The 56,576-nt window shown below is 69.0% G+C and carries 51 protein-coding genes, 4 pseudogenes and 1 riboswitch (1 of these 56 running past the window's edge); of the genes and pseudogenes, 29 read left to right on the top strand and 26 right to left on the bottom strand.

All coding sequences use genetic code 11. The annotated features are described in order from the left end of the window. Positions 1 to 136: 136 nt before the first annotated feature. The 3 genes from ACIGXX_RS17510 to ACIGXX_RS17500 form a co-directional block, all read right to left on the bottom strand. Positions 137 to 343, bottom strand: coding sequence for a hypothetical protein (locus ACIGXX_RS17510; RefSeq protein ID WP_351167718.1), 207 nt, complete (start codon positions 341 to 343; stop codon positions 137 to 139). 417 nt (positions 344 to 760) lie between these two features. Further along, a complete protein-coding gene (locus tag ACIGXX_RS17505; RefSeq protein ID WP_399976498.1) occupies positions 761 to 2,023 on the bottom strand; it encodes a sensor histidine kinase in 1,263 nt (420 codons plus the stop codon). Between the two features lie 269 nt (positions 2,024 to 2,292). After that, the gene (locus ACIGXX_RS17500; protein WP_399976495.1) at positions 2,293 to 3,189 is read right to left on the bottom strand and encodes an esterase/lipase family protein; all 897 of its coding nucleotides are present in this window, start codon (positions 3,187 to 3,189) and stop codon (positions 2,293 to 2,295) included. Positions 3,190 to 3,924: 735 nt separating this feature from the next. Here ACIGXX_RS17500 and ACIGXX_RS17495 point away from each other — a divergent pair. Next, positions 3,925 to 4,233 carry a hypothetical protein gene (locus ACIGXX_RS17495; protein ID WP_351167722.1) on the top strand — a complete coding sequence of 103 codons (309 nt, stop codon included), beginning with the start codon at positions 3,925 to 3,927 and terminating at the stop codon, positions 4,231 to 4,233. Positions 4,234 to 4,789: 556 nt separating this feature from the next. On the opposite strand, the gene ACIGXX_RS17490 is transcribed toward ACIGXX_RS17495, so the two are convergent. After that, complete coding sequence (locus ACIGXX_RS17490) at positions 4,790 to 5,251, bottom strand: hypothetical protein (RefSeq protein WP_399976491.1); 462 nt, start codon at positions 5,249 to 5,251, stop codon at positions 4,790 to 4,792. A gap of 786 nt (positions 5,252 to 6,037) precedes the next feature. On the opposite strand from ACIGXX_RS17490, the gene ACIGXX_RS17485 reads away from it, so the two are divergent. After that, a complete protein-coding gene (locus ACIGXX_RS17485; protein ID WP_366464154.1) occupies positions 6,038 to 7,198 on the top strand; it encodes an alkaline phosphatase PhoX in 1,161 nt (386 codons plus the stop codon). 184 nt (positions 7,199 to 7,382) lie between these two features. On the opposite strand, the gene ACIGXX_RS17480 is transcribed toward ACIGXX_RS17485, so the two are convergent. Both ACIGXX_RS17480 and ACIGXX_RS17475 read right to left on the bottom strand, forming a co-directional pair. After that, on the bottom strand, positions 7,383 to 8,042 hold the full coding sequence (locus ACIGXX_RS17480; protein ID WP_399976487.1) for a methyltransferase domain-containing protein: 660 nt from the start codon (positions 8,040 to 8,042) through the stop codon (positions 7,383 to 7,385). Positions 8,043 to 8,203: 161 nt separating this feature from the next. Continuing rightward, positions 8,204 to 8,497 (bottom strand): hypothetical protein, encoded by a 294-nt coding sequence (locus ACIGXX_RS17475; protein WP_399976484.1) that lies wholly within the window; start codon positions 8,495 to 8,497, stop codon positions 8,204 to 8,206. A 76-nt stretch (positions 8,498 to 8,573) separates the two neighbouring features. Between ACIGXX_RS17475 and ACIGXX_RS17470 the strand changes: the two genes are divergently transcribed. Then, entirely contained in the window at positions 8,574 to 9,821 is a 1,248-nt protein-coding gene (locus ACIGXX_RS17470) for a pentapeptide repeat-containing protein (RefSeq protein ID WP_399976481.1), read from the top strand. A gap of 40 nt (positions 9,822 to 9,861) precedes the next feature. Here the strand turns inward: ACIGXX_RS17470 and ACIGXX_RS17465 are convergent, their stop codons facing one another. Together ACIGXX_RS17465 and ACIGXX_RS17460 are read right to left on the bottom strand one after the other, a co-directional pair. Further along, on the bottom strand, positions 9,862 to 10,203 hold the full coding sequence (locus ACIGXX_RS17465) for a hypothetical protein (protein WP_399976478.1): 342 nt from the start codon (positions 10,201 to 10,203) through the stop codon (positions 9,862 to 9,864). Positions 10,204 to 10,331: 128 nt separating this feature from the next. Further along, complete coding sequence (locus ACIGXX_RS17460) at positions 10,332 to 11,339, bottom strand: pentapeptide repeat-containing protein (RefSeq protein WP_399976475.1); 1,008 nt, start codon at positions 11,337 to 11,339, stop codon at positions 10,332 to 10,334. A 475-nt stretch (positions 11,340 to 11,814) separates the two neighbouring features. On the opposite strand from ACIGXX_RS17460, the gene ACIGXX_RS17455 reads away from it, so the two are divergent. The 3 genes from ACIGXX_RS17455 to ACIGXX_RS17445 all read left to right on the top strand — a co-directional run bounded on the left by ACIGXX_RS17455 (position 11,815) and on the right by ACIGXX_RS17445 (position 14,879). Beyond that, positions 11,815 to 12,285, top strand: a complete 471-nt coding sequence (locus ACIGXX_RS17455) for a hypothetical protein (RefSeq protein WP_399976472.1) — start codon at positions 11,815 to 11,817, stop codon at positions 12,283 to 12,285. A gap of 282 nt (positions 12,286 to 12,567) precedes the next feature. Continuing rightward, positions 12,568 to 12,696: a hypothetical protein gene (locus ACIGXX_RS17450; RefSeq protein ID WP_383825062.1), complete on the top strand. Its 129-nt coding sequence runs from the start codon at positions 12,568 to 12,570 to the stop codon at positions 12,694 to 12,696. 206 nt (positions 12,697 to 12,902) lie between these two features. Then, positions 12,903 to 14,879 (top strand): hypothetical protein, encoded by a 1,977-nt coding sequence (locus tag ACIGXX_RS17445; protein WP_399976468.1) that lies wholly within the window; start codon positions 12,903 to 12,905, stop codon positions 14,877 to 14,879. 54 nt (positions 14,880 to 14,933) lie between these two features. Here ACIGXX_RS17445 and ACIGXX_RS17440 read toward each other — a convergent pair. The 4 genes and pseudogenes from ACIGXX_RS17440 to ACIGXX_RS17425 form a co-directional block, all read right to left on the bottom strand. Beyond that, a pseudogene (locus ACIGXX_RS17440) lies at positions 14,934 to 15,185 on the bottom strand (transposase family protein); the annotation flags it as partial. Positions 15,186 to 15,403: 218 nt separating this feature from the next. Next, positions 15,404 to 16,293: pseudogene (locus ACIGXX_RS17435) on the bottom strand (TIGR03619 family F420-dependent LLM class oxidoreductase). A 34-nt stretch (positions 16,294 to 16,327) separates the two neighbouring features. After that, complete coding sequence (locus tag ACIGXX_RS17430; protein ID WP_399976463.1) at positions 16,328 to 16,951, bottom strand: NADPH-dependent F420 reductase; 624 nt, start codon at positions 16,949 to 16,951, stop codon at positions 16,328 to 16,330. 32 nt (positions 16,952 to 16,983) lie between these two features. Next, positions 16,984 to 17,718: an SDR family NAD(P)-dependent oxidoreductase gene (locus ACIGXX_RS17425; protein ID WP_399976460.1), complete on the bottom strand. Its 735-nt coding sequence runs from the start codon at positions 17,716 to 17,718 to the stop codon at positions 16,984 to 16,986. Positions 17,719 to 17,864: 146 nt separating this feature from the next. Between ACIGXX_RS17425 and ACIGXX_RS17420 the strand changes: the two genes are divergently transcribed. Then, a complete protein-coding gene (locus ACIGXX_RS17420; RefSeq protein WP_351167746.1) occupies positions 17,865 to 18,476 on the top strand; it encodes a helix-turn-helix domain-containing protein in 612 nt (203 codons plus the stop codon). A 389-nt stretch (positions 18,477 to 18,865) separates the two neighbouring features. Then, positions 18,866 to 19,222, top strand: a complete 357-nt coding sequence (locus ACIGXX_RS17415; protein WP_399976457.1) for a hypothetical protein — start codon at positions 18,866 to 18,868, stop codon at positions 19,220 to 19,222. Between the two features lie 348 nt (positions 19,223 to 19,570). On the opposite strand, the gene ACIGXX_RS17410 is transcribed toward ACIGXX_RS17415, so the two are convergent. The 5 genes from ACIGXX_RS17410 to ACIGXX_RS17390 form a co-directional block, all read right to left on the bottom strand. Then, positions 19,571 to 20,182, bottom strand: coding sequence for a hypothetical protein (locus tag ACIGXX_RS17410; RefSeq protein ID WP_399976454.1), 612 nt, complete (start codon positions 20,180 to 20,182; stop codon positions 19,571 to 19,573). 778 nt (positions 20,183 to 20,960) lie between these two features. After that, entirely contained in the window at positions 20,961 to 21,887 is a 927-nt protein-coding gene (locus ACIGXX_RS17405) for a bacteriocin fulvocin C-related protein (protein ID WP_399976451.1), read from the bottom strand. Positions 21,888 to 22,236: 349 nt separating this feature from the next. Continuing rightward, positions 22,237 to 23,154: a cupin domain-containing protein gene (locus ACIGXX_RS17400; RefSeq protein WP_399976448.1), complete on the bottom strand. Its 918-nt coding sequence runs from the start codon at positions 23,152 to 23,154 to the stop codon at positions 22,237 to 22,239. 68 nt (positions 23,155 to 23,222) lie between these two features. Next, a complete protein-coding gene (locus tag ACIGXX_RS17395) occupies positions 23,223 to 24,134 on the bottom strand; it encodes a zinc-binding dehydrogenase (RefSeq protein WP_399976445.1) in 912 nt (303 codons plus the stop codon). A gap of 599 nt (positions 24,135 to 24,733) precedes the next feature. Continuing rightward, positions 24,734 to 25,543, bottom strand: coding sequence for a LysR substrate-binding domain-containing protein (locus ACIGXX_RS17390; RefSeq protein ID WP_351167760.1), 810 nt, complete (start codon positions 25,541 to 25,543; stop codon positions 24,734 to 24,736). Positions 25,544 to 25,612: 69 nt separating this feature from the next. Here ACIGXX_RS17390 and ACIGXX_RS17385 point away from each other — a divergent pair, with 69 nt between their 5' ends. Continuing rightward, positions 25,613 to 26,518, top strand: a complete 906-nt coding sequence (locus tag ACIGXX_RS17385) for an NAD(P)H-binding protein (RefSeq protein ID WP_399976442.1) — start codon at positions 25,613 to 25,615, stop codon at positions 26,516 to 26,518. 964 nt (positions 26,519 to 27,482) lie between these two features. Here ACIGXX_RS17385 and ACIGXX_RS17380 read toward each other — a convergent pair. The 3 genes and pseudogenes from ACIGXX_RS17380 to ACIGXX_RS17370 all read right to left on the bottom strand — a co-directional run bounded on the left by ACIGXX_RS17380 (position 27,483) and on the right by ACIGXX_RS17370 (position 29,312). Next, complete coding sequence (locus tag ACIGXX_RS17380) at positions 27,483 to 27,755, bottom strand: hypothetical protein (RefSeq protein ID WP_399976929.1); 273 nt, start codon at positions 27,753 to 27,755, stop codon at positions 27,483 to 27,485. A gap of 38 nt (positions 27,756 to 27,793) precedes the next feature. Continuing rightward, positions 27,794 to 27,982, bottom strand: a pseudogene (locus ACIGXX_RS17375) (SMI1/KNR4 family protein); the annotation flags it as partial. 190 nt (positions 27,983 to 28,172) lie between these two features. Next, on the bottom strand, positions 28,173 to 29,312 hold the full coding sequence (locus tag ACIGXX_RS17370; protein WP_366464893.1) for a helix-turn-helix domain-containing protein: 1,140 nt from the start codon (positions 29,310 to 29,312) through the stop codon (positions 28,173 to 28,175). Between the two features lie 86 nt (positions 29,313 to 29,398). Between ACIGXX_RS17370 and ACIGXX_RS17365 the strand changes: the two genes are divergently transcribed. The 3 genes from ACIGXX_RS17365 to ACIGXX_RS17355 all read left to right on the top strand — a co-directional run bounded on the left by ACIGXX_RS17365 (position 29,399) and on the right by ACIGXX_RS17355 (position 33,688). Further along, positions 29,399 to 30,454, top strand: coding sequence for a ferredoxin reductase (locus tag ACIGXX_RS17365; RefSeq protein WP_399976437.1), 1,056 nt, complete (start codon positions 29,399 to 29,401; stop codon positions 30,452 to 30,454). 7 nt (positions 30,455 to 30,461) lie between these two features. Further along, on the top strand, positions 30,462 to 31,589 hold the full coding sequence (locus ACIGXX_RS17360) for a fatty acid desaturase family protein (RefSeq protein WP_399976434.1): 1,128 nt from the start codon (positions 30,462 to 30,464) through the stop codon (positions 31,587 to 31,589). A gap of 1,358 nt (positions 31,590 to 32,947) precedes the next feature. Further along, complete coding sequence (locus ACIGXX_RS17355; protein ID WP_399976431.1) at positions 32,948 to 33,688, top strand: SDR family NAD(P)-dependent oxidoreductase; 741 nt, start codon at positions 32,948 to 32,950, stop codon at positions 33,686 to 33,688. A gap of 40 nt (positions 33,689 to 33,728) precedes the next feature. Here ACIGXX_RS17355 and ACIGXX_RS17350 read toward each other — a convergent pair whose 3' ends face one another. Next, complete coding sequence (locus ACIGXX_RS17350) at positions 33,729 to 34,139, bottom strand: alkyl sulfatase C-terminal domain-containing protein (RefSeq protein ID WP_399976427.1); 411 nt, start codon at positions 34,137 to 34,139, stop codon at positions 33,729 to 33,731. Positions 34,140 to 34,454: 315 nt separating this feature from the next. On the opposite strand from ACIGXX_RS17350, the gene ACIGXX_RS17345 reads away from it, so the two are divergent. Then, the gene (locus ACIGXX_RS17345) at positions 34,455 to 34,826 is read left to right on the top strand and encodes a hypothetical protein (protein WP_399976425.1); all 372 of its coding nucleotides are present in this window, start codon (positions 34,455 to 34,457) and stop codon (positions 34,824 to 34,826) included. 456 nt (positions 34,827 to 35,282) lie between these two features. Here the strand turns inward: ACIGXX_RS17345 and ACIGXX_RS17340 are convergent, their stop codons facing one another. Then, the gene (locus ACIGXX_RS17340; protein ID WP_399976422.1) at positions 35,283 to 35,501 is read right to left on the bottom strand and encodes a hypothetical protein; all 219 of its coding nucleotides are present in this window, start codon (positions 35,499 to 35,501) and stop codon (positions 35,283 to 35,285) included. Between the two features lie 94 nt (positions 35,502 to 35,595). Between ACIGXX_RS17340 and ACIGXX_RS17335 the strand changes: the two genes are divergently transcribed. Then, the gene (locus tag ACIGXX_RS17335) at positions 35,596 to 36,489 is read left to right on the top strand and encodes an endonuclease/exonuclease/phosphatase family protein (protein WP_351167778.1); all 894 of its coding nucleotides are present in this window, start codon (positions 35,596 to 35,598) and stop codon (positions 36,487 to 36,489) included. A 488-nt stretch (positions 36,490 to 36,977) separates the two neighbouring features. Next, positions 36,978 to 37,337 (top strand): hypothetical protein, encoded by a 360-nt coding sequence (locus ACIGXX_RS17330; protein ID WP_351167780.1) that lies wholly within the window; start codon positions 36,978 to 36,980, stop codon positions 37,335 to 37,337. 125 nt (positions 37,338 to 37,462) lie between these two features. Here ACIGXX_RS17330 and ACIGXX_RS17325 read toward each other — a convergent pair whose 3' ends face one another. Then, the gene (locus ACIGXX_RS17325; protein ID WP_399976417.1) at positions 37,463 to 40,264 is read right to left on the bottom strand and encodes a BTAD domain-containing putative transcriptional regulator; all 2,802 of its coding nucleotides are present in this window, start codon (positions 40,262 to 40,264) and stop codon (positions 37,463 to 37,465) included. Between the two features lie 673 nt (positions 40,265 to 40,937). On the opposite strand from ACIGXX_RS17325, the gene ACIGXX_RS17320 reads away from it, so the two are divergent. Both ACIGXX_RS17320 and ACIGXX_RS17315 read left to right on the top strand, forming a co-directional pair. Beyond that, positions 40,938 to 41,240 carry a hypothetical protein gene (locus tag ACIGXX_RS17320; RefSeq protein ID WP_399976414.1) on the top strand — a complete coding sequence of 101 codons (303 nt, stop codon included), beginning with the start codon at positions 40,938 to 40,940 and terminating at the stop codon, positions 41,238 to 41,240. Between the two features lie 502 nt (positions 41,241 to 41,742). Next, the gene (locus tag ACIGXX_RS17315; RefSeq protein ID WP_399976411.1) at positions 41,743 to 43,257 is read left to right on the top strand and encodes a glutamate synthase-related protein; all 1,515 of its coding nucleotides are present in this window, start codon (positions 41,743 to 41,745) and stop codon (positions 43,255 to 43,257) included. A 279-nt stretch (positions 43,258 to 43,536) separates the two neighbouring features. Here ACIGXX_RS17315 and ACIGXX_RS17310 read toward each other — a convergent pair whose 3' ends face one another. Next, a complete protein-coding gene (locus tag ACIGXX_RS17310; RefSeq protein ID WP_399976408.1) occupies positions 43,537 to 45,222 on the bottom strand; it encodes an acetolactate synthase large subunit in 1,686 nt (561 codons plus the stop codon). Between the two features lie 270 nt (positions 45,223 to 45,492). On the opposite strand from ACIGXX_RS17310, the gene ACIGXX_RS17305 reads away from it, so the two are divergent. The 3 genes from ACIGXX_RS17305 to ACIGXX_RS17295 are packed head-to-tail and all read left to right on the top strand — an operon-like array spanning position 45,493 to position 46,669. Then, positions 45,493 to 45,882, top strand: coding sequence for a cytochrome P450 (locus ACIGXX_RS17305; protein WP_399976404.1), 390 nt, complete (start codon positions 45,493 to 45,495; stop codon positions 45,880 to 45,882). After that, positions 45,870 to 46,319 (top strand): hypothetical protein, encoded by a 450-nt coding sequence (locus ACIGXX_RS17300; protein WP_399976401.1) that lies wholly within the window; start codon positions 45,870 to 45,872, stop codon positions 46,317 to 46,319. Before ACIGXX_RS17305 ends, ACIGXX_RS17300 begins: the two co-directional genes overlap by 13 nt. Positions 46,320 to 46,351: 32 nt before the next feature. Then, positions 46,352 to 46,669: a hypothetical protein gene (locus ACIGXX_RS17295; protein ID WP_351167794.1), complete on the top strand. Its 318-nt coding sequence runs from the start codon at positions 46,352 to 46,354 to the stop codon at positions 46,667 to 46,669. A 7-nt stretch (positions 46,670 to 46,676) separates the two neighbouring features. Here ACIGXX_RS17295 and ACIGXX_RS17290 read toward each other — a convergent pair whose 3' ends face one another. Continuing rightward, positions 46,677 to 47,159 (bottom strand): hypothetical protein, encoded by a 483-nt coding sequence (locus tag ACIGXX_RS17290; RefSeq protein WP_351167796.1) that lies wholly within the window; start codon positions 47,157 to 47,159, stop codon positions 46,677 to 46,679. A gap of 119 nt (positions 47,160 to 47,278) precedes the next feature. Then, positions 47,279 to 47,404: riboswitch (TPP riboswitch) on the top strand. On the opposite strand from ACIGXX_RS17290, the gene thiM reads away from it, so the two are divergent. The 6 genes and pseudogenes from thiM to ACIGXX_RS17260 form a co-directional block, all read left to right on the top strand. Then, entirely contained in the window at positions 47,398 to 48,228 is an 831-nt protein-coding gene (gene thiM, locus ACIGXX_RS17285) for a hydroxyethylthiazole kinase (protein WP_351167798.1), read from the top strand. It overlaps the preceding riboswitch by 7 nt. Positions 48,229 to 48,474: 246 nt before the next feature. After that, on the top strand, positions 48,475 to 49,113 hold the full coding sequence (gene thiE / locus ACIGXX_RS17280; protein WP_351167800.1) for a thiamine phosphate synthase: 639 nt from the start codon (positions 48,475 to 48,477) through the stop codon (positions 49,111 to 49,113). After that, positions 49,110 to 49,943 (top strand): bifunctional hydroxymethylpyrimidine kinase/phosphomethylpyrimidine kinase, encoded by an 834-nt coding sequence (thiD, locus tag ACIGXX_RS17275; protein WP_399976395.1) that lies wholly within the window; start codon positions 49,110 to 49,112, stop codon positions 49,941 to 49,943. Before thiE ends, thiD begins: the two co-directional genes overlap by 4 nt. A 5-nt stretch (positions 49,944 to 49,948) precedes the next feature. Continuing rightward, entirely contained in the window at positions 49,949 to 50,638 is a 690-nt protein-coding gene (locus ACIGXX_RS17270) for a TenA family protein (protein ID WP_351167804.1), read from the top strand. After that, positions 50,635 to 52,032, top strand: a complete 1,398-nt coding sequence (locus ACIGXX_RS17265) for a purine-cytosine permease family protein (protein ID WP_399976391.1) — start codon at positions 50,635 to 50,637, stop codon at positions 52,030 to 52,032. Before ACIGXX_RS17270 ends, ACIGXX_RS17265 begins: the two co-directional genes overlap by 4 nt. 191 nt (positions 52,033 to 52,223) lie before the next feature. Next, positions 52,224 to 52,650 (top strand): annotated as a pseudogene (locus ACIGXX_RS17260) (transcriptional regulator); the annotation flags it as partial. Positions 52,651 to 52,724: 74 nt separating this feature from the next. Here ACIGXX_RS17260 and ACIGXX_RS17255 read toward each other — a convergent pair. Then, the gene (locus ACIGXX_RS17255; protein ID WP_351167808.1) at positions 52,725 to 53,633 is read right to left on the bottom strand and encodes a helix-turn-helix transcriptional regulator; all 909 of its coding nucleotides are present in this window, start codon (positions 53,631 to 53,633) and stop codon (positions 52,725 to 52,727) included. A gap of 215 nt (positions 53,634 to 53,848) precedes the next feature. On the opposite strand from ACIGXX_RS17255, the gene ACIGXX_RS17250 reads away from it, so the two are divergent. The 3 genes from ACIGXX_RS17250 to ACIGXX_RS17240 all read left to right on the top strand — a co-directional run. Then, positions 53,849 to 54,826: an aldo/keto reductase gene (locus ACIGXX_RS17250; protein WP_361472577.1), complete on the top strand. Its 978-nt coding sequence runs from the start codon at positions 53,849 to 53,851 to the stop codon at positions 54,824 to 54,826. Positions 54,827 to 54,891: 65 nt separating this feature from the next. After that, positions 54,892 to 55,923 carry a zinc-binding dehydrogenase gene (locus tag ACIGXX_RS17245; protein WP_351167812.1) on the top strand — a complete coding sequence of 344 codons (1,032 nt, stop codon included), beginning with the start codon at positions 54,892 to 54,894 and terminating at the stop codon, positions 55,921 to 55,923. Positions 55,924 to 55,973: 50 nt separating this feature from the next. Then, positions 55,974 to 56,576, top strand: partial view of an aldo/keto reductase gene (locus ACIGXX_RS17240; RefSeq protein ID WP_399976385.1) — the 5' portion only. It continues 249 nt past the right edge of the window; only the first 603 of its 852 coding nucleotides appear in the window; its start codon is at positions 55,974 to 55,976; its stop codon lies off the right edge, out of view.

Genomic DNA, 56,576 nt, shown 5'->3' with positions numbered 1-56,576 from the left:
GTGAACGTCTCCACCCACACCAGTTCGGCCTCAACGCCCTAGCCAGGCAGCGGATATGGCCGGTTCACGGTCAGGTGCAGCGGCACACGCCTTTGCGGAGATCGTCGGGCCTTGGCAGTCGCCCGTGTCCGCGGGTCTAGTGCGGGTCCCAGTTGCCGTTGGTGGTGAAGTCCCCTGTGGTGGAGGACACCTGGAATCCGTCCGGTACTGACTGGGCGCAGCCGCCGGAGCACTGCACAGTGAGTTCGTTCGCCTGGGCGCTTGCGGCCGGAGCGGCCAGCAAGGCCACGGCGAATCCACCCACGGCGAGCAGGCCTGTGGTCCAACGAGTCATCCGCTTCATCTCATCTCCCCTTGGTGAACGTGCGATGAGTACACCGTGGCACGCGACGTCTGCCGACGGCGAACCTTTCCGCTCTGGCTCAAAGTTCGTGTCTTTCGGCATCACGTCCAACGAGCCCTTTGACTCAGGGGCAGGGCAGGCAGCAGGTAGCAGGGAGTCCATTGACCACCCGGCCATGCGCTGCTGCCGCACGAGCGCCGTCTGGGCTCTGTAGCTGGCCGGTGCACCGCCGAGCAGCACGCCCGTGCTGCTGACACGCAAGACGTCCAGACGCTTCCAGCCTGCCCCCGCCAGCAGTTGGAAGAGGGAGCGGGCGAAGTGCGCCTCGTATGCCGCGTGGGGCGGATCAGACATGGCCAGCGGTTGTCGGGACGACAGTGACCGCCGGGGACGGAGCCTCCTCGGCTGACCCGCTCCTCACGGCTGGGCGACACCGCGTACCCGTGCGCCGTCCTCGTCCGCGTCGGCGCGGTAGGGATGGGGCAGGGTGAACACCACCTCGTAGCCCTTGGGTTGGCGGGGGCCTGCGTGGAATTCGCCGTCGTACAGACGGACGCGTTCGCGCATGCCCTGCAGCCCCCGCCCACCCGAGCGCACAATCGAGCGCACGCCCGTGAGCTCCTCGTGCCCGGGTACGGGAGCGCCCTCGCGGGGGCCGCCCTCGTCGCGGACGGCGACGGCGAGACCGGCGGGTCCGTGGTCGATCGACAGGGCGACACAGGTGCCGGACCCGGCGTGCCGCAGCACGTTGGTCAGGGCCTCCTGGACGATCCGGTAGGCGCACAGGTCGGCGTGTGGCATGAGGGGGCGCGGAGCGCCGGTGACAGTCGTCGTGACGCTGAGGCCGACGGCGTCCAACGAGGCGGCCAGCGCTTCGACGTCCTGCAGGCCCACGGTGCGACCGTCCTGCGCCTCCCCCGGAACATCAGCGTCGTCCGGTGGCACGCGGAGTACGCGCAGCAGGTCGCGCATGTCGGCCAGGGCACGGTGGGTGGAGGCCTCGATGGTGCTCAGCGCGTCGCGGGTCTGCCGGGGGTTCTTGTCGCATACGAGGCGGGCGAGTCCGCTGTGCAGGGACACGACCGACAGATGATGGGTCACGACATCATGGAGCTCCCGGGCGAGACGGAGTCTCTCCTCCGCCACAGCCTGGCGTGCCAAAACTCCTTCTTGCTGTCGCAGTCGCTCGGTGAGCCGGGCGAGGTGCCGGTTGCTCTGCCGCAGACGGCGCTGGTTGTAGCCGATGCCCCAGACGATGGTGACGAACGCCAAGGTCTCCACGACGGCCAGCCACATGGACGACGTGCCCGCGCTGAGGGCGTGGTGGATCCATACGGCGGTGGCGAGGGCCGCGCCGGGCGCCGCCTTGCGGGGCGGGTACACGGAGGCGACGGTGAGGAAGGCCAGCATCGGCGACCAGACGTTGACGGTCGGCTGGTATCCGGCGGCCGTGTAAGCGGCCAGGGCGGCGCTGGTGACCAGCAGGACCGTCCACGGCATCCGGCGGCGCAGCGCCAAGGGCAGATTGACGGCCACGGTGAGCACGACGGCCGCGGAGTCGAAGTCCGGCCACCGCGGCGTGTGGTGGGTCACCGCGTATACCAGCGTGATGGCCAGGACAGCCACGGCGATGCCCAGATCGACGGCGTACTGCCGAACTCGTTCCTTCCCCGCCCGCATTGCTGCAGGTTAAACGAACCGCGCCCTCACAGCCCTTGATTCGGCAGGACCTGGTGCGGGTGGGACGGAGCAGCAGCCCTGCGCCGCAACCGGTGAAACGTGTTCCGGGTCAGCTGCGCCCCAGGGCCCCTCGCAGGCGGCGCGTTCCTGCGACCGCCGCCATGGGCATGACCGCGGCTGGTTGCCGCGGCCACACCTGCGATGAGCCCTGTGGTGCCGGTGGTGGTTCCTGTTCTCGTCGGCGGTCGTGGGACGACGGCCGGCGGTGGTTACCAGGCCTTGTGCCAGTACAGCGAGTTGGTGCCGGCACGCACCGGCGCCGCTCCACTGTCGTCGTGGGTCCAGCGGGTGTTCGGGGTGTTGATGTACTCCATGCCGTACGTACCGTCGGTGACCGCATGGAGTCGCTGATGGTTGATCCGCGCGCTCCGGTCATAGATCACCTTGTGGTCGGCCTTCATGCCGGTGGCGCTCCAAGCTGGCACGATGTAGTCGAAGTCAGAGCCGAAGAGCGTCCAGTCGGTGCCGTGCGCGCCTTGTGGGTTCTCGATCTGATTCTGCAGGAACGCCGAGTTGACCTGCATCTCGTCGCACTGGTTGAAGCGGTTGAGAGGGTTTCCGCACAGGGCGCTGACGGTGGTCCCGCTATGCGGGGTGCCGTAGGTGACGACGTCCTCGACGTACAGGTACGGCGGGAACCAGGGGTTGGCCTTGCTGACTTCGGTGAGTGCGGAGCGGATGACCAAGCCGCCCATGGAGTGCGCCATGACGTCCACCGACTTGCCCTTGGACGAGTAGGAACGGTAGATCTTCCACGCGAGATCCCGGGCGATGTCGGTGAGTGGCGTGTCGCGGTCCCCGAGCTGGGTCTTCTTCGCCTCGTCAGGAGTGTCGTCGGTGTAGTACCAGTTGCAGTTGCTGTCGCTCTGGTAGTAGCCGTAAGTGCGAAGTTCGCCGGTCCAGCCCTGGGCGGTCATCGCGCCCTGGGTGGCCTTCCACCAGTCACCGCAGTCGTATCCCCAGGGCACCGGGTCACCCAGGAAGGGCCGCTCGTGGAAGCCGTGGATCATGATGACCGGTTCGTCGACACTGTCGTCGCGGGGCGGCGCGGCTTCTGCCGCCGCCGGCGAGGCCAGACCCAGCAGCATCGCCAGGGCTGCGGTCAAAGCTAGGAGCAGCGCGGCTCCGGCGCCGCGCCTCCGCCCGGTTCTGCGTGACGTAGAAGTAGCTGTAGCTGTAGCTGTAGCTGTAGCTCTTAAGTGCATCTCTCCTCCTGCTGACCTGTTTCGGATGCGGATGCGGATACTGCATGCTCCGCACGGCCGAAGCTAGGGTCAGGCCCCGAACGGGCGCATCGCCCGGTGGTTGGACGTCCCGTCTACTGCTCTCGTTTGACAGAGGCCACATGTCAAACCAACGCCTTACGCCTGACCGTCACGCACCCGCGCGGCCTCACCATCCGCTACCACAAGACCGCCGAGTCCTACCAAGCCCGCCGTCACACTCGCCCTCGCTCCTGATGTGGGCATGCCGTCCCGACTACGAGCGACGATCGCGCCGAGGCGACGATGCCAAGTTCGCGGATCGTGGTGGCCGCACTCCGCGGGTCTTGCAGCGACACCGACAGCATCTGCCCCCCTGACCGTCGCTGTCGGCATCGCCGGATGCACCGGCTGCACCGGCTGCACCGGCTCACTCGCGCCGTACAACTTCCGCGGTACAGCGGAAGTTGTACGGGGGGTCAACCCACCACTGGACGCGCATCCCGGACGTCGCTCGGTAGCTTCTCCGAGCGACCGAAGGTCTCGAATCCTCCTTCAAACGAGAGGAACGGCATGAACATCCAGCGGAAGTTGGCCCTTACTACGGCGGCCTTTGCCCTTGTCACGGGATTCGGAGGCGTGTCCGCCTCAGCAGCGACCCCGACCTCGGCAGCGGCCGCGTGCAACACTCAGACTGGCCCCAATCTCGACCGCGGGTACGGGATCATGAAGGGGACGTACAACCTCAAGAACATGTGGTACTCGTACTGCGACAATGTCGACAGCGTCGCGAAGGGCAAGAAGCTGTACTTCCACTGCTGGGTGCAGAACTCCCACGGCAACGTGTGGGTGTACGGGCGCGTCGCCGAAACCCGGACACACGGCTGGATGTCCATCGACAACTTCGACTGGAACAAGAGCGAGACCACGGGCGGCCCCTGCTGGTGAGGCCAGGGCGGTCGGCGGTGAGCGGCGTGGCGAGCCACCCGTAGGGCCGCGCCCGGGCGGCGCCGGCGAGTGGCCCGGCCACTGCGGTGGTGCTCATGCTGGCCGCCCGCTGGTGAGCGAGCACGCAACCTCAGCACGGTCGTGACGTGTTCACCATCGAGAGGGAGGACGGCCCTGAAGGATGGGCCGTTCCCGCGACGGAAACCGGCAAGCGGATGGTGTGCCGGTCGCTCGATGGATCAGGCCCTGCCGTGAGCACAGCTTGGCCCGTTGGGTCGGACAGCTACCGGTCGTAGTCCCGCTGTAGAGCGGACCGCGGTGTGGCGGTACCACCGCGCCGCAGCCCCATCAGGTGGCGGCCGATGGAGACGGACTCGAGACCGGTCGTCAGCCTCGCGCCGCCGCCCCCCCCTGGTCGCTGACTCCCCCGACCAGCACGAAACTGCACGTGCCGGCCCCGCGGTGGGAGGCGGCACTGGGGGCGACGCCTTCCTGGTGAAGACCACAACGTGACGAAACGGGGGCGGCCAGTGCGCGCCGACCGCCCCCGCCCCGGTCAGCCTGCCGGGAAGAACTGGACCAGGTAGCGCTCGATTCCGACCACGGGCTCCCCGGAGTCCCGCAGTGCGGCCACCTCCGCGCGACCCGCACAGTGGACACGCACACGCCACGAGCCCTCCCTGCCGAGTCCGATCAGTTCGTCGGTGCGTCCCAGGGTCGGTGTCCACACAGCGACATCACCGCTCAGCGACTCAAACTCAGCCTCGTCCTGCACATCCCACGCGGTGACGTCTTCGCTGGGCGGAGGCTCGCCCCACACCTGGACCTTCACCTCGGCGGTATGGAAGTGGCCGGCACTGGTCACGTCCACCCGACCCGGAAACGTGTTCACGAACGCCGCAACGTTGATGCCGTCTGGGTACTCAACCGGCAGTTCAGCATCCCAGGACTCCTGGAACGTGAACGTGAAATCGTCCACGAACACCTCAAGCCGCTGCTCCCGCACTCGCGCGACCACGGGCTCACTCCTCGTCCGGCACCGTCAAGCAACGGCCACGATCGTATAGCTGGGCTCCGGTGGGCCGATCGCTTCACGTCACCAGCCGGTTCGCCGCTGCGGTGGACTGCGGCCCACCATCGCGAGCGCGGGCGGCCGCGCGCTGGGAGTTGTCTTCAATTGTCACACCCGCATCAGGAGGGACGCGCTGGGCGACGGCTGCTGGGCGACGGCTGCTGGGCGACGGCTGCTGGGCAGGACCCGGCGCTCTTGTCGAACCGGTCGCGATCTGGCACTGGTCCCCGGTACATCAGCCCAGGCCCAATCCATGCCGCCGCACGAAACGGACGTGGCAGCCTGACGGGCAGCCAGGCGGCCACGATCATCCTCCCGTTCGGCGCGCCGCTCGCCCCGCCGAGCGCGGCCCCGGAGCCTGCGTGCTGCGGGGTGGCAGTGTAGGTGTCGGCGGTGTCCATTTCTCCTCGGTGACGTCCACATCGGTGACGGTGGCCGCCCACGGGCGCCGACGAGGAGAGGGAGACGAAGGTGACCGTGTAGGTCGCCCTGGAGGCGCACGGGTTGCACCAGGGCGGATCCTCAGCACGGTCAACGCGTCTGCCTGGCCCCACCGGTGAGGCGGCAGGTTCTGGCAAAGAGTGCGGCGCAACAGGCCGACAGCAGACGCTTCCGCTTCATCGATTGTTGATGCACTGTCAATCCGGGGCGCTTAGGTTCCGGAAGCGCCCCTCGCGACCCCGCCGCCCGACCGGTTCGGCAGGGACGGTCACGAACCCCTGGAGTGATCAAGTGGAACGTCGTAGTTTCCTGCGTGGAGCAGTCGTCGGCGGCTCAGCAGCGGCATTCGGGTACACGCTCATGCAGGGCGCGGCCTACGCGGCGCCGGCACAGAAAGGCCCTGGTCCGTACGGAGCACTCGGCACGGCGGACTCCAACGGCCTCCAGCTGCCCAGCGGCTTCACCAGCCGGGTGATCGCCCGGTCCGGCCAGAAGGTCGGCTCCACCACCTACACCTGGCACAACGCCCCCGATGGCGGTGCCTGTTTCGCCGACGGCACGGGCTGGATCTACGTCTCCAACTCGGAGATTTCCTCCACCGGCGGCGCGGGCGCGATCAAGTTCAACTCGACAGGCTCCATCACCGGTTCGTATCGGATCCTGTCCAACACCAACCGCAACTGCGCCGGCGGGGCGACCCCCTGGAACACCTGGCTGTCCTGCGAGGAGGTCAGCACCGGCTACGTCTACGAGACCGACCCGTGGGGCGTGAACGCCGCCGTACGCCGCGATGCCATGGGCCGCTTCAACCACGAGGCGGCGGCCGCCGACCCGGTCCGCAAGGTGATCTACCTGACGGAGGACGCGTCGGACGGCTGCTTCTATCGGTTCGTTCCGTCCACGTGGGGCAACCTGTCGGCGGGCACGCTCCAGGTCCTCAAGGCCGGAACCGCTACCTCCGGCAGCTTCACGTGGGCGACTGTGCCCGACCCGGACGGCTCGCCCACCCCGACCCGCGACCAGGTCTCCGGCGCCAAGCTGTTCAACGGTGGAGAGGGCTGCCACTACGCCAACGACACCGTCTGGTTCACCACCAAGGGCGATGGCCGCGTCTGGCAGCTCAACCTGGCAGCCGGCACCTATGAGCTGGCTTACGACGACTCCCTGGTCGTCGGTGGCGGAGCGCCGCTGACCGGCGTCGACAACGTCACCGGCTCGTCTTCCGGCGACCTGTACGTCGCGGAGGACGGCGGGAACATGGAGATCTGCATCATCACGCCGGACGACGTGGTCGCGACGTTCCTGCGGATCAACGGCCAGTCCTCCTCGGAGATCTGCGGCCCGGCCTTCTCGCCGGATGGCAAGCGCCTGTACTTCTCCAGCCAGCGCGGCACGAGCGGCAGCTCGTCCGGCGGCATCACCTACGAAGTCACAGGACCCTTCCGCAGCTGACCGGCCCACTGCCACGAGCCGCGCAGGCCCGCCGCAACGAGCCCACGCCTGCGGGCACGCCAGAAGCACCCCTCCGCACGGTCATCCCCGCCGACCAAGTCAAGCCCGAGGACATCGCCAAGCCGGCGACAGAGGGGCCTCCCCTTGGACTGGGGCGGCCCCTCGGCTACGCAGGCTTCCGGCACTACGCCCTGACTGCGGACACCAGCAGGGCGCCCGATGTGCCCTCTTCCGGCGCGTCCAGCACGCAGGCCTCGACCCGCGTGAAGCCGTGCCGCTTGAGCAGGTCCGCCCAGGTGTGGGGCCGATATTGCCAGCGCAGCACCGTCAGTTCTCCCTGCTCCAGATACTTGCCACCCATGGTCTGGGGTCCGTAGCCGTCGGCCGGCGGTTCGGCCTGGCTGAAGACCAGCACACCGCCCGGAGCAAGACGCCCGGCGATCAGCGGGAGCAGCGCGTCGGGGTCGGTGAACCACAGGGCGCCCCACACCGAGTAGACCGCGTCATACACGCCGTCGTCCTGGCGGAGGAAGGCGCACGCGTCCGCGTGCTGGAACGACACGTTCGGCTCGGCGGACCACCAGGAGCGGGCCCGCTCGACCTGGACGTGGGAGAGGTCGACGCCCGTCACCTTGGTTCCCCGCCGGGCCAGGAACACGGCTTCCTTGCCCTGGGCCGGCCCCAGGTCCAGGGCGTGCTCGGGATGGCCGAGCAGCTCGGGGCCGGGCCCGTGGCCGGGGTACTGGGTCCACTCGAACTCGGGCCGCGGAGCGGGCTCATCGGGGCCGCGGGCGGGCAGATAGCGGTCCCAGTACTCGGCGGCAGTGCGCGGCGCGGTGGGCATCGAGCTCCTCAAGTGGCCGGTGGGACCCGCTCTGTGAGCTGGTCACCGTACCGGCCCGCCGCCCCCTGGTTCAGGGAGCGACCCGCCTTGCCCGTGCCTGCACGCGTCGGGGCCTGGGGGCGTTCATCAAGTCCCCAGGCCCGACCGTTTTTTCCGGTAGTTCAGTGGCAGTTCGCGCCCGGCCTGCAGGGGCCGCACCTGCTGTAGTCCGCCTCCCAGAGCTTCCAGTCGACCTCGAATCCGGCGGCGGCGAGGATCTGCGCGGTGCGCTCGACCGAGCCGTCGTACGTGAAGGCGATCTCGGGGTTGTGCTCCAGGAACCGGCCGTCGAAGTTCGTCGCGCAGAAGCGGTAGCCGGAAGGGCTGCCCGCCCGGGCTGGCGCTGAGAACCCGCCGTGATACCTCCGAAGCGGGACTGTAGCGCTCGATCCTGGTGTTGCGAACCACCTCTGCAACCGCGGGTCTGCCCGTCATGTCTCCCTTTCCATGACAGCCAAGCAGAGGCCGCGTTCGGCGCCAGATGATCGGGAGTTGCGGCTGTGGAAGGCCGGTTGGGCCCTCGCGGTCACCTTCGCTGCCGCTGTCCTGGCGGCGGGCAGCGTCTTCTACAGCCTTGTCGTCCTGCTGGACATCCGGGAGATCGACAGCACCGCGAAGCTCGATGCGAGCACGCTCGTTGACCTGGTGAAGCTCTCCTTTGGGCTGGTCGCGGGGGCCGGTGCGCTCGTCGCGCTGGTGGTCGCCTACCGCCGCCAGCGTGTCGACGAGGCAGGCGCACACCGCGAGGCCACCCGCCTACACGCCGAACGGTTCACCGCCGCCGTCTCCCAGCTCGGTGACAACTCCCCGGCCGTCCGGCTCGGCGGCGTCCACGCCCTGGTCAGCCTCGCCGACGACGCCCCCGACCACAGCCTGCGCCAAACATGCATCGACGTCCTGTGCGCCTACGTCCAGCTTCCCTACCCCCCCGACCCCGGTGATGACCCCGCCTGCCAGGACGAGCACCACCGCTACCTGGCCCTCCGCAAGATTCGGCACACCATCCTGCGCCTCATCGGCGACCGCTACCGACGCCCCGAGACAATCCACGGCTCCTGGCAGGGCTTCGACCTGGACCTCACCGACGTCACCATCGACGGCGACATGAACTTCACCGGTGCGGTGTTCTCCGGCGGCACGGTGTCCTTCACCGGCGCGGTGTTCTCCGGCGGCACGGTGTCCTTCGACACAGCGTCGTTCTGCGGCGGCACGGTGTCCTTCGACAGAGCCTCGTTCCGCGGTAGCACTGTCTCCTTCAGCGGCGCAAAGTGCTGGGTAGGAGAGATGTCCTTCCGCGATGCGTTGTTCTCCGGTGGCGCAGTGCACTTCGTCGACGCATCCTTCTCCGGCCCCGGGAGGCTCTTCAGCGGCCTCAAGGTGTCCTTCCGTGGCGCGGTGTTCTCCGGCGGCGAGGTGTCCTTCGTCAACGCGCAGTTCGTCGGCTGCGCGGAGTCCTTCGTCCACACGGTGTTCTCGGGTGGCACGGTGCACTTCAGCTCCACGGACTTCCACGGCGGCAAGGGCTTCTTCCGGCACGCAGAGTTCTCGGGCGGCAGGGTGTCCTTCGACAGAACGTCGTTCTTCGGGAGGGAGTCCTTCGTGGGCACGGTGTTCTCCGGCGGTGAGGTGTCCTTCAGTGAGGCGAAGGGCTCAGCTCCCGACGGGCTTCTCGTTGCCGTCGGTACTCCAGTCCCTGCGACCGTCACCTTGCCCCCCGCCTGGCTGCTTCCAAATCCGTAGCTGCCGCACCTGTGCGCTCCCACTCGGTGTGGTGGTGTGGTCAGCGGTGCAGCGCCACCACGTTCTCTGCCACCGCACGGGCCCGCTCCACCTGCTCACCGCGCAGCTCCTGCAGAAGCGGGACGACGTCCGTCGGTGCGCCGCGGGACCAGGTGCCGCTGCTGTCGACGCGCTGACGGCGGTAGGCGACGACCAGAGTGACTAGCGCGCCAGCTCCAGCGAAGACTCCGAAGGAGAGTTTCACCAGGTCGAAGGGGGTCTTCGCGACGAGCATCGCGCTGCGGTCGATTACCCGGAAGTCCAGCAGGACCACCAGGCCGTGGAAGACGCCGCCCGCGACCAGGACCGCAACGGCGAAGGTGACCGTGAGAGCCCGGCCCACCTTCCACTGATCCGGAGGTATTGAGACGGGTGCTAAAACGCATCCAGATCCGAGCCCGCGGATCGACCGACCCAGGGCTCCTTAGGGGACGGCGCCCCCTTACGACAAGTACGCCAGGACCGCCGTCGCTAGGCGGGATCTTGCGGGAAGAAGCTCAGGGGCTGGAGCGGCGGCGCATCGTCTGCGCAGAGCACCCCGGCGGCTGCCGCGTCGAAGCCCTGGGGCCAGACCGTGGTGGCGTCGGCCACCGCTTTGGTGAACGTCGCCCCCGTCAGGTCGGTGCCCGTCAGAACCGCGCCGCGCAGATCAGCCAGCTCGAATCGCGCGGCGCCGATGACGGCCGCTGTCAGGTCGGCATTGCTCAAGTCCGCCGCGCGCAGGTCGGCGTCGTCGAGCCGGGCGTGGCACAGCAAGACGGACCGCATCGAGGCCTGTCGCAGGTCGGCTCCCAGAAGTATGGCTCTGACCAGCCACGTTCCGGACAGGTCGACTCGTTGCAGCCGGGCCCCCTGGAGATGCACGTTCGTCAGATCGGCGTAGTGCAGGTCCGCGTCGACGAGATCCGCGTGGTCCAGCATCGAGCGTCGGAGGTCCACCCGCTGGAGACGAAGTGTCAACCCTGCGGGGCGTGGAGCACGGCCGAGCACGGTGACCGCCGCGTGCACATCCGGGGAGCGTAGGACCAGCAAGGTGTCACCCGCGTGCGCCAGGGCCACTTCACCGCTTCTCGCCATCTCGCCAGGGGCGGGGCGGGCTTCGAGCGGTGTGGCGAGTGCGTTGCGTTGCGCGAAGAGGCAGAGCACCTCGGCGACGGTCCCGCGATCGTCCCGTGAGTCGACAGCGACCCTCTCCAGAGCGAAGACCGCTCCGATGCGTACCTCCACGCTAGGGCTGCCCAACTGCTCCACCGCCGCGGTAAACCGCTCGCTGAGCTGTCCGTACCGCGTCACCTGCAATTGCCGCCAGGTGAAGAAGGCTCCAACAAGCAACGCCACCCCGGCCAGCCCCTGCAACAGCGTGGTCCGAAGGTCGTTGATTGCCTGCGCGCGGTCTGGAACGCGGGCGCCGGCAGTGTCCCAGGCCAGGAGATGGCGCGGCGCCACGACGACGATCAGCGCGACGAGCAACACGCTCACGACTGCCGCACCGACGCCAAGCACCCACGCCCGGCCGGGCTTTCGCACCCCAGAGCCCCGCGCCGCAGGCGGCGACACGTCCCCACGAGGTGTCCGGGCAACACTGCTGGCCTTCTCCTTCTACGCGCCATCCCAGATGGCTGCGTCCCCGCGCCCGAACTCAAACGCGGGGCGCGCAATCCGCGCCGCTGACCTCAGCTTCGTTCGCAAGGCAGGCCGGTGGGCTGAGAGTGAAGTCACCAACCACCGCACCGGGTATTGCCCAGACGTCACCTCCTGGCCGACCGTCGCTCGCGCCCTGGAAGATCTGGGGCTCGGTCGGCTGGCGGCGGCAGCCGAATCCGGACGTTGTCACGGCTGCGCAACAGCACCGCACGCCTCACGGTTCACCCCGGATTCCCGGCTAGCGTTCCCGTCGCCAGCGCTGGAGACCCGGCGGCCGTCCAACGGCCGCGGGACATTGGAAGGGAACCTCATGAGGCTCAAGCAACTCGGCCGGATCAGTACGGCTGGTGGGCTCACCGTCGCAGCGGTGGGCGCATCGATCGTCTTCACACCGTCCATGGCGTCCGCGGACAGCACCTGGGAGTGCTACGGCAAGCAGGTCAAGCGCTGTGCGACCGTATGGTGGGACGACGAGGCCGACACATACCGGGCACGGGCGAAGATCACCGACAGCGTCGGCGGTGGCAACTACACGGTCAAGGTCAACGACGTGAAGCTCCTGCGCTTCAACGGCACCAGGACGCTGACGGTGAAGTCAGCCAAGGACGACGACGGCTGGCACAGCACCCAAGACCTGGCAGGCACCTCGTCGGTCAACCCGTGCAGGTGGCCGACGAACAGTTTCCAGGTACAGGCGAAGTTCACCTGGAAGAAGCAGGGCGGGACCGCGAGCACCAAGACCTGGCGCCCCGACATGGGCTGGGGCCACGCCTGCAACTGACCGTGTCCGCTCCGGTTCGCTGCCCGAAGCGAACCATCGCGCTCTCGCTCCGGCCAGGGGCACCTGCCCGCCGCCCCTGGCCGGTCCCCGTACGCACGCATTGAGGACACGGTTATCACCTCCTGATCCCCTCGCGCTGCGATGTCCCCGCCGGTCGCGCTCAGCGGGGAGAGCCAACGACATGCTGCGCGTCCATTTCAGCCACGCCGACCCGGCCCGAATTTGGATCGCCGCCGTACCCGGCACGCTCTGGGACATCGCGCGTCGAGCAGGCACCGGCTCATGTCACGGAAAGGGCGCCGGGCCACGGCCACGCTGCGCGAACTGGCCATCGGCGCACTCCGCCTCACCGGCTACGACACCATCGCTACCGGCCTGCGCAAACACAGCCGCTACGCCACCCGTCCCTGACAACCCTCGACATCAACTGATCCGACAGATCCTCTGAGTGCCGCAGCCCCGGGCTGACACGTCGAGTGCCGGGAGTTGGGCGCGACAGCGGCAAGCATCCATGTCAGCTCGTACGCGGACATGACCGGGGAGCGCCAGGTTCGTGATGTAGAGCGCGTGCCTCGGCACCGGCGAAAGGCGGCCATGCGATCCGGCAGGATGGCCGCATGTCCCACACCCCAATACACCCATCACAACCCTTCGACGAGAAGTGGATCGCCCAGGCCCTCAACGGTTTCATCGAAGGTTCCGGACACTGGGGACCCGGCACGCTCGACGTGTTCACCGAGGTCGGCGACTACCTGACCGGGAGCGGCGAGGAGGCGCCCGCGCGGTACCTGGGCTGGAACTGGTACCGGTTCATCGGCCGGTGCGGCGCCGTGGCCCTTCGGGCGAGCTCCTTCCACGTGCCGGACCATTTGCGCGCGGTCCAGCTGGCGATGCTGGATGTATGGGCAGAAACTCCCTTTGCCGACCCGGAGGCTCGCGCCCGGATGCGTACGGGCGTCCTCGAACTCGCCGACAAGGACAGGCGTGCCGCTCGGACTCACGAGGGTGCGGTGGTCGCTCTGCACGGGCTCGGCGCCGGCAAGGACGGGCAGCGTTTCGTCGAGTTGCACACCGGCACCGCCCAGCCGCCGGCACCAGGTCGGATCACGGCCACCGAGCCGGTGCCCGCGGCCGGTTGGGACACACCTGACCGCCTACGGCGCCTCGTGCACCTCGTACGGCAGAAGGGCCCCGCACCCTGGGACCGCGCGGCGGCCGCGCTGCTCGCCGAGCGGACCGGGCTGAGCCGGGCCGGTGCCGCGCTGCTGCTCGCCGGAATACCCGATGTGAAGTACGGGTACCGCGGACTCGATGCCGAGGCGCGCAAGGTGATGGGACTCAAGCAATCCGAAGCCGAGGCCGGTGAAGGGGAGTTGGCGACCTTGCGGGTGGCCGAGCGCCTCGACCTGCTGGCCGACGTGCTGCCCGCGGACCCCGGACAGCTGTGGCTGGAGGGCGGGCAGCTGGCGCTCGCCGAGCGGATCGCCGAGGCCTGGCGCAGGCAACAGGGCGTACGCCCCGCCGTGCCGGAGTCGACGCTCGCCGTCGCCGCCGAGCACAGCGACATACGGATGGCCCCGGCAGCCGTGTGCGCCGTGTTCGCCGATCCCGAGCGCGAGCCACGGCTGACCCGCGACCCTGACACCCGGCTGCGAGTCAACAGCATCAGCGGCGCCGGCTGGGAGGGCGACGAGGGATTCCGTTTCAGGGAGCTGCTCGCCGTGGTCTGCGACGCCGTCGACTGGGTGTACGCCGAGCTTCCCGAAGGAGATCCCATACGCCGGGGAGTCCCCGAGACCATACGGCTGCTGCGGGAACGCCTGGCTCACCCGGGGCTGCTGCTCTCCGCCCGTGGCCGCAGCCTGCGCGGCCGCACCGTGGCAGACCTGCTGCCGGGCTTCCCCGGCGCCCTGCCCTATCTGGACGCCGCCGAGCCGCTTGTCCATCCCACGCTGGACGACGGCCTGGTCGTCGTGTCCGAGGCAGGGTTCGACCGCCGCGGTGAGCGCGAGGCGCCCGGCGTGTACTTCCGGCCCGGCCGCTACGGGGCCGACGAGCGCTCGCGGCGCCTGGAGGCTGCGGTCGACACCGAGGACTCGCATCTGGCGCTGGTCCGCCGGCTGCGCGGTCCCGAGTTCGAGCGGATCGTGCAGCGCATATCCGAGGCGTCGTTGCCGCCGGGCGGTTACGAGACCGATCCGCGGCTGTCCGCCCCACAGGTGGTCGAGGAGGCGGCCGCCACCACTGGTCTGGATACGGACGCCGTCACTTTGTATCTGCAACTGCTCGCCCTGCCCGTGCCCACCGACCGCCGTATCCGCCGCTTCAACCGGTGGACTGGCGCGCACCACAAGGCCGTTGCGGCCGCACTCGTCGAGGCCGGTCTGGCGGTCGCCGACCGCAGGGCCCGGGCCGGGCGGGGGGTGTTCCTACCCGGCGACTGGGCGGTCGGGGACAAGTTCTACCCTCCGATGGAAACCTGGAAGGCCGGGCTGCTCGGGGTCCGGGTCATCGGGCGCAAGGTCTATTCCCAGCCGGTCGCCGGCCCTCTGCCCGAACTCTTCGCCCGGGCCTGGCGGACGCGTCCCCACTGAGAAACCGTCTTTGCACTCCGGTGGGCGTTTTTGTTGTTGTTGAGTTGAGATCCTGGAGTGGTCTGCCCGGCTGCCGCCGACGCGGTCGCACTCGGCGAGAGTGCCGTCCAGCAGGACGAACTCCGGATCACGCTCGTGCAGAGTCTTGAGCAGGCCCGGAGCCCGTTCGGCGAGCAGATCGGCCACGGCGGTGACATGTGCGGGTACGGTGCCGACGGATACCCCGAAACCGGATGCGATCCGGGTGAGGGTGTCGTGGCGGTGAAGGTAAACCAGAGCAACGAGCGCGCGCTGGTGCGGCGGGACAGGAGACCAACAGAGCTCCCCTGCCGATGGGTTGGGACTTCGAACACGTCCTCCAACGGCGCGGGAGCCCTGTCCGCTGCGGCCTTCCGCTCGATGCTGTCAGTCTCGTCCAATCAGTGGCCTCGTTGAGAGCCCTCAGCGATCACCTAACCAAATACGGGCCCGGGGCCCACCCTCGGAGAGCCGAGGGCGTCCTTGGTCGTCCTGCTCTTGGGTGGTCACAACCGGCCGGTGCGCGCGATCACCTGTCTGGCGAAGTCAAGCATCTGATCAAGGTCGGGGAACGGTGCGAAGGCGTCCACGAACGCCTCGTCCGCACCGGATTCCGCGAAGCGCTTGAGCTTGTCGGCCAGCGAATCGACGGACGTGCCCGGTTCGAGGTTGATACGTATGGCCTTCTTCAGTGCGTCGGGATCGCGGCCGGCCTCCTGCGCCGCCTGGCGCGCGAGCGACCACAATCGGTCGGCGACCTCGTCCGGCAGGAAATCGATCCCGAGCCACCCAGTGGCGCTGCGGCCGACCCGGCGCATCGCGGCCTCGCTGGTGCCGCCGATCCAGAGGGCGGCCCGCCTGCTTGCACCGGTCGCAGGTCGGCGTGGACCGGCGGCAGCGAGAAGAACTCGCTGTCCCAGGAAACCGGGTTGGTCGTCCACCACTCCTGCAGGAACGCCAGCAGGTCATCGAGCATCCGCCCGCGCCGGTGCCAGTCCGCGCTGCGGGAGATGTCATGCTCGTCCTTCATCCACCCGAGTCCCACTCCGACTTCGAGACGGCCGTCGCTGAGCACGTCGAGCGTGGTCAGCATCCGGGCCAGGTGCGGTGGCTCCCAGTAGAAGGTGCTGAGCGTGCTGGCATTCAGCCGCACCCGGCTGGTCGCCGTCGCGGCGACGGTCCACAGCAGCACCGGGTCGAGGTAACGCTTCATTTGCGGCGGGTAGGGCTGCTCTTTGCCCGGATAGTTGCTGTGCATATCGACCGGCTGGACCAGGCGATCGCCGACCCACAGCGTGTCGTAGCCAAGGTCCTCGATCCCGCGGCAGAACGTGCTCAGGCCAGCTGCGCTGCTGATGGCGGGCCCGATTATGGGAAGTGTGAAACCAAGCTTCATGGCGAGCCCCTTCGGTGTTCCGTCAACCGTCTGGTCAGACGGGAAGCTCGGTGATGCCGAGGGCGAAGTCCAGGTTCCCCACCCCGTGGTTGGCGAGGCCCACCGTGACCACGCCCGCTCCTTCCAGCCAGTGCGCCATTTTCAGGCCGCCGACGTCCAGCGGGCGCATCCCGAGGCTCTCGATGAACGCTTCCACGCTTGCCTTGGCCCGCGTGCTGTCGCCGGCGATGAAGACGTCGGGTCGGCCCTTTTCCAGGACGTGGCGGAAGACGGTGTTGAACGCCTTCACCACGCTGGCGCCGGCCGGGGCCGCCTTGGCGACTTCCTGCGCGATGGAGGTCTCCTCGCGGTGGGCCAGCCCGTCGAACGTCGAGTTGAAGGGGTTGCTGATGTCGATGATGACCTTGCCCGCGAGAGCGTCTCCGTACTGGGCGACGACCGGCACGACGCCGTCGTACAGCAGGGCGACGATGACGATGTCCCCGGCCGGGGCGGTGCCCCATTCTCCCGTCGTGGTGCCGCCGCCGAGAGCTTTGGCCAGGTCGGCGGCCTTGGACTGATCGCGGCCCATGATCTCGACGGTGTTGCCGCCCGCTATCGCCCGCGCGCCGATGGTGCGGGCCATGTTCCCGGTGCCGATGATGCTGATGCTGCTCATGAGATGTCCTGTCCTGGTTGTGGTTGCTCGGTCTACAGGGCGGTGGTGCCGCCGTCGGCAACGAGTTCCATGCCGTTGACGTAGCTGGAGTCGTCGGAGGCGAGGAAGAGCGCGGCGGTGGCGATTTCGTCGGGGCGGCCCATCTGCCCGCGGGGGATGAGGGACTCGAACTGGCGCCTGGTGGCCTCGTCGAAGAGCTCTGTCTGCTTGGCGGTGGCGACCTGGCCGGGGGTCAGGACGTTGACGCGGATGCGGCGGTCCTTGAGCTCGTTGAGCCAGACGCGGGCCCATGCCTGCTGGACGGCCTTGCTGCCGGCGTAGACGCTCCAGCCGGGGAAGGCACCGAGAGAGGCATTGGAGCCGGTCATGAGGATGGAGCCCCCGTCGTTGAAGAGCGGGAGGGCCTTCTGGACAGTGAACAGGGTGCCGCGGGCGTTGAGCCCGAACCAGGTGTCGAACTGAGCCTCGGTGATCTCGCCGAGCGGGGCGGGCTCGCCACCGCCGGCGCTGGCCCACAGCACGTCGAGGCTTCCCTTCTCCCGCTTGACGGTGTCGTACAGGCGGTCCAGGTCGTCCAGGTTGGCGGCGTCGCCCTGGACGCCGGTGACGTTGCGGCCGATCTGCTTCACGGCCTCGTCCAGGGCGTCCTGGCGGCGGCCGGTGATGAAGACGTGCGCGCCCTCGTCGACGAACAGCTTCGCGCCGGCCAGTGCCATGCCGGTGGTGCCGCCGGTGATGACTGCGACCTTGCCGTCGAGCTTTCCCATAGCTGTTCCCTTGGGTCGGTGATGCCGTGTGTGCCTGGGGCGACGCAGTTAAGTACACCGCCCTGTGTGCTTAACGTACGGCGCAGGCGGCCGGGGGCGCAAGCTATGTACACCGGTCGTTACCCAGCTGCGGTAGGATTGGGCCCATGACGGAGTTCGAGAAGGGCCCCACGGGCCGCCGCCGCGGCCGGGGCGCCCGCGAGCGCATCCTCAGCGCGGCCCAGCAGCTGTTTCGCGAGCGGGGCATCAACAGCACCGGCATGAACGAACTCTGCGCGGCCGCCGAGGTGTCCAAGCGCACGGCCTACCAGCACTTCACCGGCAAGGACGAACTCGTCGCCGAGTACCTGCGCCGGTTCGACCCCTCCGTTCTGTCCGGCGTGTTCGACCGCACCGACCTCACGCCCCGCGAACGGCTCCTCGCCGTCTTCGACATCCCCCCCACCACACCCCTGTGCCCCTACATCGGCGCCGCCGTCGAACTCCACGACCCCGAGCACCCCGCATCCCGGTACGCACGCGACTACAAGAAGGCCGTCGCCGTGCGGCTCGCCGACACCGCCCGCGAAGCCGGCGCCGCCGACCCTGAACAGCTCGGCGAGCAGCTCGCGCTGCTCATCGACGGCGCCGCGGCCCGCACCCGGGTCCTCGACGCCGACGCCTTCCCCACCGCCGCCGCCATCGCCGCCGTCCTCATCGACACCGCCATCCCCGCCACAGCCGGCGATGACCGGCGACGGGAAGAAGTGTCGAGTTGACTGCGCGGGCGCGAGGCCCCACGGGGCCGGTATACCCCGAACCTGTGGCCGGTTTGGCTCGTGGCACCCGTTGCTCTGGTCCTCGCCTTGCTCCTGGGCTGGGGGATCTACCAGTTCGCCTACGACTACTTCGCGCAGGCGGCCGCCGACCAGAAACCGACCAAGCCGGTCAACGCCAATGACGTCCTCAAAGCCACGGTCACCGCACTGACCTTGGTCGGAGCCGTTCTCGCTGGCCTACGCCTACCGCAAACAGCTCCTGCCCGAGGGCGACGCGCACCGCGCGGACGCAAGTCAGCTCGCCGACCGATACACGTCCGCCGCCGAACAACTCGGCCACGAACAGGCCGCCGTACGGCTCGCTGGCGTCTACGCCCTCGCCCGTCTCCGTGGTAGTCGATTCGCAGGCCAAGGCCGCCGTTTCCGCGTCGAGGCGTGATACGACACTGAGGATCTCGGACGGCTCGGTTGTCGTGGACCAGGAGGGTTCCGCGGACAGCGGTCACTCCGACTTCATTGCCACCCTGCCGGAGGACGCTTGCCGCTACGGCTTCTACACCGACCCGTCCTCGGGCGGGCTCATCTTTGTCCAGTGGGTGCCCGAGGGCGCGAGCGTCAAGCAGAAGATGCAGTACAGCGCGGAAGCACAGGTGGTCAAGGCCGAGTTGGGTATCAACCGCTATATCCAGGCCAGCGAGTATAGCGAGATCAACGAAGAGACACTCGCGAAAGCGTGCAGGCAGTAGCACGCCACCTTCGCGGCCGGGAGTCGTGAATCTGCCCGGCCCGCAGCCCTGACCATCACGCACGGGCAGGGTCGTGCACACCGGAGGACCCCCGGCAGGGCGATGCCGGGGGTCCTCCTGCGCTGGAATGTGCAAGGTCACCCGTGCCAGACAATCACCGCCCCACAGCTGCCGAGGTCAATTCCTCACCCGAAACGAGAGCCTTACTGATCAAACTTTGGTGGCACGCGCCCAAGGTTCGATGACACAGGACAATGGCCGCGCCGTACCATCGGCCCTACCGTCGACGAGCGCGGCCCCTGACCGGCTTTAACGGGGGGGGCCGCGCTCAGAGTGTCCGCTCTCTGGTCAGCCCAGGCGCCCCAGGAGCCAGGATCCGAGTTCCTTGGTGATCAGCGGGCCCCCGGTGTTCGCATCGCCAGCCCGTGTGTCATCGAAGTGTTCGTCGTCCGGCGCGCTGGCGAAGTCGCCACTGACCGCCTTGAGGTTCATCGGCCTTTGCGCCCGGTCACCCAGGCGCTTCAGCTCCTCATCCTCCTCGGGGGAGGCGGCGGTGCCGTTGTAGGAGAAGAAGACAGAGGTCTCGTGGTCCACGCTGTCCCGCTCCTGCCGGGCCAGCGCATAGCGAGCAGCCAAGGCACCCCTGCCCACACCGCCCACGATCAGCGACTCCTGTCCATGCCTGTCCGCCCTAGCCCGATAGACCGCGTTCACGATGGTCTTGGCCTGGTCGGAGAGCTTGACCGCCTTGGCGTCGAAGCCGACCAGGATGAGGTCATAGCCGCGAGCGTGCACTTCGGCGAGGAACGAGTACGAGGCATGGTCGACGGCAGCCTCGAAGGCAGCCAAGTCCGTCGGAACTTCATCAGCAACCACAATGAACGGGCGCCTCAGCTCCTCGCCCGCCAGGAACTCTCGCGCGGATCCGTTCTCCAGCTGCCACTCGGTCGACGATGCCATTCAATCCTCCTGAAGGGCGTGGGCGCCGCAGCGCCGACGCTTCCGATTCCATTGGCTGCCGGTCCACAGGCGCTCGACATGTCAAGCAAGGTCATGCCGGACGGGATCGCGCCACCTGCCACCGGGGCACCGGAAGGCGCCCCTCACCAGCAGTTGCACACGACACGCTACCGATCACTTACACGGAGTGACAGAGGTGTTCAGGCCATCGAGTCTGACTAGTGACCGAATGGCGATCTAGAACAAACCGCGGCCACCGACTACTCGACCGGGTCCGGATGCCAACTCGATGGTCGGCCGCGATCTGCTGGACCGGCTGAAGTGGCGCGCCTCAACGATCAGCAGACCGCTGGGGAGACCGGCGACCGGCGAGGATTCGCCGCCGCGGCCGGCCGGATGGATGCTGGCCCAGCACGCTGCCGTAGCAGCTGAACAGCCTCAGCGTTCCGCCGGACAGCCCAACGGCGCCGGGGGGCTGGTCCGTTGCGGATCTCGCCCTCACCCTGCCACGGACACCCGATCGGTATCTGGTCACTGGGCGACCCGCGGGCCAGAACAACATGGCCTTCACCGACCCCGACCACCGATGCGCGTCCTGCGCCGAGCCCTCCGCGAGATCCGATACCGCACCGACGTCATCTACGCATGCCTCGCCGCAACCGGACTCACCCTCGCCCAACACGCCCACGACCGTCGGACGGCCGAGATGCCGCCTCTGAAGGAACGGCGCGAAGCACTCACGCTCGCAGGAAGGCGCGAGCTCCGAGCAGGAATGGCTTCAGTTGCACAGCCCGCTGCACGGTGCCAGCCACAGTGGGCCGCAGCCATAATCGGTCCAGGTGCACCCGGCGTAGCACGTTGTGTCGCAGCTTCCGGTCCCCGTCCCGCACCGGGAATTGCAGTCCACGGCCTGGATGCTCTGCTCGCTGCGGGCCGCAGCGCCTTGCGTGTCAGCAGGGCCCAGCGTCCTGAGAATGGCCCGCGCCTCGCTCTCGCCGAACGCCGCCACAGCCGCCGCCTCCAGCCCTTCGACGGCTGCTGTCTGCCGGCGCCCCGCGATGATCTGCGGTGCCAGCCGCGTCGCGTCGTCCAGGACGGCGGACTTCTCGGCCGACAGGCGATGTGTCTTGCGGTAGTTCGCGAAGTGCGCCACCCACAGATCGCTCCGAGCTGAAGCGGACAGCGCGCCGTAGACAGCACGCCGATAGTCCGCGGGGTAGGAGACGAACTCGGAGTAGCGGGAGGGCAGCCGGTCAAGGTTGGCCTTCACCCATCGCGTCGCCTTGCTGCCCTTGGCGCGGGTCACCGCCTGCGCGGGTGAGGTCGCCAGGCCGCCGGTGACCAGAAACGTTCCCAGGGCCAGCCCCGGCAGGGTCTTGAGGATGCCTCGACGGCTCGGGGGCTGCGGCACATCGAGGTCGCGGAGCGCACGCACCACCCGCAGCGAGTCCGCCGGTCCCAACAGCCGCGCCAGCCGGAGGGACAGCGCGGTTCCGGTCCAGGCCCGCACCTGGTCGCCGTTGACCGCCAGCAGGGTCGGGGCCCACTCACCCCCTTCCCCCAGGGCACGCGCGCGCAGGCCGCGAATACGTGGCTCCGTGAGGCCCGCGGTGGTCAACGTCCCGTCGACGGATACGCGAATCCGATCCACCACTTCTTCGCAGAACCGGCAGTCAGCGTCGAATGCCAAAATCCACTCGGTCACAAGCTCTCCCCATGTTCATGTGTCCAACCGTGCCGTGCTGCCCGTCAAGTGTGCGTCTCACGCCGATTGCTAGCGCGTCGTTCGGGACTTTCGCACTTCGACTTCACCTGAAGAGACATCATTTGTCGAGGCGTTGAAACGCCATCATTTCGAAGTGGATCGAAATGATCTCCATTCACAGGCCGTGTCGGGGCGCCGCGATCTCGAGGATTCCGCACCGAGGTAGTAGCGCAAGTCCTTTCAGCCGTGGGACTGGTGGGCTCGCATGTTGAGGTGTCGCGTATTCCTCGTGCCGATGTGGACACGGGGGGGGGCGGCTCCCGACTGGTGCTGACCTCTCCCGAGCGGATCACTTGCGAAGTCGAGAACGGTACTCGCCCGGGGCCGCGCCTCGGGCACGTCTGAAGGCACGGCTGAACGCGTGCGCAGAGCCGTATCCGACCGCTCCGGCGATCGACTCGACCGGCTCATCGGTATCACGGAGCCGGACGGACGCCAGGTCGATGCGCCACTGCGTCACGTACGCGCCCGGCGTCTGTCCGAGGGCGGACCGGAAACGCCTGGACAGTGTCGCCCGGGAGACGCTCGTCGCGGCGGCCAGGGTCTGCGTGGTCCAGGGGTGTTCCGGTTGGGCATGGACACATGCCAGAGCGTCGCGCACGACCGGATCACGCATCGCTCCCAGCCATGAGCCGGACTGCTCCTGCGGGTGGCGGGCCAGCCAGGCGCGTACGAACTGGACGAGCAGAAGGTCGACGATGCTGTTGATGGCGGCGGTTGTGCCGATCTGCGGCTGTGCGAGCTCCGCAGCGAGAAGTTCGACGGTCCTTCTGAGCTGCGCGTTCTCCCGGGCTGTGACGTGCATAGGCCGAGCGAGGGAGGTGAGCACCGGTGTGCGCACCTCCGGGTCCTGCTCATAGCGCAGGACGACCGCTTCCGTCTGCACCGGCGCCGAGCCCAGCCGCAGGGCCCGGCCATCGCCGAAAGCCCGGGCCGCCTCTTCCCGGTCGCAGGAGCCCATCGTCACGTCGGCACCGCCGGCTATCCCGTGTGCGGTGCCCGGCGACACCAGGACGGCGTCTCCAGCCTGCACTTCAAGAGGTTTCTCGCCTGGGACGTGGAGCCACATGGTGCCGCGGGACACCACGTGCAGTGCCGCGCCTGGAGTGGAGTCCAGCCGCAGGCCCCACCTTCCGCCGGCCTTCAGCAGGACCCCGAGCGCCCCACGCGCACCCGAAACACGCAAGACCTCCGCCAGCACATCCATGGGTCCATTCTCATCCACCGCCGCCGACGGCCGATCGGCCGACGACGCATGTGTCCCCGTCCACAGCTTCAGGCCACGTCAAGAACGACCTTTCCGTGCACCTTCCGCGCGAACAGTGCCTGGACGGCGTCGCCCACGTCCTGCCAGTCGCCTCGCAGGCCGACCGGCGCCGAGAGCTGCCCGGCGGCCATGAGGCCCAGCAGGTCCGTCAGCTCCCCGCCGGTCGGCGTCGTGTCGCCGTAGGTGGCTATGCTGCGAGGTTCGCCGAAGCCGAACAACGTCCCTGACGGGAACGTGGTTTCCTGCCCCGAGGAGTATCCGACCAGGTGGATCGTGCCGCCCTCGGCGAGGGAACTCCACGCCTGGGCCACCAGCGGCCCGCCGACCGTGTCCAGGACGAGGTCGAAACGGTCGTCCCCGGTCTCGGCCAATTCGGTCAGGACCCTGTCGGCGCCGAGTTCACGAAGTCCGGCGGCCCGCTCCGGTGAACCGACGAGTGCCGTCACCCGGGCGCCCGCAAGCGCCGCCAGCTGGACGGCGAAGTGCCCAACTCCCCCGCTGGCGCCGGTGATCAGCACGTCGCGCGCCAGCAGGGAACGCGTGCGCAGCACCCGGAATGCGGTGACTCCGGCGATTCCCAACGCGGCGGCGTCGGCCAGGTCCACGCCCTCGGGGACGGTGCCGAGCGAAGCGGGGCTGACTGCCACCCGCTCCGCCCACGCGTGGGGAGCCATTCCCACTGCGACGCGTGTACCTTCGGGCGGCCCCGAGCCGTCGGATGCGGTGCGCGCCACGACACCGGCCGCGTCGTGACCGTGCACAGCGCCGGCCTGCCATTGGTGCACGTAATTCAGCTCTCCGAAGTTGAGACCGATGTGCCGTATTTCCACCAACGTCTCACCGGCGGAGGGGACGGGCTCATCGACATCGGCGAACCGGACGGGTCCGGCCTCGCTGTGATCGACCACAAGGGCGCGCATAGGGGGCGTGTCTCCTTCTCACGTGGATGTGCCTGAAAGAAAACTCGGCGCGGCAGCAGATCGAGTGCGCACATGCCGCAGTGCCGCCTTCTTGGAACCCTTTCGCAGGACCGGGACAGCGCCCAGCCCCGCGAGAATCAATCAGTTGACGATCTGTGTCAGTGCGACTCGGGGCGCGTCGAGCCCTGTACCCGTCCGGTGGATGGTGCTGTGGCGGGCAGACATGCCCGGCAAGGTGCTGATCTTGAGGCGTCAGCGCTTCCGCTTCCGTCGGGCGGCGGGGTGGCGCTGGGCGACGTGCCGGGCCACCGAGTCGACGCCACGGCGGGCGTATCGCTCCAGGGAGCGGATAGAGGTGTGGCGGGAGCGGGCGAGCAGCATCGGGGTCGAGGTGCCGTCCTCGGCGTCGTGGGCGAGGACGCCGTGGGTGGGGACGCCGTGGGTGAGGGCGCCGTGGCGGAGCCGGTGCCGCGTGTAGCCGTCCAGGTCCTCGATGTCGCCGGGTGAGGTGAGGGGTTGGTCATCGACCAGTAGCCGGAACCGCCGATATCGCCATCCATGCCGACGCGGTGCCGCCCGCGGCCTCGCCCGCTGTTCGTTCAGGTGTGTCGCAGCGTCGCGGTGGCGATCTCCAGGAAGTCGCGCAGCAGTTCCTCCCGCCGGTCCGCGAGGACGGCCAGGCACGTCCCCAGCGTCGGGGCATCCGTGACGGGGAGGTGGGCGAGGTCGGTGCGGGAGTAGGAGCGCGCGACACTCAGCGGGACGAGCGCGATGCCGTGTCCGGAGGCGATGAGCTCGAACTTCTCTTCAAGTGAAGATGTCCGCCGCGTCGGTGCGTCGAGCAGCCGCTCGCCGTCGAGGTCCGCGGAGGTGAGCTTGTCGCGGCTTGCCAGCGGGTGCGCCGCGGGCAAGCAAGCGACCCTGGGCTCGTGGCCGATGGGGATGGTGTGCAACCCCGAGTCGTCGAACGGCTGCCGCAGATAGCCGACCTGGGCCCGGCCGTCCCGGAGCGGCGCGTCCTGCTCCCACCAGCGCGCCGGGACGACGTCGGTCTCGACGTCCGGGCGGCGCGACGAGAACGCCCGGATCGCCTCCGACACGTGCAGTCCGGGAGAGAAGGCGACGACGAGCCGTTGGGAACCACGATCAGCGTCGTGCACGCGCTGCACCGCTGCGGGGACAGCCGCGAGAATCTTCTGCGCCTCCTCGTAGAGCTGTTGCCCGGCGGCGGTCAGCTCCACGCGGCGCGTGGTCCGCACCAGCAGAGTGCACTCCAACTCCTGCTCCAGCGCTTTGATCTGACGGCTGAGAACTGGCTGGGCGATGTAAAGCTGTTGCGCCGCCCGGCCAAAGTGCCGGTGCTCGGCCACCGCGACGAAGTAGCGGAGCTTGCGCAAATCAAGATCCATGCCTTTACGGTATCAATTGCCCAGGAAGGGTATTGGACGCCGCAGGCGGGCTGCCCCGAGACTCGAAACATGATCGTCATCACCGCCCCCACCGGCCAGATCGGCAGCCGGCTCCTGGACATCCTGCTCACTGAGGCTCCCGCTCGTGGCGAAGAACTGCGCGTCATCGTGCGCGACCCCGGGAAACTCCCCTACGCGGTCCGTGCCCGCGTCGATGTCGTCACCGGCTCGCACGACGACCCCGAGGTCATCGACCGGGCCTTCGCCGGCGCGGACGCCGTCTTCTGGTTGGCTCCGCCGGCCCCGCGGGCGCCGAGTCTGGACACCGCGTACTCCGGATTCACGCGTGCCGCCGCAAAGGCGTTCACGGCCCACGCGGTGGGGCACGTGGTCGGCGTCTCGGCGCTCGGCCGTGGCACACCCGTCGCCAGCCGCGCCGGACTTGTCACGGCGTCGCTGGCCATGGACGACCTCATCGCGAGTTCAGGCGTGGCCTACCGCGCGCTCGCGAACCCTACGTTCATGGACAACCTGCTACGGCAGGTGGCTTCGATCCGCGACGACGGCGTGTTCACCGACACCGTCGCCGCCGACCGCACTGCACCGGCGGCCGCCGCCTGGGACATCGCCGCGGCCGCCGCCGGCCTGCTGCTCGACCGCTCATGGACGGGGACGGGCGAGGTCCCGGTGCTGGGCCCCGAGGACCTTTCGGCGAACGACATGGCGCGCATCATGACCGACGTGCTGCGCCGCCCAGTCCGCTACGAGCGGCAGTCACTCGACGACTTCCGTGCCGCGCTCCATGGACACGGCTTCGGGGACGCGCTCGTCGACGGCTACGTCGACATGATGCGCGCCAAGGACAACGGCCTCGACGACGGCGTGCGGCGCACCCCCCAGACCGCGAGTCCGACCACCTTCCGCACATGGTGTGAGAAGGTCCTGGAGCCTGCGGCCCAGATGGCCCAGGCATGAGCGCCAGGACCGCTCTCATCGCCGGGGCATCCCGCACCCTCGGGCTCGGCCTCGCCACCGAGTACGCGCACCGCGGCTGGGACGTCTTCGGAACCGTCCGGGGCAGTCGCCGCACCGCTCTCCATGACCTGGCCGAGGCGTCCAGGGGGCCGAGTCATGGTCGAGTCACTGGACACGAGGAAGCCAGCGCAGGTCACCGCGCTGCGCGAGCGCCAGACGTGGCACACCCTCGAACTGCCGTTCGCCAACGCGGCCATCACGAGGGCACCATTCCGATCGGCGACATCCCGGAGGAGATATTTGCCGAGGTCATGGTCACGAACACGCTCAGCCCCATGCGCGTCGTCGAGTGCTTCCGCTTACTGGGTCGCGCCGACCGGGACCATCGGCATCAAGTCCTCGTGCCAGGGCAGCATCAGCTTGAACACCAATGGCGGGCAGGACGTCTACCGAGCCAGCAAGTCCGCCCTCAACCAGCTCATGCCTAGCTACGCCGCCCGGTATGCCGACGCCGCGCACACTCCTGCTCATCTGCCCCGGCCATGTCCGCACCGAACTCGGCGGGCCGGACGCACCGCTGACCATCGACCAGTCCGTCCCGCCGCCACGGCGGTTCCGTCGTCCCACGCCTGTGAGGTGCCCAGGCGGGCGTGCACGTTCACCAGGTCAGCGATCGCCTCGTTCAGCAGCACAACGTCATGCGTCACGCCGTGGCCAGATGGACCAACGTAGACAGGCGGTCGACGAAGACCACTTGTACCGGGCACCGGCACCCACCGAGCGTCGTCGTGTCGCGACCGAAGTCGCCTCTTTCGCGCCTCATTCCACAACGGGCCCATCTCGGCGACGAGTTCGGCGATCACATCGGTCGTCAGCCCGGTGACTTGCGAACTGCCCACGATCGGGGCCTGGCAGCTGAAATGGGTACGGGACCGTCTGTTGGCTGCCCTTTCCCCGGTCTCGGTCAGGCGTCTCGCAGTCCCAGCCCGCGGCGCGCCAGCTCAAGGACGACCGTGCCGAAATCCGTCCCGATCCATTCAAGTTCGGTTGCGCTGTGCGCACCGGATCCCCATGCGCACACCGGGGCTTCACTGTCCGGGTTCAGACGGCTGGTGTCGAGGACGAAGTAGCCTCCCATTCCGTCGGGGCGGAACGCCACCAGCGAGGAAGCCATGCCTGCGGACTCTCTGAGGTCGAGAGTCTCCGTGACGGCTCCCAGCATCTGGCCGTCGCGCATGACGATTCCGTAGAACTCGTCTCCAGAACTCGTCTCCAGAACTCGTCTCCGGCCAAGTCGCAGTCGCCGAGCTCGCGCAAGAAGAGCTTGTACGAGTCGGGGAAGGACACGCCCAATCGCTGCTCCGCCTCCGCGATGTCGACCTCCGAGCAGCCTCCAGCGAAGATCGAATCCTCCTGATGGTCCCGTACGAGCTGTACGAACTGCTCTGCTCCCCCAATTCCCATCACGGCTCCCCAGGTATACTTTTGCGCGGTCTTTCCAGTACCGCTTTCGCCAGAGGTCGAATTTCCGCCCCCGGTCTCAGCCGGGTAGTGCTGCTCTCCCCTGGGCCGCATCAGCCAGCTGATGGCACCGGGAACGAGGCGCGATTCCTGGACCGCTCGCGGACGCGGTCATGGACGGTCGAGGTACGCGTCAGCTGACCCGAAGACCGAGCGCCAGCGTCAGTTCAAGGACCCGGTGAGGCGATGCGAGATCCGGAAACAGCTCCCGCAGCTGCGACATCCGGTAGCGGACTGTCTGGGGATGGACGAACAAGGCCGCCGCCACCTCGTCCCGCCTGCCCTGGTGCAGCAGCCACTCCCGCAATGTCTCCTCCAGCCGCCGTGCGGTCGCGGCCGGCAGGGTCCGCAACGGTGCCAGAGCTCGGGCACGCAGGTCTGCGAACGCGTCCGCGTCGGCGCTCAGCACCAGCTCGGGCAGGTGGTCCTCGGTGTCGCGAATATCAGCGGAGAGGGAGCGCGCGCGTACCGCTCGTGCGTACGAGGCGGACGCACGCGTCCATGGCCGGGCCGGGCCGACCACGGCGCTGCGGTCGGTCAGCTGCCTCAAGAGGTGTGATCGGTCGGCATCGGGGACGAGCAGCACACCGGTGGCGTCCGGCAGATCGTCAAGGACAAGGGTGCTCGGGTCGAGCGTGCGGTAGGCAGGCCGGGCCTGGGCGGCGGGCAGCAGGACCGCGGTCAGTGAAACCGGAGGCTGCCACCCGGCCCGTTGCACAGAGGCCCGCAGCACATCCGGGCTCGCGTCGGCGAGCAGATCGCGGGCCAGGTGTTCCAGGTGGCGCTCGTGGGCCCGGCCCCGGGCGGCCAGTTCGTCGGCGTGGCCCGCGGCGCTCGCGGCGGAGAGCTCGTCGATGTAGGCGAAGGTCAGTTCGGCGAACTTGGCGACTTCGGCGGCGGGCAGACCTGCGGGTACGGCACCCGCTGCCAGGCATCGCCAGGCCACGCGGGCACCGACGCGGTAGGCGCTGAGCAGGGCGTCCATCGAACGGCCGTCGCGCACCTCGCCGCGGCCCAGCTCGTAGGCCGCGTCACCGGCGTCGCCGCCTGTGGCGTTCCCGCTCGCGAGGTCCAGGTAGTGCCCCAAGGCGGTGCGTACGGCTCGGCGGATGGTGGCGCCCATGCGGCCCGCAAGGGCGTTGGCGTAGGGAGGCACCTCGTCGATGATCGCCTGGACGATCTCGTCGGCGGTGCTCTTCAGCGCGGCCCGAAGTACGGTGACCGTCGTCTCATCCAGGGCCAGTTCGCTGGCCCTCCGGATCGCATGCCCCATTTTTTGTTCCCTGCGAACAATTCAGCCGACCAGATTCACATCCTACGGACAGGACTTTACGCCCTGCGGCGCATGAAGCTGAAGTCATGACGAGTACAGCCCTCCGCAGCAGGGCGTGGAAACTGCTGGAGATGGTCACGACGCCGCTGCTGCCGTCGGACTACCTCGACCTGGTCAGCCCGCTGCGTAATGGCGCCGACCTGCGTGGGCGCATCGAGGCCGTGCACCCCGAGACGGGTGACGCCGCGACCATCGTCATCAGGCCGGGACGGGGCTGGCGCGGCCACACAGCCGGTCAGTACGTGCGGATCGGGGTCGACGTCGACGGGGTGCGCCTGTGGCGTGCCTACTCCCTCACCTCGCCGACCAACCGCCAGGACGGCCGCGTCACGATCACCGTGAAGGCGATCCCGGACGGCAAGGTCAGCAACCACCTGGTCCGCAAGGCGAGACCGGGCACACTCATCCAGCTCGACCAGCCGACCGGTGACTTCGTGCTGCCGCAGGCCAAGCCCGCCAAGGTGCTCTACCTGACGGCCGGCAGCGGCATCACGCCCGTGATGGGCATGCTGCGCGACACCGAGTTCGACGACGTCGTCATGGTCCACTGCGCGCCACGGCCACAAGACGTGATCTTCCGCACCGAACTGCACGACCTGGTCGCGGACAAGAAGCTGCGGCTCACCGAGGTGCACACCGACACGGACGGCATGCTCGACATCGCCCGTCTCGACGAGCTCGTGCCCGACTGGGCCGAGCGCGAGACCTGGGCCTGTGGGCCCGCGGGCTTGCTCGACGCCGCCGAAATGCACTGGAGCGAGCACGGCGTACAAGAGCGTCTACACACCGAACGCTTCCGTCCCAGCATCGTCGTCGCCGGCGACGGCGGCGAGGTCACGTTCAGCGCCACCGGCAAGACCGTCGACGCGGACGGCGCCACGCCGTTGCTGGACGTCGGCGAGGAGGCCGGCGTGCTCATGCCCTCCGGGTGCCGCATGGGCATCTGCTTCGGCTGCGTCACGCCGCTCAAGACGGGCGCCGTCCGCGACCTGCGCACCGGCGAGATCACCGAGGCCGAGCCGGGCGTCCTCATCCAGACCTGCGTGTCCGCCGCGGCGGGCCCCTGCGACATCGAACGGTAGGAGCACCTTGACCGCCATCGACCCCACCGCCCACCTGACCGCGGAGCAGATCGAGGAGCTCGGCCGCGAGCTGGACGCGATCCGCGACGAGGTCATCGCCAGCCGTGGCGAGAAGGACGCCGCCTACATCCGCAAGGTCATCTCGGCACAGCGCAAGCTCGAGCTGGTCAGCAGGGGCGTTCTGCTGTTCTCCATCTTCCCGCCCGCGTGGGTGCTCGGCACCGCCGGCCTGTCCGTGGCGAAGATCATGGACAACATGGAGATCGGCCACAACATCCTGCACGGCCAGTGGGACTGGATGCGAGACCCGAAGATCCACTCCACCACCTGGGAGTGGGATCACGTCTCGCCGTCCGAGCAGTGGAAGCACTCGCACAACGAGCTGCACCACACGTACACCAACGTGATCGGCAAGGACAACGACCTCGGCTACGGCATCATGCGCGTCGACGAGGACCAGAAGTGGCACCCGCTCCACCTGGGCCAGCCGCTGTGGAACTTCCTCAACGCCTGCTTCTTCGAGTACGGCATCGCGGCGTACGACCTGGAGCTCGGCAAGAACCTGGACAAGCGCCGCCGCAAGAGTCCGGAGTTCCGCGCGCGCGCCAAGGCCGTGGGCCGCAAGATCCGCAAGCAGGTGCTCAAGGACTACGTGATCCACCCGCTGCTGTCGGGCCCGTCGTTCCTGCCCACGCTCGGCGCTACGTTCACCGCGAACCTGGTCCGCAACATCTGGACCCACTCGGTGATCATGTGCGGGCACTTCCCCGAGGGCGTGCAGGTCTTCGAGCGCCGGTCGATCAAGGGCGAGACGCGCGGCCAGTGGTATCTGCGCCAGATGATGGGCTCGGCGAACATCAGCGGCAGCAAGGCCATGCACTTCATGACCGGCAACCTCTCCCACCAGATCGAGCACCACCTGTTCCCCGACCTGCCGAGCAACCGGTACGCCGAGGTCGCGGTGAAGGTGCGCGCGCTGTTCGACAAGTACGAGCTGGAGTACGTCACCGGGCCGCTGCCCAAGCAGGTGGCCTCCGCGTGGCACAAGGTCTTCCGGCTCTCGCTGCCGAACAAGAAGCCCAAGGCGCCCAAGGTCAAGACACCGGAGCGCGAGCGGGAGCTCGTCGCGGCCTGATTGCCGGCACTGGTTGCGCTCCTTCGGCCGTACCAACCGGCTCGGCCATACCGGCGGCACCGCCGGGATCGGTGAGATCCGGTGCGGACGGCCGAGGCCCACGTGCCTTGCGGACGGCCGCAGCGGATACGGCCTTCGACTGCCGGCACGGTGAGCACCTTGTTACTGATCCGGGGCCGGGTCTCGTACGGCTTGACCGCTGAGAGCGTGATCTGCTCCTTGAGTCGCGGGACCACGTTGGCGATCCGGGTGGCGTCGTCGCCTCACACAGATCGGCCAGGTCGGTCAGGGCGGTCAGGTCCGTCAGGGCGGTCAGGGCGGTCAGGGCGGTGAGGAGGTCTTGTTCGACGGCAGCGTGCCATGCCGTGCCGTGCCCGAGCTGTTCGGCCACCAACCACTTTGGTCAGGACGGCGCGTTCGCAGGCCGCGAACGTGTACGGGTGGTGGGACGCCTCCACCACTGGCACCAGGGCTTCGGCACCACGAACACTGTGCGGCGCATGCACAGCATCCGCACCAGGCTGCGGTCTCGTACAACGCCCGCTCCACCGCCTGCGATGTGGCTCCGGTCATTCGCGCGGCCACGGAGAGGTACACCGTGGCCGGTTCGGTGGCATGCAGCACCACCAGCGTGTCGGCCACCTGCTCCACCGTTGTCGCGCGGGCGGACGGTGTGAGCAGATGACGGCGGACCGCACGGCGCGGCGCTGCCGGTCACTGCCCTTCGGGCGGGTCGTGGCCATGGCGGCTGCGGCTTCAGCCGGCGCCCTCAGGTGCGGAGGGTGCGGAAGAAGGCGCGGATGTCGTCGACGAACAGGTCGGGAACCTCGAACGCGGGAAAGTGCCCGCCTTCGGCATGCTCGCGGAAGAAGACGGCTCTGTCGTCGCCGGGGCCGAGGACCTTGCGGACCGCGGAGTTGAGCCCTTTCCCTGTACGAACGACTCGGCTTCACCGTCACCCGGTCATGGGACGAGCGGAATCAGCCGGTGTGCATGGAACGCGCGGTATGACGTCGAGGCACCGCCTTCCCCGTTGAGGCCCCCAGCCGTCTTTAGGGCGCGTATCGAGTCGTGATCAGTCTGCGGGAATCGCCCTCACCTTGGACCGGCAGATCTCTTCCATCACGCGAGCGCAACTGGCCACTTGAACACGGGAGTTCAGCGAGTCGAAACGTCCGGCGCTGTTCGGGTCGGCCGGACACGGCAGCCGAGGCAAGGCGCACTGTCTCGCGGAAACCACGCCCCCCCACTGCGTAAACGCGGCGCCTCGGGCACTGGGGGCGAGGATCGACACGGGGCCGTCTGAGTAGAGTCGCCATTTGATCGATCATTTACCAGCGTAGCTCGGAGGGGCGGACATGGCGGAACAGGGAGAGCAGCGGCGGGTGACGGTGATCACCGGCGGCAGCCGGGGCATCGGCGCGGCGATCTGCCTGCGGCTGGCGGCCGAGGGACACGACACCGCCATCGGCTACCGGTCGGACGCCGAGGCGGCCGAGGGCGTGGCCGAAGGGGTGCGCGCGCTGGGCCGGGCGGCCGTCGCGGTCGCGGTCGACACCGCCGACGCGGCGGACGTGGACCGGCTGTTCGACACCGCCGCCGCGCAGCTGGGCCCGGTCACCGGCCTGGTGAACAACGCCGGGGTGAGCGGGCCGGTCGGACCACTGACCAGCGCAGACCCGGAAGGGATGCGGCAGGCCCTGGAAGTCAACGTCCTGGGCTACCTGCTGTGCGCGCGCCGGGCCATTGGCGACATGGCAGCGGGCGGGGCGATCGTGAACATCTCCTCCGCCGCCGCGACCCTCGGAAGCCCCGGCACCTACGTCCACTACGCGGCGGCGAAGGCCGCCGTGGACGCCATGACGGTCGGGCTGTCCAAGGAGGTGGCGGCCGACGGCATTCGGGTCAACTGTGTCGCCCCCGGCACGATCTGGACCGATTTCCACGCCGACCCGCAGCGGCCCGCCAAGATCGCGGCACTCGTCCCTATGGGCCGCGCCGGGCAGCCCGAGGAAATCGCCGGAGCGGTCGCCTGGCTGCTCTCGGACGACGCCTCCTACGCCACCGGCACGGTGATGAGGGTCGCCGGCGGAATGTGAGCAGGCCTTGGCGGGCCGCCCAGGGCTGGGCTGTTGAGGCTCACGGGGTGACCATCGGGAAGGGGGTGTCGGGCTTTGTGACGTAGGAGAAGGGGCTTCTGAGGAGGACGCCTCGTCGTCCACGTCTATGCCCTCGAGGCCTTTCCGGGGAGGACGCCGAGGAGTTGGGGTTTGGTGAGGTCAGCGTCAAACCGGCCTCGGTGGTGGGGTTCCGCGTGGCGCGGTGGGTGAGGGCGCCGTGGTGGAGCGTGAGACGGTGCCGGGCGTTCTCGTCGGTGCGGACGAGGTCGATGGTGAGGTCGTCGTCCCAGGCGCGGGGGCTGTCGATGTCTCCGGCCTCCCTACCCTGCCCACCGCGTCGGGGGCGGATCTCCGCGCGGCCCCGGGCCGCGCGGATGTCAACGGCGTGATCGGGAACGGGCCTTGAGTCCGGGCACGTCTGCGGGGTCAATGCCGTTCGCCGTGAGGCGCTGCCGGTCCACTCCGCCCTTCGGGGCCTGGAAGCAGCGTTCGCCCTGCATGGCCATGCATTGAGGGGGCGTCAGGGGCCGCACGAGGCGCGGGCAGCGCCCTCCGCGCCTATCGTCCGCCGGTCGACGCCTTGACCAGGTAATTCAATGGTCTTACAAGGTTTGCCTCAGGTCACAGGCCGATGGTGTTCCGCAGGGCGCATAGCCGGGTGGACAGGTCTCACGCAGGAGGGGGCCGTGATCATCCGCCGGTGCCCGGCAGTCAGGTGACCACAGCGCTTTCAAGGAGAGCCACTATGCAGAAGCACCGCTTCTACGCCGCCATCGGAGCATTGATGCTGGGCGGTATGGCACTGACACCTCAAGTGGCGAGTGCCTCGTCGAGTCCCGACCCGATCACCACCGCTGGTGCCGTCTCGCGTGGCAGTGCGTCCGACGTTGGTGTGAAGGACTGGAACGGCAACTGCGACGCAATCAGTTTCACCTCAACAGGATTCACCGGCTGGTGTGACGGAACCGGACCGCAGAAGTACGGCACCTGGGTCAAGTGTTCCACTGGGGCCACCAAATACAGTACGTACACCCGCGCTTACGGGGACCGCAGGGGCGTGTACGCCGGATGCACCTCTGGCAGGCGCGTGGCCTCCGGCTTCTGGGACGCCGGCTGACCTGAAGGCCGCTGAGCGTTCTGCTCCAGCAGGGTCCCGGGGGGGCTCCGGTTCGGCCGCGGATGATCCTGGTCGAAGGCCGTTGGGTGCGGATCCTCTGAAGTGAAGGGGCCCAGCGGCCGTCGCTGAGGTGGGCAGCGGCGAGGTCACGCGTACTTTTGTCGCTCAGCAAGAGCTTGCTTGCGAAGGAGCACTGGGCCTGCCACGGTCCCGACGTCATCGGCTCGGAGTCCCTGCGGGGCTGGGTGAAGAAGGCCCGTACTGCCGAGGCCGTACCGCCGGCCGTACGCGAGGCGGATGACGCGGTGCGCCAGGAGCAACGCCTCGTCCTGGGTATGCGCGGAGGCGACCGTACGGCCGACGTCGCTGATGTACCGCCAGCCCTCCCCTCCCCCTCTCCCTCTCCCTCTCCCTCTCCCTCCGCCCAGGCCCGTAACCCGCTCACAACACCATCGGTCACCGCCCACCGGTCACATCGAGTTCTTCGAGGTGGCGCTCAAGGTCCGCGCCGAAGTAGTTCTTGTCACCGGCTGGGGTCTGTCCGGGCCAGTAGGCGATGTGCTGTCGCTCGACCTCGAACATGCCCAGCAGCGTCACGCGTTCGTCGGCCTTGGTGCCGGTCAGCGCGAACGCCGACTTGTCCCCGAGAAGTCCCGGACCCGACCTCCCGAGCAAGCTTCCGGAACAGCAAGCCCGCCGCTGCCGCAGACGAGAGCGTAAACGGCCCGTGGGCTGCGCAACCGCCCACTACTCACAGGATGGAGACAACGTGAAGAGTCCAAGGCACGGCGCACTCGCTGCAAAGGCGGGGCTGGCGCTGCTCGTGACGGCAGGGTTGATGACGCCTGCATACGCCGCAGAAGAGGAGGGAAGCGACTCGCCGGCCTCCAGGGCGGCGGCAATCAAAAAGAACCGGATCATGTCCTGGAACTCCAACGGGCAGAAGAACGGCACAACACAGCGCCTGGTCGACCAGGTAAGGGTCTTCAAGCCGCAGATCGTCTTGTTGCAGGAATCGTGCAAGAACGAGGTGAACGAAGCCGTCGAAATCATGAAGCAGCAGCCGCAGAAGCAGGAATACGAGGTCTTCCACTCGGACTGGCCCGACATCGGCGACCCAGTGAATGACCCAGCCTGCTTGGGACAGCTCGGACACGCAATTCTGGTGGCCAAAGGAACGAAGATCGACTCAGCTCCCGAAACCGCGCGCTACCGCGAAGCCGACGGGATCGAGCGGCGGAAGTTCATGATGTTCCAAACTCGCCTGGCGGGTAAGAAGGTACGGATCTTCAACACGCAGCTCAGCGACGCGGGGGACGCCAACCTTCGGCACTCCCAACTCCTCCAGCTGTCGGAACTCGTCCCGGGCACGCCAAACTCAATAATTGCCGGTGACCTCAATGCTCAGCCTTGGTATTGGGAGATGAAGGTTCCCTGGGCGAACGGGTTCAAGGACGCCGACCCCTACTGCAAGCAGACCTGGGACCGCCGCTGCAACGGGACACAGTACGGGTCGGGAAAGAAGTTCGACTACATCCTGTCCCGCGGGAAGGTGAATACCAAGCGGTGCTACCTGGGCGACACACCCAACGAGGATCACCGAGTGGTCATCAGCGACGTGACCGCCGGGCCTCCTTCCCGCAAGCCGTGCAAGCTGGTCTGAGTGAAGGGCTGCGGGTGCCGACTGGGGGGACGGCACCCGCTTTTTCTTGCCTGACACTGCACGCACATGGTGGGGATGCGGCAGGCGGACGGGGGAAGAACAGGGCATGCCGACACGGGACTTCGGCTGCTGGGGATCTTGCCAGGCCAGTCATGGCCTTTCACCCACTCCCGGATCGGTCCGCCGGGCAGGCACAGCGCGGGGTCGATGCTGTCCGGAGCGGTACTGCCGTTCGACGACCTCTCTACGGAAGCCATACACCGGCGCCTCATGCACCGTGCCGGGGCTGACGACGAGACCGAAGGTGCGGGAAGCCGCTGCTCGGCAGCGAGTAGAGGAACTCCAGGCTGAGCGCTGCCACACGGCCCAGCGCGCCCGACCGTTGCACCGCCGACCGCCAGCACAATCAGGATTCGCCCCAGGTTCTGCCACACCCGTTCCAGCCCGCTGCCACCGCACCAACCGGACCCACACGAAAGCAGGCCCGCATGCGCAAGGCACACACCGCCCTCATCGTCCTCGCCCTGTCGGCCGCCTCGCTGGCCGGCACGACCACCGGCGCCGGCGCCACCGACAGCTTCTCAACCAGCCGTGCAGCCGCGACTCCGTGCACCGTGCCCGACGCGTTCTGCGCCACCAACGGCAGCGGCGACCAACTGGTCCTGCACTGCGGCGAGTCCGCACCGATGCCTTGGAGCGGCGTCGGGTATTGGGACAACCGCCTCCCCGGAGGCGGCATGGTCAAGATGTTCGACTACTACGGCTCCGTGAACCACGTCGCGCCCGCCGACTCCGGTCCCAGCGAGATCAACTGGAGTCTCGTCTGGAGCCTGCGCGTCTACTGCTGACACCCGCTCGACGCGCGGCGCTGCGAGAGCATTGCAAGTCCGCAGGAGCTGCGTCAGAACCCAGCGACGTGGGGTGGAGGTGGCGCCGACACCTCCGAAACACAGGGGCGGCGGCACACATCCGCCTAAAGCATCTCCAGTGCGGTCAAGCGGCCGCACACGGCATCGGCCTCGGCGGTGCGGTTCTGGGTTCGGTATAGCTCCACGGCCCGCTGCCAGGCCCCGCGGGCCTCCTCGTGCTGGTGCAGGGCCAGGTGAGTCTCACCGGCGTTGGCCAAGGTGTCGGCCTCGTTGGCGAAATCGCCAACCTCGCGGAAGAAAGCAAGAGCCTGCTCGTAGTACTCCAAGGCATCGCCGTAGCGGCCGGTGTGATGGGCTATGTAACCCAGACTGTCCAGGGCCGACGCCCCGTGCTCCGGCAGGCTCTGTGCACGGAAGAGGGTGAGCGCCTGCTCGCAGTACGTCCGGGCGGGGGCGTACATCCCGAGCCTGGCATGCATCCAGCCGACCGCGTTGAGCTGATTCGCCTCCCAGAACGGGTGGCTCACTTCCTGGTACAGCCGCAGCGCATGCTTCGCGTGGTCCAGGGCGCGTGTGTTGTCGCCCTGCTCCTCCCAAGCCCGCGCCAAAGTGCGGTAGATGTGTGCCTGGCCCGCCAGGTCGTTCGAGCACTCGGCCAAATCGAGGGCTCGGTGCAGGTGGTCGAGCGCCTGTGCGTGGTCACCGGCGCGGGCGCTGGCGAAGCCCAGGCGCCAGTGCGCCAGAGTCCGGGCCGCCGGGTTGTCCTTGTCGTGCTCGGCCGCGGTGAGGGCGGTCTGCCACACAGTCACGTACTCCTCCAGCCGGTGCCGGCCCAACTGATAAGAGATGAGTGTCCAGGCCAGCTGCCCTACGAAGCGGTGCCGGCCGAGAGCCGCCGCTTGCGCCTGGGCGTTGAGCAGACACTCGTGTTCGTCGTCAAACCACTGGAGCGCAGCCGCGGTGTCCTCTGGCGAGACGGGGTTGCTGCCGGGGGCCGCAGGAGTTGGCTCGGGCTGGAAGGGGGTGTACGGGCCGTCCAGCACCCGGTTGGCGGCGAACGCCGTGTGCAGGTAGTGGTCCAGAAGCCGGTTTTGGCCCGGTGCGGTCTCCTGTTCGACCAGACCGGCGGCGAGCTCGACGGCGTACAGGCGGACCAGGTCGTGCATCCGGTACCGCCCGGGACGGTGCTGGCGCACCAGGTGCGCGCTCTCCAGCTCCGCCAGCAACGCCTGGGCCTCGGCCCGGGCAAGTCCGGCCAGGCTTGCGGTGGCGGTGGCGGTGATGTCCGCACTTCGCACCAGCCCCAGGAAGGCGAATAGCCGACCGGCGGCCGGGGTCAGAGCCGCGTACGAAGAGGCGAAGACGGCGCGCACGTTCACCGTCAGGTCACCGAGGTCGAGCGCGGTGAGGCGGTCAGTGGTTCGGGCGAGTTCCTCGGCAAGGACGGCGAGCCGGAAATCGCGGTGCATGGCGGCGCGGGCGGCCACGATGGCCAGCGCCAGCGGCAGCCCGGCACAGTGCTCCACCAGGGCCGCGAGAGCTTCCGGTTCGGTACTGGTGCGATCGGCGCCCAGGCGGCGTTCCAGCAGCTCCGAGGCCTCTTTTGGGCTCAGCACGTCCAGCGGCAGCAGGCTGGCACCGTGCGTGGTCATCAGAGGGGTCAGCCGGTTGCGGCTGGTGATGAGTACGGCGCAGGACGGGCCGCCGGGCAGCAGCGGGCGGACCTGGTCGGCGTCACGGGCGTCGTCCAGAACGATCAGCATCCGCCGGTTGGCCAGCAGACTCCGGTACAGGGCGGACTGGGCGTCGATGTCTGTGGGGAGGCGATCACGGGTGATGCCCAGTGCGTCCAGGAATCCGCTCAGCGCCACGTGGGCAGGCAACGGTGGCGTACGGGGGTCGAAGCCGTGCAGATCCACGTACAGCTGCCCGTCGGGGAAGCGCTGCGCGTTCTGACTGGCCCACTGGGCAGCCAGCCAGCTCTTGCCAACACCGCCTGGCCCGCAGATCACCGGGATCGCCACGGTGCCCTCCGGCGCGTCCCAGAACCCCTTGGTGAGCTGTTCCAGTTCCTCCTCCCGCCCCGCGAACAAGGCAGGCGGGGCCGGCATCTGGCACGGCACGGGGCGCGCGGGAGCGGCGGGCGCAGGCGTCTGGACGGTGAGGGACGCGTCGGCAGCAAGAATCCGCCGGTGCAGCCCGCGCAGTTGAGGACCCGGATCGATACCCAGTTCCTCAGAGAGCGTGCGGCGCGTGCGGTCGAAGTGCGCGAGTGCCTCCGCCGAGCGGCCGCAACGGTGCAGGGCGAGCATCAACTGCCCTGCCAGCCGCTCGTCCACCGAGTGCGCCGCCGCCTGCTCGGTCAGATCGGCGAGGACATCGGCGTGGCGCCCGCGCCTGAGGGCGATGTCATTGCGATCCAGCCTCATGGTGAACCGCTCGTGTTCGAGGGCCTCGCGCTGCGCGCAGAACCACGGCGTGTCCAGGGTGCCGAACCCGGGCCCGTGCCACAGGTGCAGTGCCTGCTCGAAGAGGTCTGCGGCCTGCTCGTCCCGCTCGCTGGCGCGTGCCCGGGCGACCAGGTCGCGGAACCGGTGCAGGTCCACCGCCGAGACATCGACCCCGAGCCGGTAGCCACCGGGTCCGCGGCTGATCCGTACGGCTCCGTCGCCGGCAGGCTCCACGGCGTGCCGCAGCCGGGAGAGGTAGCTGTACAGCGTCGGACGCCACCGCTGGGGCGGCCGGTCACCCCAGACCCGGTCGGCCAGCCGGTCCACCGGGACGCTCCGGTTGGCATCCACCAGCAGCGCGGCCAGCACGGATCGCTGCCGCAGATGCCCGAGGTCCACCGGGCTGTCGTCCACGTGCGCCTCGATCTCCCCGAGCACCCTGAAGCACAATTTCACCCGTACCCCTCCCCCGCAGCGGCCCGTTGGCGATCTCTGCGTCACTGTGCCGTGATGTTTCGGCAACTGAACGCGATTCCCGGGCCCTTGTCCGAAAAACGGCCCAGCGCTGCCGGGCCGCGAGGGCTGCCACCCACGACTCGAGGCCCTGCCAGGCAAGATCACCGGAACCAACTGGGCGAAGATCACATCCGCGTTCCGCCGTCCACGGCCCCACACCGGCCGCACTTCGCTCACCGGGAATCCCTGCGGGTCGGTATCGAGGCTCGGAGAAGCGATCCGTTCGTCAAGATTCCTAAATGCTGGTGGACCCCTCAACGCGGCCATATGCCCGCAGACTCGCGAACTGAGACGACGTATAAGTTGACGCGACGACGATGCCTCAACCGGCCCTGGCAAGGGCACCATGGACTGGTACGGGCTGGGGGCCGAGGCATGTAGGGGCGCGCGGTACCTGCTGCTGTCGGTCCTGGCAGGAGCCGCCGCGCTGCCCCTGGTTCTGAGCCTCCAGGGGGCAGGCTGCCACGTGCGCGACAGAGCCTTGACATTCCTTTCGCACTCACCATCTGCGGCCAGGCGGTGAACATGTGGCATGCGGCGTACGTATCACTGATTGAGTGCGCGACCGCATCCCCGTCAGACGATGGGGCCGACAGCTGAAGGGCAGGGATCGATGATGCTGCGACCAACCAGATGGACGACCCGGGGTGGGCTCCTCGTAGCCGGAACAGCCGCCGCCCTGCTGGCCGTCGCTACGCCCGCCACCGCCGGCTCGGCAGCACTGTACTGCGGCGCCGGCCGCGGGCTGACAGCCGAGGCCGCGGTCCAGGGCGCGATCGACGACGCCGGAGTCTCGGCGAGCGCGGACGGCAGGTTCCACTGTGAACTCGATGGTGAGCCCCAGGTCTTCGAGGTCTTCGACGACCCGAATTTCGGCCACATCTTCCGGGCAAGCGTGACCATGTCCTGCGAGTGATCTCACCGATTGCTGCTGTGTGCCCCGGCGCGCGACCGTCGGGGCACCATTCGGAGCATGCGCGGTGAGGTGCGGCCCGCGAGCCGGGGCGCAGTGACGGCTCGTTCAAGGAGAGCTTCGCCCTTGGGCAGCGCGAGTCACCGCCATTCAGGAGATAGCTCCTGACACCCTGCGCCCTGCAGGAGTTCATCCTCGACGAAAGCGGAACCGGCCGCGACCGCTGGGAGAGCCTGGATCAGGACCCCCTCCCGACACCGTTGGGAAGCCGACTTGAGCGAATCCATCGACAAGCGGAGCTTCTCCGTGATCGCTGGTAAGGACGACTCCCAACTGACGGTCAGCTGGGACGCCACACTCAAGAAGGTCTCCGGCCTCGGCCCCTGCGCCCGCTTCCCCGACCGCGCGCAAGAGGAGAGCCTTCGCCGCCCTCACGTGGCATTTCGCTGGCGTGGGGTAGCCGGTCGTGGTGAGGTTCGGCCAGTCGAGGAGAGGAACGTCTTTCATGCGTGCTCGGAACATAGGCGCGTCAGCCGCCACGGCGTTGGCGCTGGTGGCCGCCCGCGACCTCGTGCAGAAGAAGCACGCACTGCTGAGGAACTTCCCCGTGCTGGGGCACGCCAGGTACTTGCTGGAGAAGATCGGCCCCGAGCTGCGGCAGTACGTCGTGACGTCCAACGACGAGGAACGGCCCTTCAGCCGTGACCAGCGCAGCTGGATCTACGCGTCGGCGAAGGAGGAGAACAACTACTTCGGGTTCGGCACCGACAACGACGTCGAGCATGAGCAGGGGCACGCGTACGTGAAGCAGCGCACGTTCGCCGGTCGGCTGCCCGATCTGCGCGACGCGCAGGCGCCGTTGCCCTCGGCAAAGGTGCTCGGCGGACCACGAGGCCGCGAGAAGGCGTTCCGTCCGGCGAGTGTCGTCAACATCTCGGCGATGAGCTTCGGTTCGCTGTCCGGCGCGGCCGTCACGGCACTCAACAAGGGCGCGGCGCTGGCCGGGACGATGCACAACACCGGCGAGGGCGGCCTGTCGCCTTACCACCTCAACGGCGGGGACCTCGTCCTCCAGATCGGTACGTCGTACTTCGGCTGCCGCAACGAGGACGGCACGTTCAACCTGGACAAGCTCAAGTCCGTGGTCGCGAGCGGGCCCGTGAAGGCGATCGAGATCAAGCTCTCGCAGGGTGCGAAGCCGGGGCTCGGCGGCATGCTGCCGGGTGCGAAGGTGACCGACGAGATCGCCGGGATCCGCGACATCCCCGCGGGCAAGGACTGCGCGTCGCCGTCGCGGCACACCGCGTTCCACGACGTGGACTCGATGCTCGACTTCGTGGAACTGCTCGCCACGGAGACCGGATTGCCCGTCGGGATCAAGAGCGCCATCGGGGAAATGGGCTTCTGGGAGGAACTCGCCACCCTGATGGAGCGAGGTGATCGAGGGGTCGACTTCGTGACCGTCGACGGAGGCGAGGGCGGCACCGGGGCTGCTCCCCTGATCTTCGCCGACTCGGTGTCCCTGCCGTTCCGCATGGGCTTCTCCCGCGTCTACAGCGTGTTCGCCGAGCGCGGGCTGACCGACGACATCACCTTCATCGGCTCCGGCAAGCTCGGCCTGCCCGAGAACGCCGTCGTCGCGTTCGCCCTCGGCGTCGACATGGTCAACGTGGGCCGTGAGGCGATGCTGTCCATCGGCTGCATCCAGGCGCAGAAGTGCCACACCGACGCATGCCCCACCGGCATCGCCACCCAGAACCCGTGGCTGACGCGCGGCATCGACGCACCCTCGAAGGCCATCCGGGCCGCGGGCTACCTGCGCACCCTGCGCAGGGAGTTGCTGAGGGTCTCGAGCGCCGTCGGCGTCGCCCATCCCTCGCTCATCACCCCCACCGACATCGACATCCTCAACGGCGACTACGACGCCCGCACCCTGGCGAGCGTCTACGGCTACAAGGACGGCTGGGGCTCGCTCGGCCCCCAGCTCGCCGATGAGATCACCGAGCTGCTCCTTGCCTGAGCACGTCCTTGCCCCCTCGTCGGGTATGCGGAGATACGACTGCGGCCTGATCAGCACGCGACGTCACGAGTTTGCGCAGTCCTGTCCGGGGCGGTCCTCGGGGCGGGACGCTGCGCGCGAGGCGTGACAGCGGCCCGGGCGGGGGGGGGCCGGCGGGGGGGGGGGGGCGCCCCGCGGGGGGGCGGGGGGGGCCGGGGGGGGGGTCGCGGGGCCGCGTGGCGTGCCCGCGGCGGGGGGGGCGGGGCCGGTCGGGGTGGGGGGCCGCGCCGCGCGGGCGGGTCAGAGCGCCGAGTCGAGGTGCCCGAGGTGCTCGATGAGGTTCATGTTCTCGGCGTAATCCACCGGGCAGTTGATGATCGACACGCCCGGGTCCGCCAGTGCCTCACGGAGCGTCGGCAGCAGGTCCCCGGCGGACTCGATGTGGTAGCCCTTCGCGCCGAAGCTGCGGGCGTACTGGACGATGTCCGGGTTACCGAAGTCGGTGTTGGAGTTCTCCCCGACCTCCAGGTCCATCTTCCACTTGATGAGCCCGTAGCCGTTGTCCTCCCAGATCAGCACGGTCAGCGGGATGTTCTCGCGGACCGCCGTCTCGATCTCCTGGGAGTGCATGAGGAACGAGCCGTCGCCGACCGCCGCCAGCACCTTCGTCTGCGGCCTGGCGAGCTGGACCGCGAGCGCGCCGGGCAGCGAGAAGCCCATGGTGGACAAGCCGTTGGAGATGAGGCAGGTGTTCGGCGCGTACGTCGGGTAGAGCCGGGCCATCCACATCTTCAGCGCGCCGGTGTCGACCAGCACGATGTCCTCGCGACCGAGCGCGGCGCGGGTGTCGGCGATGACGCGCTGCGGGGCGAGCGGGTAGCGCTCGTCCGCGGCACCCTGCTCGAGTTCCTTGGCCAGCAGCGCGCGGGTGGCCGTGGTGTCCTCGTCGTCGATGGTCCACCGCAGGCCGTCGAGTGCGGTGGCGAGGGCGTCGAGGGAGGCGGCGATGTCGCCGATGATGCCGACGTCGACCGAGTAGCTGTCGTCCACCTCCGCCGGGAAGCGGTGGATGTGGACGATCTTCTTGTCACCATCTGGGTTTATCCGGGACGGGTCGAACTCCTGCAGCTCGTAGCCGACGGCGATGACGACGTCGGCCTCCTCGAACCCGAAGTTGGTGTAGTCGCGCCGCATGAAGCCGAACGTGCCGGTCGCGCACGGGTGGTCGTCGGGCAGGACGCCCTTGCCGTGGAAGGTGGTCGCCGTCGACACGTCGAGTGCGGTAGCGAACGCCGTCAGCGACTCCTCGGCGCCGCCGCGCGCCGCGCCGTGTCCGGCGAGGATCACCGGCCGGCGGGCCTCCCGCAGCAGCTCCACCGCCCGCTTGATCTGCTTCGGGGACGGCGCCTCGGGCTGCACGACGTCCCTGCGCAGCGGGCGCAGGTCCGAGCCGTCCGTCGCCTCGTCGACATCCTCGGGCACGGCGAGGTAGACGGCGCCGGGCCGCTCGGACTCCGCGGTCTTGAACGCGCGCCGCACCATCTCTGGGATGGCCTGGGTGGCCGGGACGTCCGCCGACCACTTCGTGACCGGGGCGAACATGCTCACCAGGTCCACGAACTGGTGGGACTCCTTGTAGTTGCGCTCCTTGCCAACCTGCGCGGTGATCGCGACGACGGGCGTGCTGTTCGTCATGGCGTCGGCGACGCCCAGCATCAGGTTGATCGCCCCGGGCCCCAGCGTCGCGGACATCACACCCGCCGAGCCGGTGAGCCGGCCGTGCATCTCCGCCATGAAGGACGCGGCCTGCTCGTGCCGGGTGAGGACGTAGCGGATCTTCTCCGAGCGGGCGAGGGCGTTGGTGAAACGGATGTTCTCCTCGCCGGGCACGCCGAACACCACCTCGACGCCCTCGTTCTCCAGGCAGCGCACCAGGAGTTCGGCCGCTCCGTCGGGGGTCTGCTTCCGGTGCTCGGCGTCGCTCACGCTGATCGTGTCCTCTCCCGGGTTTCGGCCGCGCCGATGGGCGGGCCGGTCAGTCGTCTACCCCGGCCCACCGCTCGGACGCCTGCGGACCGGGTCTTACGAGCCAGACCCTCGGATTCTTGATCGCCGCCCAGCGTTCCTCGTCAGAGACCGCAGCCAGGGTCTGGTGGGTGCTGGACGTCATTCCAGAGCATCGGTGCTGCTCACCACCGGCTGGCCACCCGCCGATACGACTTCAGGGTGTTGTAGGAACGTCAATTCGACGGGCCTGTGCAGGGCACCACGCGCATCGCCGTGCGGGCCTGCCGGACCGGCGGCATCGACATCGAGGCGGGGCAGAGGGTCGTCGCCTTGTTCGCGGCGGCCAACCGCGACCCGGCCGCCTTCGAGTGGCCGGACGACCTGGTGCTCGACCGCTCCCCGAACCGTCACCTCGGCTACGGGCGGGGGCCGCACTCCTGCATCGGGACGACGGTCGCCCAGGCGGGCCTGCGCGCCCTGGTCGCGGCCCTGGCCGGGCACTCCGCCCGTCTGGAGGCCGCGGGCGACGGAGTGCGGCGGCGTACCGCGACCATGCGGGCCTTCGACTCGCTGCCCGCTGTCCTCCTTCCGCCGTTGACCCTTTCGCCCATCTCTTGGAGTCCGCCGTGCGCATCCTGATCGGCAACCACATCGACCCCTCTATACGGGCGCGCGGTGACATGCGCGCCTGGACCCAGCGCCTGTTCTGGTTCGCCCGCCCCGGCGACCTTCTCGTCCTGTGCTGCGAGCCGGATGCGGAGTTCGCCGACTATGCCCTGGCTCGCACCGGCGTGCGGCGCGAGGATCTGACCGTGCTGGCCGTTCCGCCCGGCGTGTGGGGAGAGAAGCTGCTCGAACCCTCCTGCCTGACCGCGCCCGCGTTCCTCGACCGGGTGCGCGCCGCGCTCGGCCCGTCCGGGGCCGAGCGCGGTGGAGGAGGTGTTCGCGCTGTGGCCGTCGGCCGCCGTGGCGCGGTTCGCCGCCGCGGTGAGCGCGGCCGACCGGGATCTCGGCGCGGCGTTCTTCGCGCAGGGTGGCGTACTTCGGAACGGCGGACAGCTACCTGCCCTACCTGACGCGATTCCTCCGCCCTGGCGGACATCTGGCGATGGCGACTCCCGCCACGACACGGGAGGTCCGTGAGCTCGGAGCCATCCCACCTCACATCAAGAAGGTGGTCGGCTGGGAGGCGATTGCCTGGCACACGGCGGAGTGGTGGCGCTTTCAGTGGGCGATCACCGAGCTCGTGGAGGTCACCTCCGCGTGGTTGCCACAAGACGCCTGGCGGGACTGGCTGTTGTGGGCCCGGGCAGCAGCCGAGCACACGCCCGACGGCCGGAGCGCGAACCAGCCCGTCATCGACATGCTCACCACAGACGGCGGAGAATTCCTCTCCTTCGCTCTGATAACTGCACGTAAGAACTGAGCAGACTTCACGCCGTCGGCAGTTCTGTCTCTCCGATCGTGATCGGAGAGACAGAACCTAGAGCCTCACTGTCGTTGCCGGCCTTTCGGAGCGCGCCGGCGCTCCAGCAGGTCTCGCACAGCTGCGTCATCCGTTGCTGCTCGCGGCAGATGACAGCCGGCCAGAATGCCTTCAACCAGGTGCCCGCGTCCGCTGAAGGCCTCGGGCCGATGGCTCGCAGGCTGCGTACCGTGCGATCGCTGACGCATCCCCAGGGGCCGTGCTCATCGGTGAAGGCCGTGGCGGTCGCATTGCAGCGGGGCCGGGCGAGATCGGCCGTCAGCAGTTGCTGGTCACAGCGGTCGGGCTCGACGTGGCCGCCGTCGGCCCGGCAGGTAGGACCGGCGGGTAGGCACGTACCGGTCCAGGTGGCGATGCGGTGTCGGAAGAGGTCCAGTACCTGGACGTGGCCCTCCTGCACACCGCTTGCGGCATCAGCCAATACGGACAAGTCGGGCCCTGGTGGCCAGAGGATCCCCAGTCAGTTCCGCCAACAGATCCGTGCAGATCCATGCCGTTTTGTGAGGTACCCGAGTGCGAACCCCCTTCCCCGAAGGAGGTACATTGCCTAGCGACCACCGCGGGAGCTCGGGAGTAGCCGGGCTGAGAGGGCGGACGGGACTTGCTCCCCTTTCCGCCGACCGCATGAACCTGGACCGGGTAATGCCGGCGTAGGAAGAGTGTTGACGATGGATACTGCCTCCGTACCTGCCCAGCACGGCACTGCCGTCTCCCGTGATGCCGTGGCGGATGTGATCGCGTCGCTGCGGACCTCCGCACCCCTTGTGCACTGCCTGACCAACGTCGTGGTGTCGCAGTTCACCGCGAACGTGCTGCTCGCGGCGGGGGCTGCCCCCGCCATGGTGCACAGCGCGGAGGAGGCCGGAGCGCTGGCCCGGGTGGCCGGCGGTGTCCTGGTCAACCTGGGAACGGTGACGTCCGTGACGGCGGCGGCGATGCGCGTCGCGGTCACCGAAGCGGCCGGGGCCGGGCGGCCGTGGGTGCTCGACCCCGTAGCGGTCGGCCCGCTGCCCTGGCGCACCGAACTCGCCCGCGAACTGCTGGAGAGCGCAACCCCAGCGGTCGTTCGCGGCAATGCTTCCGAGATCCTGGCACTGGACGGCGGCACGGGCGGACGCGGCGTGGACAGCACGGACGCCCCCGAGGCGGCGCTGGCCGCGGCGGGCGCGCTGGCCCGGCGCTACGGCTGTGCGGTCGCGGTGAGCGGACCGGAGGACGTTCTCACGGACGGGACGCGCGTGGTGCGCCTGGCCAACGGGCACCCGCTGCTGACTCTGGTGACGGGAACGGGCTGCTCACTCGGCGCCCTGGTGGCCGCCTGCACAGCCGTCACCGGCGACGCGCTGCTGGCCGCCACTGCCGCGACCGGCCTGCTCACGGTGGCCGCGGAGGACGCCGCCACCCGCTCTGCGGGGCCCGGCACGTTCGCCGTCGCCCTGATCGACGCGCTGTACGAGCTCAGCCCTGAGCGGCTCACCGAGGCTCTCCACCTGCGTTGAGCATGCGCGTACTGCGCGTACTGCGCGTACTGCGGGGCCTGCGTGAGCAGTGGCCTGGACGCCACCCGCCGCACAGTGCCCGCCCACCCCGGGGCGGCGGCCCCGACACCGAGTCCGGCTGCCCTGTCCCCCAACTCGCCCCGGTGCACAACTCAAGGTCCCTGCATGTCAGGGCCTGCCGTCCCCCGTACCTCCCGATGCGTTTCCCACGCCTTTCCCCGGCCGGGAGACCCCAAGGAGCAACCCATGCGACCTCCTCTTGATCCGTCCCTGTATCTCGTGACCGACACCAGACTCTGCGGGCACCGCGGTGTCGCCGCTACCGTTGCGGCGGCCGTCAAGGGCGGCGTCACCGCCGTGCAGTTGCGCGATCCGGACGCGGACGCCCGCACGCTGTTCTCGCTCGGCCGTGCGATCCAGGCCGAACTCGCGGGCACGGGCGTCCCCTTGATCGTCAACGATCGCCTGGACGTGGCGGTCTGGTTGGACGCGGACGGCGTCCACCTCGGGCAGCGGGACGTCTCCCCCGAGAGCGCCCGGCGCCAGCTCGGTCCCGATAAGTACATCGGCCTGTCCGTCAGTCGTCTTGAGCAGCTGGCGCACGTGCCGGACTCCGTCGACCACCTCGGTGTCGGGCCGGTGTTCCCGCAGTCCACCAAGCCGGACGCGGACGCCCCGCTGGGTCTGGGCGGCCTGGCTCAGATCGTCCGGGAGAGCCCGCTGCCCTGCGTGGCCATCGGCGGGATCGGCGTGTCCGAGGCCGCCGCGGTCATGAGAAGCGGCGTGGCCGGGATCGCTGTCGTCAGTGCGGTCTGCGGGCAGCCCGACCCCGAGGCGGCAGCCCAGTCCCTCGTGCGTACTCTGCGACAGGAGATCCCCGCGTGACCAGCCCGCCCATCGCCCTGACCATCGCCGCCAGCGACCCCTCCGGCGGCGCCGGGATTCAAGCCGACTTGAAGGCGTTCTCCGCCAACGGCGCCTACGGAACAGCCGTTCTGACCGCCCTGACCGCCCAGAACACTCAAGGCGTCACCGGCATCCATGCCATCCCCCCGGCGTTCGTCACCGAGCAGCTCGACACGCTGTTCGCCGACGTCCCGGTGGACGCCGTCAAGATCGGAATGCTGGCCGACGCCGGCATCGCCGCAGCCGTCGCACAAGCCCTGGAGCGGCACCGCCCCCGGTACGTCGTCCTGGACCCCGTCATGGTCTCGACCAGCGGCCACCGTCTCCTGGAGGCCGATGCGGTGGCGGTGCTGCGCGATCGTCTGCTGCCTCTCGCCGACCTGATCACCCCCAACCTCCCCGAGGCCGGCGACCTGCTGGGCACCGCCGCGGCGAAGAACCGCGCAGAAGCCATAGAGCAGGCCCACGCACTCCTGAAAACCGGCGCCAGGCGCGTCCTCCTCAAGGGCGGCCACCACACACACGACGCAGCGTCCGTGGACATCCTCGTCGACGCCACGCACGCCACGGGCGCCGGTGCCGCTGGCGTCACCGAGCTGTCCGCACCTCGCGTCAACACGCGCAACACCCATGGCACCGGCTGCACCCTCTCCGCCGCGATCGCCGCCCTGCGCCCGCAGCACGACGACTGGCACACAGCCGTCAGTGCCGCGAAGGCGTACCTGACCGGGGCCCTGCGCGCGGCCGACACCCTGCACATCGGCAGCGGCCACGGACCTGTCCACCACTTCCACCAGTACTGGAGCTGAGCCCCATGACCACAACGTTCTGCGACGAGCTGTGGACGGCCACCGCCGAGATACGTGCGGCCATCGACAAGCTGCCGTTCGTCATCGCCCTCGGCGACGGCACCCTGGACCGGGAGAAGTTCGTCTCCTACCTGGCCCAGGACGCCCACTACCTGCGCGGCTACGCCCGCGCGCTGGCCAGCGCCGCCGCGAAGGCGGACCTGCCGCAGGACATCGCGTTCTTCGCGAAGTCCGCCCACGACGCCGTGATCGTCGAGAGCTCCCTGCACGAGAGCAACGTCGTCGACGTCGACGCCTGGACGCCCTCCCCCACCTGCACCGGGTACACCTCCTACCTGCTCTCGGTTGCTCACACCCAGGGCTACCCGGAGCTGGCCGCCGCGGTCCTGCCCTGCTTCTGGATCTACGCCGAGGTGGGCCGGGCGCTCCTCGAGTCGGCCGGCGACCTCGCCACCCACCCCTACGGCGACTGGATCGGCACGTACGCCGACGAGGAGTTCGAAGCCGCCACCGAACACGCCCGACAGATCGTCAACCGGCTTGCGGACCAGGCCGACCCGGCCACCCGCGCACGGATGCGTACGGTCTTCACCACCGCGTCCACCTGGGAGTGGATGTTCTGGGACGCCGCCTGGCGCATGGAGACCTGGCCCGTGGGCGCCGCTCCTGCCCAGGTTTCGGAGCCCGCGAAGTGACGACCACCACCGAACCCGCCACCCCCAGACCGGCCCCGGCGAACGAGGCGCCGCTCACCCTCGACCAGCCCACACCCAAGGTCCTCAGCGGCCTGGACCAAGGCACCTTCTGGGCCAACCTGGGCGTCAGCCTGCTCGGCTTCAGCGGCATGCTGGTCGTCCTCGACCCCCTGGGCACCGGCGCTCCGACCCTGTCGTTCGCCGCGGCCGTCACCGCGTCCGTCGTCGGCACCCTGATCGGCACCGCCGCCCTGGGCCTCGCCGCCATCACCGGAGCCCGCACCGGCGCGCCCTCGATGGTCCTGCTGCGCGGCCTGTTCGGCGCGAAGGCGTCCTACCTGCCCACCGTCCTCAACGTGCTGCAGATGGTCGGCTGGGCCGTCTTCGAGCTGGTGGTCATCTCCACCGGCCTGAAGATCCTGGCCCGCCAGGCCTTCGGCGACCCGGGACCCGGCTGGCTGTACGTACTGCTCGCGGGCGCGGTGACGACAGCGCTCACGCTGCGCCCGCTCGGCGCCCTGCGCATCATCCGCCGCTACGTCACCATCGCCGTCGTCCTGGCCATCTGCTACCTGGGCTGGGACCTGGCCGGGCGCGGCATTCCGTTGGAGGGCGGCTCCTGGAAGGACTTCTGGTTCGCCGCCGACAGCGTGATCGCCGTGTCGATCTCCTGGCTGCCGTTGGTCGCCGACTACGCGCGCCACTCCCGCAGCGAGAAGGAGGCATTCGGCGGCCTGGTCATCGGCCAGACCCTCGCGGGCGTCGCGGGCTCGGTCCTCGGCGTGGCCGCCCTCGCCATGATCGCGTTCGACACCACCGACCCGTACAAGGTCTTCGACCCGTTCACCGCCACCAGCGTCGGCGTGATCTGCTTCGGTGTCCTGGTCCTGCGCGAGGTCGACCAGTCCTTCGCCAACGTCTACTCCACCGCCGTCTCCGTCCAGAACCTGCTGCCCCGGGCCGACCGCCGCATCCTGTGCCTGATCAGCGGCACCCTGGCCACGGTCCTGGCCCTTCTGGTGAACATGGACAGCTACGCCAGCTTCCTCTACCTGATCGGCGCGGTCTTCATCCCGATGTTCGCCGTCCTCGTCGTGGACTACTTCGTCCTCGGCGGCCACCGCACCTGGGACGTCTCCGAACAGGCCCCCACCCGCTGGGTCATGCTGCTGCCCTGGGCACTGGGCTTCGCCACCTACCAACTGATCGCGCCGACGAACATCGCCGGCTGGTCCGACTTCTGGGCCTGGCTGCAGGACGCCGTGGGCTTCACCGTCCAGCCGTGGATGAGCGCCTCCCTGCTCTCCTTCGCGGTAGCCGCCCTCACCACCCTCGCCGTGGGCCTAAGGGGGCGGCACGTGGCAGCGTCGGCCGAGCGGCACCCCGGGGAGTAACTCGTAGCACCACGGGTGCTACCTGGGCCAGCGACGCCTCGGAGCACGCCGCCGCATGCACGGCCGCCCCACCCGATGCCATCCGGCAACCGGGGGGGCGATCGTCTTGATGTGTCAACTGTCGAGGAGCGTGCCGTGGGCGATCGGCGAGTACACCTGTACGAGCATGTTGCGGTCCTGGCAGCAGGCCAGCCTGGAACCCGCTCGCCGCTGCTATGGTCACCGATTTCGCAGCCGTGCCGGAAAAGCACCGCAACTACGTCCGCATTCCTTTCACCGACCCTGCCATGCGGAATCTCTATGCCGGTTGGAAAACCGTCGCCCGCACGGCGGTCGCACAACTGCGCATGGAGGCAGCCAAATATCCTGACGATCCACGGCTGACCGCACTGGTGGGTGAACTGTGCGTCCAGGACACGGACTTCCGCACGTGGTGGGCCCGCGCGCCAGGTTGCCACCCTCAGCGTCGGATCCAAGACCCTTCTGCATGCCGTCGCCGGAGAGCTGTCGCTGGACTGGGACACCCCCACCGCCAGCACCGACCCCGACCAGCAACTCGCCGTATGGACCGCAGAATTCGGATCGCCCACCCGCGACGGCCTGCGCATCCTCGCGTCCTCGCGTCCTGGGCCGCCGACCACGCCCGACCCTCGACCGCCACGTAGGCGAGCCCACGGCAGGGCGCGGCCGTCCTACGAGGAGGTTCCCGGTGGCGTCGATCCGCGAGCCGGACTGTGCATGGGGCGGGGAGCGGTCATGTCGAGCAGCAGCAGGGCGTCGTGGTCGGGGCTGCCGGGTTCGGCGGTGTAGACGCCGATGCGTTGCCCCGGAGTGCCCTCGATGTGGAGGGACTGCGAGGTCAGGGTGAGGGCACCGACCTGTGGGTGCTGGAACGTCTTGTGGGCGGGTTTGCGTCCTGTCACCTCGTAGCGCTCCCACAGGCCCGCGAAGTCCGGGCTCTTGAGCAGGAGTTCACCGACGAGGTTGGTCAGATCCGGCGCATCGGGTGCGGTGCCAGCGGTGGCACGCAGGCGGGCGACGCAGGCGGTGATCTGGCGGTCCCAGTCGGGAAAGAGATCACGGGCCGCGGGGTGGAGGAAGAGGTAGCGGGCGAGGTTGCGGTGCTTGGCGGGCCAGTCTTCGAGTCCCGCGTACAGGGCGAGCCCGCCGGGATTCCACGCGAGCATGTCCATGCTACGACTGATCACGTACGCGGGGTTCGGGCGCAGGGACTCCACCAGCAGCTTGAGGTGGGGTCGCACGGTGCGGCTGGGTGCGGGCGGCGGTTCGGCGACGTAGCGGGCGGCGCGGGCGGCGAGCTCGCGCAGGTGCTGGTGCTCCTGGTCGTCCATGTGCAGGGCGCGGGCGAGCGCGTCGAGGACGGCGGGGCTGGGGCGGGTCTCCTTGCCGCGTTCCAGGCGAACGTAGTAGTCGATGCTGATGCCGGCCAGGGTGGCCAGCTCCTCGCGTCGTAGTCCCGGGGTGCGGCGGGTGCCGGCGCCGGGTGTGAGGCCGACGCGTTCGGGGCTGGTCTGGGTGCGGCGGGCGCGCAGGTAGCGGCCCAGCTCGGCGCCCTCGCTGTGTGCGCTCGTCGATGCCATGCCCCCAGTCTCACCCGCCCTACGTCTGCCGCGCAGCGCCGAGGGGGGCCCTGTCATTACCCCCGAAGAGCCCGCCCTGCCACACGCGCGCAATCCGGGCGAAGGTGAAGGAGCAATACACCCCGGCCCCCGGCCCCTGGGCCGGGCAGGCGCGCCCTGCCCGACCGGGCGAAGGTAAAGGGGGCTGGACATCTGCGATGTGGAAGAAGGGCGAGATGCGGTACATCAAGCTCCGTGACCTGGAGGTTTCCCAGATCGGCCTGGGCGCTATGGGCATGTCCCACGGCTACACCGGCTCCGGCACCGACGATGCGGAGTCGATCCGGACGGTGCACCGGGCGCTGGAGCTGGGCGTCACCCTGATCGACACCGCCGAGATCTACGGCCCCTACACGAACGAGAACCTGCTCGGCCGGGCTCTGAAGGGCCGCCGGGACACGGTGGTCCTCGCGACGAAGTTCGGCCTGGTCTCGCACGGCGGCGACGGCCCGTGGAACCTGGACTCCAGCCCGGCGAACATCCGCACGGCCGTCGAGGGCTCGCTGAAACGGCTCGGCACCGATCACATCGACCTGTACTACCAGCACCGCGTCGACCCGAACACGCCGATCGAGGAGACCGCGGGCGCCGTCGGCGAACTGATCGCCGAGGGCAAGGTGCGCGCCTTCGGGCTCTCGGAGGCCGGCCCGGACACGATCCGCCGCGCCCACGCCGTCCAGCCGGTCACCGCCGTGCAGTCGGAGTACTCCCTGTTCACGCGCGGGATCGAGGAGCGGGTGCTGCCGCTGCTGCGGGAGCTGAACATCGGCCTGGTGCCATTTTCCCCGCTCGGACGGGGGATGCTGACCGGCACGGTGCGCTCCACCGACCAGTTCGACGAGAACGACTTCCGCCGCGGCAACCCGCGCTTCACCGGCGAGAACTTCCAGCGCAACCTGGCCCTGACCGATCAAGTCAAGGCCCTGGCCGACGAGATCGGCGCGACGCCGGGACAGGTGGCCTTGGCCTGGCTGCTCGCCCAGGGCGACGACATCGCCCCGATCCCCGGCACCAAGCGCGTGTCCCGGGTGGAGGAGAACGCCGCCGCCGACGCCGTCAGCCTCACCCCGCAGCAGATCCAGACGCTGACCGCCCTCCCGCCGGCCTCCGGCGCCACCCACACCGAGGCCCAGGCCCGGATGCTGGAGCGCTGACCCCCGCACCCGCCGGGGCGCCGCGCTCCGCATCCCCGCACCCCCCCGTTTGGAGTACTACCGTCATGCGTGCAGCCATGATGTACGGAGCCGGAGACGTCCGCGTCGAAGACCGGCCCGACCCGAAGATCGACCAGCCCACCGACGCGGTCGTCCGCGTCGTCGCCTCCTGCGTATGCGGCAGCGACCTGTGGCCCTACGCCTCCATGCCCGCCTCCGACACCGGCCGCCCCATGGGGCACGAGTTCCTCGGCATCGTCGAGGACACCGGCGCAGAGGTGACCGGGCTGACGGCAGGCGACCTGGTCGTCGCCCCGTTCACCTACAGCGACAACACCTGCGACTACTGCGCCAAGGGCCTGCACATCTCCTGCCGCCACGGCGGCCGGTACGGCTTCGACGGCGTGGACGGCGGCCAGGGCGAAGCCGTCCGCGTCCCACAGGCCGCCGGCACCCTGGTCAAGCTCCCGGTGGGCGCGGACTCCGCGCTGCTGCCGTCCCTGCTGGCCCTGTCCGACGTCATGACCACCGGCCACCACGGCGCCCTCACCGCCGGCGTCACGCGCGGCGACACCGTCCTCGTCGTCGGCGACGGCGCGGTCGGCCTCTGCGCGGTCATCGCCGCCAAGCGGCTCGGGGCCGAGCGGATCGTCCTCGCCGGACGCCACCAGGCGCGCACCGACCTCGGCCGCGACTTCGGGGCCACCGACGTGGTCGCCGAGCGCGGCGAGGAGGGCATCGCCCGCATCAAGGACGTGACCGGCGGCGGCGTGAACAAGGTGATCGAGGCCGTCGGCACCCGCCAGACCCTCCACACCGCGCTCGGAGCGGTCCTCGACGGCGGCACCGTCAGCCGCCTCGGCGTGCCTCAGTACGAGCAGGGGCCGATCGGACCGGCCCTCTTCATGCGCAACATCACCCTCACCGGTGGCGCCAGCCCCGCCCGCGCCTACATCGAGCAGCTCCTGCCCGACGTCCTCGACGGGACCATCGCCCCCGGCCGCGTCTTCGACCGGACCTTCTCCCTCGACCGGACCCCGGACGCCTACCGAGCCATGGCCGACCGCCAGGTCCTCAAGGCCCTCATCCGCCCCTGACCACGACCGGCCCCCCCTCACCGGCCTCCGCACAGCAAAGGACACCCCTGATGAAGACCGTCACCCTGAACAACGGTGTCGTCATGCCGCTGCTCGGCTTCGGCGTCTACCAGATCCCCGCCGAGGACACCGAGCGCACCGTCTCCGACGCGCTCGCCGCCGGCTACCGGCTGCTGGACACCGCCGCGGCCTACGGCAACGAAGAGGCCGTAGGCCGCGCCATCGCCTCCAGCGGCATCCCGCGCGAGGACCTCTTCGTCACCACCAAGCTGTGGGTCCAGGACGCCCCGGCCCAGGACAACACCCGCCGCGCCTTCGAGACCTCGCTGACAAAGCTGGGCCTGGATCACCTCGACCTGTACCTGATGCACCAGCCCTTCGGCGACGTCTACGGCCAGTGGCGTGCCATGGAGGCCCTCAACCGCGAGGGTCTGACCCGCGCGATCGGCGTCGCCAACTTCTACCCCGACCGGCTGATCGACCTGATCGTCAACAACGACATCACCCCGCAGGTCAACCAGATCGAGACCCACCCGTTCTTCCAGCGCGCCGACTTCCACACTCTGATGCGCGAGCACGGTGTGCAGCACCAGTCCTGGGGCGGCTTCGCCGAGGGCAAGAACGACCTGTTCACCAACCCTCTCCTCGCGGGC

It is taken from the genome of Streptomyces sp. NPDC055243 (genome assembly GCF_044544025.1).
Taxonomy (GTDB): Bacteria; Actinomycetota; Actinomycetes; order Streptomycetales; family Streptomycetaceae; genus Streptomyces.
This window is presented reverse-complemented; position numbering and strand designations above follow the sequence as displayed.

Excerpts from the sequence above, each read along its gene's own strand:
- ACIGXX_RS17425 (WP_399976460.1), bottom strand. The coding sequence starts at position 17,718 with ATGGGAAAGCTCGACGGCAAGGTCGCAGTCATCACCGGCGGCACCACC.
- ACIGXX_RS17430 (WP_399976463.1), bottom strand. The coding sequence starts at position 16,951 with ATGAGCAGCATCAGCATCATCGGCACCGGGAACATGGCCCGCACCATC.
- ACIGXX_RS17400 (WP_399976448.1), bottom strand. The coding sequence starts at position 23,154 with ATGGATGTGCTGGCGGAGGTCTTGCGTGTTTCGGGTGCGCGTGGGGCG.
- ACIGXX_RS17370 (WP_366464893.1), bottom strand. The coding sequence starts at position 29,312 with ATGGGGCATGCGATCCGGAGGGCCAGCGAACTGGCCCTGGATGAGACG.
- ACIGXX_RS17410 (WP_399976454.1), bottom strand. The coding sequence starts at position 20,182 with ATGGCATCGTCGACCGAGTGGCAGCTGGAGAACGGATCCGCGCGAGAG.
- thiM (WP_351167798.1), top strand. The coding sequence starts at position 47,398 with ATGGATACTGCCTCCGTACCTGCCCAGCACGGCACTGCCGTCTCCCGT.
- ACIGXX_RS17255 (WP_351167808.1), bottom strand. The coding sequence starts at position 53,633 with ATGGCATCGACGAGCGCACACAGCGAGGGCGCCGAGCTGGGCCGCTAC.
- thiE (WP_351167800.1), top strand. The coding sequence starts at position 48,475 with ATGCGACCTCCTCTTGATCCGTCCCTGTATCTCGTGACCGACACCAGA.
- ACIGXX_RS17250 (WP_361472577.1), top strand. The coding sequence starts at position 53,849 with ATGCGGTACATCAAGCTCCGTGACCTGGAGGTTTCCCAGATCGGCCTG.
- ACIGXX_RS17385 (WP_399976442.1), top strand. The coding sequence starts at position 25,613 with ATGATCGTCATCACCGCCCCCACCGGCCAGATCGGCAGCCGGCTCCTG.
- ACIGXX_RS17380 (WP_399976929.1), bottom strand. The coding sequence starts at position 27,755 with ATGCGCGACGGCCAGATGCTGGGAGCCGTCACGGAGACTCTCGACCTC.
- ACIGXX_RS17295 (WP_351167794.1), top strand. The coding sequence starts at position 46,352 with ATGGCGACTCCCGCCACGACACGGGAGGTCCGTGAGCTCGGAGCCATC.
- ACIGXX_RS17345 (WP_399976425.1), top strand. The coding sequence starts at position 34,455 with ATGCAGAAGCACCGCTTCTACGCCGCCATCGGAGCATTGATGCTGGGC.
- ACIGXX_RS17320 (WP_399976414.1), top strand. The coding sequence starts at position 40,938 with ATGATGCTGCGACCAACCAGATGGACGACCCGGGGTGGGCTCCTCGTA.
- ACIGXX_RS17315 (WP_399976411.1), top strand. The coding sequence starts at position 41,743 with ATGCGTGCTCGGAACATAGGCGCGTCAGCCGCCACGGCGTTGGCGCTG.
- ACIGXX_RS17330 (WP_351167780.1), top strand. The coding sequence starts at position 36,978 with ATGCGCAAGGCACACACCGCCCTCATCGTCCTCGCCCTGTCGGCCGCC.
- ACIGXX_RS17270 (WP_351167804.1), top strand. The coding sequence starts at position 49,949 with ATGACCACAACGTTCTGCGACGAGCTGTGGACGGCCACCGCCGAGATA.
- ACIGXX_RS17420 (WP_351167746.1), top strand. The coding sequence starts at position 17,865 with ATGACGGAGTTCGAGAAGGGCCCCACGGGCCGCCGCCGCGGCCGGGGC.
- ACIGXX_RS17455 (WP_399976472.1), top strand. The coding sequence starts at position 11,815 with ATGAGGCTCAAGCAACTCGGCCGGATCAGTACGGCTGGTGGGCTCACC.
- ACIGXX_RS17480 (WP_399976487.1), bottom strand. The coding sequence starts at position 8,042 with ATGCCCACCGCGCCGCGCACTGCCGCCGAGTACTGGGACCGCTATCTG.
- ACIGXX_RS17445 (WP_399976468.1), top strand. The coding sequence starts at position 12,903 with ATGTCCCACACCCCAATACACCCATCACAACCCTTCGACGAGAAGTGG.
- ACIGXX_RS17365 (WP_399976437.1), top strand. The coding sequence starts at position 29,399 with ATGACGAGTACAGCCCTCCGCAGCAGGGCGTGGAAACTGCTGGAGATG.
- ACIGXX_RS17395 (WP_399976445.1), bottom strand. The coding sequence starts at position 24,134 with ATGCGCGCCCTTGTGGTCGATCACAGCGAGGCCGGACCCGTCCGGTTC.
- ACIGXX_RS17510 (WP_351167718.1), bottom strand. The coding sequence starts at position 343 with ATGAAGCGGATGACTCGTTGGACCACAGGCCTGCTCGCCGTGGGTGGA.
- ACIGXX_RS17245 (WP_351167812.1), top strand. The coding sequence starts at position 54,892 with ATGCGTGCAGCCATGATGTACGGAGCCGGAGACGTCCGCGTCGAAGAC.
- ACIGXX_RS17450 (WP_383825062.1), top strand. The coding sequence starts at position 12,568 with ATGTCACGGAAAGGGCGCCGGGCCACGGCCACGCTGCGCGAACTGGCC.
- ACIGXX_RS17505 (WP_399976498.1), bottom strand. The coding sequence starts at position 2,023 with ATGCGGGCGGGGAAGGAACGAGTTCGGCAGTACGCCGTCGATCTGGGC.
- ACIGXX_RS17390 (WP_351167760.1), bottom strand. The coding sequence starts at position 25,543 with ATGGATCTTGATTTGCGCAAGCTCCGCTACTTCGTCGCGGTGGCCGAG.
- ACIGXX_RS17355 (WP_399976431.1), top strand. The coding sequence starts at position 32,948 with ATGGCGGAACAGGGAGAGCAGCGGCGGGTGACGGTGATCACCGGCGGC.